This window comes from Leptospira fluminis, from assembly GCF_004771275.1.
GTDB lineage: Bacteria > Spirochaetota > Leptospiria > Leptospirales > Leptospiraceae > Leptospira_B > Leptospira_B fluminis.
This window is the reverse complement of sequence record NZ_RQEV01000010.1, coordinates 115,343-173,013: the sequence shown is the minus strand read 5'-3', so window position 1 is coordinate 173,013 and position 57,671 is coordinate 115,343. Positions and strand designations below refer to the sequence as shown.

Here is a 57,671-nt window from a genome sequence, read left to right as displayed (position 1 = left end):
GGCAGATGTACGAAATTCGTTTCCGCTCCTAGTCCCTTGAGAAAACCTAGGATCTTTTCCTTAACCGTGAGGAAAAGATTCTCCACCATTTTCTTTCTGAAATAATTTACGTGATCCACTGTCAGCACGGAAAACAAGTATAGGGCTTTAGGATTTCCGAGCAGGAAATCCAAGAATTGTTTTTTGGGATAGAATACTAACTCGCCTTCGGTTAGCGCTTGGCAAAAGGCAGGATATAAACAGGGCTCTTCCGTTTGGAAAATCGGAGGAGTCGCTATCAATTCTCCTGCCGAAGCGATTTTAAAGATCGCTTCCTTTCCGTCCGCGTTCAGGATATAAACTTTAAAATTTCCAGATACGATTTCAAAAAAACCCTCGTAAGGATCCTTTTCGCGGAATACGAGTTCGTCTTTGCCGAATTGCCTTTCGATTCCGATCCGTTCGATCATGGATCCGAACTCTTCGTAAATCGTCGTCCAATATGATCCCGCAGTAGACATCATGTACGTATTTCCCTGGATTTCATCACTATTTTTGAATCATTTCCTTCCGACCGGATGCTTTGAATTTATTCGGAAGAAGAATAAGAGACAAGTAGAAAACGCCTTCGATCGGGATCGGATTCCGATGATTTATATCATTGGCGATTTCGGTCTTATTTTTTGAGAAATTGATACTGATCAATCTTTGTCTGTCTCCTTCGTGCTATCCTGTCAAGCGTATCATACAGATGAACGGAAAGATGGAAATCATATCTACGGACGTGGCAATTATCGGCGCCGGTCTTGCCGGGATCGTCGCCGCTTTGGACTTACTCGACGCCGGAAAAAACGTGGTCCTTTTGGACAGGGACTCGGAGGAAAATCTAGGCGGATTGGCCAAACTGTCCTTCGGAGGGATTTTCATGGTGGACACTCCGATCCAAAGGTGGAACGGCATAAGAGACAGTGTTCCGTTGGCGATTTCGGACTGGAATTCCACGGCGGAATTTTCCGGTCGCGATCTCTTGCCGAAACTTTGGGCCGAAGCCTACGTGAACCAATCATCCGAGGATATATATTATTTTTTAAGAAAGTATTCCGTGAACTTTTTTCCCGTCGTTCATTGGGTAGAAAGAGGGTTGTTCAAACCCGGAAACAGCGTGCCCAGATTCCATATGGTTTGGGGAACGGGACAAGGCTTGATCTCATCCCTAAAGGGAAGATTGTTGAATCATAAAAACGCGGAAAGGATACGCTTTCTGTTTCAGAATCGAGTCGATCGACTTACAAGATCCGGCAGGTTCGTTAACGGTTGCATTTCTCGAAATACTCGGACGAATCGAGAGACGCAGATACGTGCAGAAAACGTAATCATCGCTTCCGGTGGAATCGCGGGAGATCTGACTAAAATCAGGAGACATTGGCCTAAGAATCTGGGCAAACCTCCCGAGGTCCTTCTGAACGGCTCTCATCCGTTCGCGATCGGAGACATGCATAGAGAGGCGAAAAAACTCAAGGCTAGAATCACTCATCTGGACAAAATGTGGAACTACGCGGCCGGAGTACACCATCCGGATCCGAAAATGGAGGCTCACGGATTGAGCCTGGTTCCGCCGAAATCCGCGCTATGGTTGGATTTCGAAGGACGTCGTATCGGTCCGCAACCTTTGATTACCGGATTCGACACGAAGTTCCTGGTGGAAGAGATCTGTAGGCAGAAGGAGAAATATTCCTGGCAGGTCCTAAATTGGAAAATCGCCGTCCAGGAATTGGCCGTTTCAGGTTCCGAATTTAACGAGGAAATACGTAATAAAAACATAATGGGATTTCTTCGGACGGTCCTCTTCGGGAACGAATCTCTTGTCAAAAAATTGGTTGCGGATTGTCCGGATTTCGTAGTCGCGGATTCGATTTCGGAGTTGGCCGACCGGATGAACATCCTGACGGGAACGAAATCCGTTTTGCCTCAAGTTTTGAATAAATCCGTGGAGGATTACGATTCCATGATAGAGCGCGGAAAATCTTTTTATAACGACGATCAATTGAGAAGGATCGCTCAACTAAGGCAGTATCGGGGAGACCGCGTTAGAACCTGTAATTTCCGGAAAATCATGGATTCGAAAGCGCTTCCTCTCATCGCGATCAGGGAGTTTATCTTGACTCGGAAGTCCATGGGCGGTATCCAGACCGACTTACAATCCAGAGTATTAAACGAAGACGAGAACCCCGTTCCGGGATTGTACGCGGTAGGGGAGGCTGCCGGATTCGGAGGAGGAGGGATTCATGGAAAGGCGGCGCTGGAAGGAACTTTTCTGGGGGGCTGCATATTGACTTCCCGATTTGCGGTTAGAAGTATTTTGGAACGAAGGAATCGAAATCTATGAAAAAATCCGGAGCTTCCCTTGCGGTATTCGCGTTAGAGCAGATCGGAGTCAGGTTTACGTTCGGAATTCCGGGGGTTCACAATACGGAACTCTATGACGAGTTGAGCGGGTCCAAAAGCATTCGGCCGATCCTAGTCACCCACGAATGCGGGGCTGCCTTTATGGCGGACGCCGTGAGCAGGACCTCGGATTCGATCGGAACGTTGTTGATCGTTCCCGCTGCGGGCATGACTCATGCGATGAGCGGAATCGGAGAAGCGTTTTTGGACGGGATTCCTATGCTGATCATCTCCGGCGGAGTCCGGACCGATACCGGAAAAAAATACCAACTCCATCAGATCGACCAGATGGAAATCCTGAAAGGAATTACGAAAAAGTCATATAGAATATCCGAGCATAAGGATATCATTTCCACCATATACGAAGCATACGAAGTCGCCATAACGGACGAATGCGGTCCTGTGTTCGTGGAAATCCCCGTCAATATCCAGCTGTTCCGGGGGGAAGTGTATTCCATGCCCCCTTTTAAGAGAAAGTTTCGCGAAACGGCGGAAGTAGACGGCATGAAAATAGAAAAGGCATGTTCGCTACTGAAGTTCTCGAAGTCCCCCGGAGTTTTCGTCGGCTGGGGAGGGCGGGATGCGGGAGAAGAGCTGCTACGAATTTCAGAATTATTGAATGCGCCTGTCGCTACCACTCTCCAAGGTTTGAGCGTCTTCCCCGCTTCGCATCCCAATCATACGGGTATGGGTTTCGGATCGTATTCGGTTCCGGCCGGAGAAGCCGCATTTTCGGAGTGCGATTGTCTGCTTGCCGTAGGTACCAGATTTTCCGAGATTCCTACGGGAAGTTTCGGGATGAAGGTTCCTAAAAATCTGATACACATAGATATCAATCCGGAAGTGTTCTCGAAAAATTATCCGGCGGAAGTGGAGATAGAGGGGGATGCAAAAACGGTTCTTTCCGCACTTATCGAAGAGCTTGAAAAAGAAAAAGGTTTTCCTCGGAAGGACATTCGCTTAACGAAATTGATCCGGGAAAAGAAGACGGAGTACGCGAAGGAATGGATGTCGCACTTAACGGAAAATCGGATCAATCCGTATCTTTTTTTCGAGGAACTTCGGAGGCAGATGGCCGACACTGATCTTCTGGTCGTGGACGACGGGAACCACACTTTTTTGGCCGAGGAATTGTTCCCGGTCAACCGTTCCAAGACGTTTCTTTCCCCTACGGATTTTAACAGTATGGGTTATTGTGTACCAGCTTCCATCGGAGCTAAAATGGCCAACCCGAAAAGAAAAGTGGCGGGTATAGCGGGGGACGGAGCTTTTCTCATGACAGGTATGGAGCTTCTTACGGCTTCGGTCTATTCCTTGGGTGTCGTCATTTTCGTTTTTTATGATGGAGAACTCTCCCAGATTTCGCAAGGTCAGGAGATTCCGTACGGAAGAAAAACCTGCACCGTCCTAGGAGGAATAGAGTTGGAAGGAATCGCGAAAGCTACGGGCTCCTCCTACTTAGTTCTTCGGGAAAACGAACAAATAGAAAAGACGATCCGAGACGCCTTCCGATTGGCCGAGAACGGATTCTCCGTACTCGTGGACGTAAAAATCGATTATTCCAAAAGGACGAGATTTACGAAAGGCGTCGTAAAAGTGAATCTAGGTCGTTTTCCTTTGGCGGAAAAATTCCGCTTTATCGGTCGAGCCCTTCTTAGAAAAATTACGGGATAAGGAGAGAAGAAAGCGTTTCTTCGCCGGATCGAAATCGAAGAGATATGGAGTCGATCGTTTATTTTTGGGCCCTTCTGTTTCACTTTTTTGCCGCGGCATTTTGGGTCGGAGGAATGTTCTTTTTTGTCTTCGTATTCAGATCGGTTTATACGGATCCCGAATTAAAAGAAGTAAAAAGCCGGTTGCTATTTAAAGTAGCCGTCCGGTTTCGATCGGTTTCCTATCTTATCTTTTTGATTTTAGCGGTATCCGGCATCGGAATCCTTTTTTCCAAAGGTTTTTATCTCAACTTCGGAGACGCGAACTATTGGACTTCCTTCGGAGGAAGTATTTTCCTTTTGAAAATTTCCTTATTCCTCTTTCTAGTCGGCAGTTCGGCCATTCATGATTTTTTGGTAGGACCCGTCGCGTTTCAGGAAATGGAAAACGATCCGGAGATAAAGACCAAATATAGAAAATACGCCTCATTTTTCGGACGATTGAATCTGATCGTCTCCATCGGGATCGCCATTCTGGGATTGGCATTCTCTCGTGGGATCCGTTTCTAAGACCGGTAGACTTTCACCTACCCGCAAATCGGATGTTTTACCGCGGATTCATCGACGGGACATTCCGCCGGGCTCTAATCTAGGATTAACTAGTATTCCATAATATTCTAATAAAAAAATCAGAAAAGCGGATACCCAGCAGGAAGAGGAGATCGCGTACGCCGCGATATTTTTTCCGAAAAGAGGCAGGAAGGATCGGGAAATCACCGCTAAATTGATCAGTATATACGCCAAAACGATCGGTCTGGACGCGCGAATCGGCCTGCCCGTATGTCCCAAGGAAACTCTCGTAATCATTCCGAAAACGAACACTCCGATCGCACCGGTCGTAAAGAGGTGAAAGGCGGGAGAAGTTTCGAAAAACCCTAAGTGGGAAAGGCCGTAAGCCGTAAGGCCGACAACGAGCCAAAAATAACCGGAGTGCAGTACCCATAAAATCGGGACTCGAACGGATCTCCAAGGCTCCAATAAAAAGAGTCGGAAAAAATGAACGATTGCGAGTCCGAGACAGAATAGACCGGCAGGTATATGTAGGACCGGAAGCCAATAAACCAGGACTTCCAGCAATAGGAAAAGAAACCAGGTGTATTGTACGATTCGCTCTAGGAGAGGAATTTTTTTCGGATTCGCTTTCGGGACCGCGACCGAAGTGAAGAAGGGCAGAATCCTTCCTCCGATGATCACCACGAATTGTAAAACGAGGAAGATCGATAAATGGACGAAATGCAGTCCCCAAGCCGACGGAAATATCTCCAGGTAGGAGAATATCGCGCAAACGTGCGATATGAAAAAGAGCGCATAGGAAATTACGATGATCCTGTTGTGCTCCTGTCCTTTTTTCCACAAAGGAGGGCCCAAGTAGAATAGGGCCAGGATATCGCAGTACAGATCGGAAGTGATTGCCAAATAAGTTAAGGGCTCGTACAGAAAGCCGAACCTTCCGATCAGCCAAAGTGCGGACAGAAAGAATAGGGAATTCCGATTGAGCAATGCGGACTTGGTCCAATTCTGTGCCGCCGTAAACAGGAATCCTAGGATGGCGGCTCTGGCAAAACCGAAGACCATTTCGTAGGAATGAACCTGGATTCCGTTCAGAAGAAAGGGGGAGCGCTGCACGGAGAACAGGATCAGCATCCAAAACGAGACCGCAAACGCTGAGTGCAATCCGGCGGCCAGAAAGAAAGGGCGAAATGCCGCAGTCCAAAGGGCGGATTTCGGATTTAGTATGTTCTGCATTCGGATATTCTAAAACTTAATGTCCTATTTGTCCTTGATGGTAATCAAGATTGTTCCGATTTTGCGGAATAAATATTAAATAAATAACATTAAATTTATTTAAAATATTTCTATGGAATTTCCGGGTTCTCCGGTTTTGACAAAAGTCATTATTTTTTAATCCCGGCTTTTGACTTCGATCAATGAAAAAATGCCGTTTTCATATATCCTTGGATTATGCCGATCGGATCGGCTCAGTTAGAAATCTCTTTTGGTGGGTTCTTTTATGGAATCGAAATCGTCGTTCAAGTTTGCCCGGGGTCGCGGAGGGAAAGCGTTCCTTATCCTTCTCGTTTCGGGTGTCATGCTATCCGCTTGCGGAAAGGAAAAGGAAAAAGAACAGGCAGTTCCCGAAGCGGGGGGGAAAGGGATCGGTCCGGTTTCTTCGGTCGTTCTCGGTCCTATCGACGAGGCTACCGTTGAAAAAGGGAGGAAACAGTTCGAGACCAAATGCAGTGCATGCCATAAATTCGAAGAGAAAGTCGTGGGTCCTGCACTAAAGGGCGTAACGGAAAGAAGAACTCCTGAGTGGATCATGAACATGATTTTGAATCCAATAGAAATGACTCAAAAAGATCCGATCGCAAAAGAACTATTGGCCGAGCATTTGACCCAGATGACGTTTCAGAACGTCAAGGAGTCGGAGGCCCGGGAAATTTTGGAATACTTTCGGAAACTAGATAAAAGGTGAGTGGGATAAAATGAACTATAAAACGTTAATAAAATCAGTATTGCTGATAATCGTAGGGACGACGGCTCTGGCCTTTTGCAAAAAAGGCGCCGCTACCGCGACGTTGGCTTCCGACGCCGCCAAAAAAGTGTACGTTGCTCCGGGGGAGAAGGACGAAGTTTACGCGTTCCTTTCGGGCGGATTCAACGGTCAGATGTCCGTATACGGTATTCCTTCCGCAAGGTTGTTTAAGATTATTCCCGTCTTTTCCGTCTTTCCTGAAAACGGATACGGTTACGACGAGGAAACCAAGGACATGCTCAAAACCACACACGGTTACGTTCCTTGGGACGATAGCCACCACGTGGAAGCCTCTATGACGGAAGGTAAGCAGGACGGAAGATGGTTATTTCTGAATGCTAACAACACGCCTAGGTTGGCCCGTATAGATCTGAAAGCTTTCGAGACGAAGGAGATTCTGGAAATTCCGAATTCCGCCGGAAACCACGCATCCCCGTTCGCCACCGAGAATACGGAATATCTGATGGCGGCCACGAGATTCTCGGTTCCGATTCCTCAGAGTAGCGTTCCGATCGAGAACTTTTCTAAAGGAGATTTTAAAGGGACCGTTACGATGGTAAAGGTCGAGCCTAAGACGGGAAGATTGTCCATCGAACTCCAGGTTTTGGTTCCGGGTTTCGACTACGATTTATCGCACTGTGGAAAAGGGAAATCCCACGACTGGTGTTTCTTCACGAGCTATAACACGGAACAGGCCTATAAAATGCTGGAAGTCGGAGCTTCCAAGAACGACAAGGATTATATCCTAGCGTTCAACTGGGTTCGTGCTAAACAGTGTCTCGACCAAGGAAAAGCTACTGCGCATTCCGGAGAATATTATCGGAACTACCTTCCGGAGAACAAACCGGTGGTATCCGAGAAGCTCAGCGGGGTCAAGATGTTACACCCGAAAGATTGTTCCGGTATGATGTATTATCTGCCGACTCCGAAAAGCCCTCACGGTACGGACGTGGATCCTACGGGAGAATACATAGTCGGTGGCGGAAAATTGGCGACGGTGATTCCGGTGCACTCGTTTACGAAGTTGATGGAAGTAAAGGATAAGCCCGAGCACAGAACCGCCGAAATCATGAATATTCCGGTTTTGAAATATGAGTCCACTTTGGCGGGGGAAGTCAAAAAGCCCTGTCTGGGACCCCTGCACACCGAATTCGACGGTCAAGGCTACGCATACACTTCCTGTTTCGTAAGTTCCGAAGTGGTAAAATGGGAACTAGGCACCTGGGAAGTGGTCCAACACCTTCCGGCTTATTATAGCGTGGGACACTTGTCCATCGTAGGGGGAAGTTCCAAGGAACCGTACGGAAAATACCTGATCGCGTTGAATAAGATCACGAAAGACAGATATTTGCCGGTAGGGATGGAACTCCCTCAAAGCGCCCAACTTTACGATATTTCGGGAAGAAAAGCGGAGCTACTATCGGATTTTCCGACCGTAGGAGAGCCTCATTATTCCCAAATGATCCCGGCGAAGCTATTGATGGATAAGGCCGCGAAAATCTATCCTTTAGAGGAGAACAAGCACCCACACGCGATCAAAAGCGAGAAGGAAGCCAGAGTGGTCCGCGAAGGAAATACCGTACGGGTATATATGAGCCAAATCCGTTCTCACTTCAAGCCTGATACTATCGAAGTAAAACGGGGAGATACCGTGTACTTCCACATCACGAATTTGGAACAAGACTTCGATATTCCGCACGGATTCGCGGTAAGCGGCGCTCCGGAAATGCCTAACCTGTTGATCATGCCGGGACAAACCAGGACGTTCAAATGGAAAGCGCCGAATCCGGGGATCTATCCTTTTTACTGCACCGATTTCTGCTCCGCTCTGCACCAGGAGATGCAGCAGTACATTCGGGTAACTCCTTAAGGAAAATAGAATATGAAATCGTTTTTTCTTAGGAAATTGAACGATAAAAACCGGCTCCTAGTAATAGGAGTCGGTCTCGTTCTGGTCGGAGTCTTCTTTGCTCCGATTTGGCACATATCCCTGGAGGCCCCCCAATATCCGGAGGGTTTAGGGATGCAGATTTGGGTGAATCGGGTCATTGGATCCACTCCTTACGATTTAAAGAACATAAATTTACTGAATCATTATATAGGAATGCAGGAGATCGTTTCCGAGTCCATTCCGGAACTTCTGTTCATGCCGTACGTTCTCGGATATCTGATTTTCGGAGCGCTCGTGACGTTTTTCTATCCAAGAATCTGGATGGTATGTCTCGGGATCTTCAATTTCGCCGTCTTAGGAGCGGTGGGATTCTACGATTTTTGGAGATGGGAATACAATTACGGTCATAACCTGAGTCCCGAAGCGCCTATCGTCGTTCCGGGGATGGTTTACCAACCTCCTTTGCTGGGGTGTAAGGAAATGCTGAATATTACCGCATGTAGTTACCCTTCCATAGGCGGCTTAATTTTGTTCGCTGCAGTCTTCACTCTTCTTTTCGTACTTTGGCGGGAGAGAAAGCGATTTTCGGATGAAATTTGACGGGATGAAAAAATTTTTCCCCCTTGCCTTGATCGTTCTTTATGTTTCCTGCATACGTAACGAACCGATCCTGCCTGAAATCGGAAGGGAAAAATGCGCGCACTGTTCCATGTCGATCGTGGATCTGCGTTTTCATTCCCAACTGTTGACCGAAAAGGGACGAAGATATTATTTCGATTCCATAGAATGTCTTCGCGCTTACGAAAAGACGAACTCTCTTCCGGTGAGATCGAGCTGGGTCGCGGACTTCGAACATCCGAAAAAGATGATTGTCGCTTCCGAAGCTGTGTATGTGCGTTCTTCCGAAATCCGATCTCCTATGGGGCAAGGGATGCTCTCGTTCTCCTCTAAGGAGAGGGCGGAGATTTTTTTGAAGAATCGCGCGGGGGAAATCATTCCTTAAGAAAAATAGAATGAACGGACTTTATGAAACGATTTTGGACGGGATCCTTTCCCGGAGGAATTTGACGAAAGCGGTTTTCGTTTTGGTTTTTTTGACCCAAGCGGAGATTCTTGCCAAGGAAATTCGGGTATGTTCCTCCTGTGAAATATCCACGATCAAGAAGGCGATCGAAATCGCTTCCGATCAGGACGTTGTTCTTTTGAAATCCGGCTATTATTCCGAAGCGAATCTGATATTAAACAAGGGATTGTCCGTCGTCGGAGAGCCGGGAGCCGTCGTGGACGGGAAAAAGAAGGGACATGTGTTCGACGTGCGGGCAAACAATGTTTCGATTCGCGGAATCAAGATCGTAGGTAGCGGAATCTCGGACACCGCCGAATATGCGGGCATACACGCGGAGAAGGTCAAGGATTGCGTGTTCGAAAAGAATCGTCTCGAAGGGGATACGTATTCGATTTATCTTGCGGAAGTCGACGGCTGCAGGATTTCCGGAAACGAAGCGATCGGAGACGCAAAAAACGAAGTCTCCGGCGGGAACGGCATCCATCTCTGGTCCTCTAAGAACGTTCGTATCGAGGGAAATCGGACGGAAAAGCATAGGGACGGGATCTATCTGGAATTTTCCTCGAATCTGAAGATAGAGAACAATTTCTCCACTAGAAATATCCGGTACGGAATGCATTTCATGTTTTCCTCCGACAACGATTTTCGAGGGAACGAATTTACGGAGAATTCGGCCGGGGTGGCCGTGATGTACAGTAAGAATATATTGGTGGAAAATAATAAATTTTTAAATAACTGGGGAGACAGCTCCTACGGAATACTGCTAAAGGAGATTTCGGATAGCGTATTCGTAAGGAACGAATTCTCGAAGAACACCGTCGCGATATTCTCGGATGGATGCAATCGGAATTACTTCACCCACAATCGGATCTTCGAAAACGGTTGGGGGATACGCGTATTGGGAAATAGCGACTCGAACATCTTCGCAAGAAACGATTTCAAAGGGAATGTCTTCGACGTCAGCACGAATACGAAACGAACAACTAACGTGTTTTTCGAGAATTTCTGGGAATCGTACAAAGGATACGATTTGAATCGGGACGGTTTCGGGGATGTCCCGCACAAGCCGGTGCATTTTTTCGGTTACTGGGTGGCGGTGTATCCTTTTCTAATGCTTTTGTACGATTCACCCGTCGTCCTTTTTTTGCAAGGAATCGAAAGAGCGTTTCCTATCGTAACGCCGATCGATTTTGAGGATCTTAAACCTTCTATTCGGGAGAATCTATGATTACCTTGAAGAACTTGAACGTTTCCTACGGGAAATCGACCGCAGTGCGCGACGTTTCCTTCCGCGCGGAAAAAGGGAGTATCCTTTCCGTCATAGGACCGAACGGATCCGGAAAAAGCTCCCTTTTGAAAGGAATCTTAGGACTCGTCACCGTATCTGGAGGAAGCATAGAATTTCAGGACGAGAAAGATGAATCCTATTTTGGAATATCAAGAATAGGATATATGCCCCAAGTTCCTTTGTTTCCCAAGAATCTGACGGTGTCCGAATTGATCGATTTTTTTGGACGACTGGAGCCTTTCGACAAGGATACATTCGCTCATTTATTCGCGACCCTCGGCTTGAAGTCCGAGGAAAATAAGAAATTCGGATCCCTCTCCGGCGGAACGAAGCAAAAAATGAATATTCTACAATGCTTCTCGGTCAAAAAATCGGTTTATATCGTGGATGAGCCGACGGCGAGTCTGGATCCGTACGTTTCCCACATACTAAAGGAGATCCTCATCGCGAAGAAAAGCGAAGGTTCTTTGGTTCTATTTTCCACCCATATATTAAACGAAGTGGAGGAACTTTCGGATCGATTTTTATTGTTATCCGAAGGGACTCTTCTCATAGACGATTCTCCTCGGGCTTTTCCGGAGAAGCGGGGTTGTGATACTCTCCAATCCTCGTTAATGGATTTTTGGAATCGGGAATACGGCAAAAAGAAGTGAAAGAAATCTTATTATTCGAGCTCAGGGAAAATATCCGTAGCAAGTGGATTTTTCTATTTTCGGGAATCCTCGCCTTAGGCGTTGGAATCGTGAATTACTTCGGGGACGAAAATTCGACCCGTACGATCGCGAGTCTTACGAACGTGATCCTACTCGTCGTTCCCCTGTTTTCCATTACGTTTTCCGGATTGGTTTTTCTCGAATCGCTTCCGTTCGCGGAATTGCTACTTTCCAAATCCGTATCCAGAACCAGTTACTTTCTCGGAAAATATCTGGGTATTTCCCTTTCGCTTTTGATCGGACTCGCGGTAGGCATCGGAATTCCCGGAATTCTTTCCTTCTATTCCGATCTCCGCTTTCTACTTCTATTCTGTGAGTTGATCGGATTCGGCGGAGTGCTGATTTTTATCTTCGTATCCTTGGCGTTTCTTCTCGCGACCTTCCTCAAGAGGGGAGAATGGATCGTTTCGGGCGCTCTATTCGTTTGGCTCTACTTCTTTATCTTTTTCGATTCCATCGTTTTCGTTTTAAGTCTTTATCTGGGAGAATACCCGATAGAAGTCCCGTCGATCATCATCATACTGTTGAATCCGATCGATTTGATCCGAATCCTCATGATATTGCAGACCAAAACCTCCGTTCTCCTGGGATTTTCCGGAGCTTTTCTTTTGAACTCCCTCGGTCCTTATTTATTGGTCTGTTTGTGCGTTCTCTTCCTATCCGGATGGATCGCGCTTCCCCTTTGGATCGCTTATCGGAGATTCCTGAAGCGAAATTTCTGAATCGGCTCTTGCGAGTGGAAATGTCAGGGGTATCTTTCGGAGTTTCTCCTGGCCGTTCTTGCCCTGTATTTTCTTTCGCTTTCCCAGATCAACTCCGCACTGATCGGACAATGGTCGGAGAGGCCCATTTCTTCCGGAGGGTTTCCGTCGAATTTTCCGTCGTCCGCCTTGAATTTGAACTGACGAAAGGATGAAGTATTCCATTCCATATCCGTAATTAAATAATCGATAAACCCTTTTTGGTGCTGCCAACAATCCGAACTCGCCTTATGGTTCGCGGATCTCAGGAAAAGTTCCCCTTTCAGAAGGTTCCAGGACGCTTTCTTCGACTTTAGATTTTCGTTAAAGTCTCCGATCAGAACGAATCTTTTCCTGTGGGAAAGGATTTCTCCCAATGCTTTCAGTTGTTCGTGGCGTTCGTATTGGTCCTCGTTGCTATGCCCTGCCTTTAGGTGTACTACGATCACCGTAAGTTTTCCTAACGGTAGGGAAAATTCCGCCATGATCCCTTTCCTAAGACCGGGACGGAGGGACAATTGGGGAAGTTCGCTTAACAAAGGGGTAGGTAGGGATTTTTTCCAACAAAGGCCTACCTCCTGGGAATATCCGTGGGTTTTGGTCGCCGCGCAGCCGTAATTTTCGGTAGTGACCTTTCTCAGAGCGGATTCGTTTTCAATTTCCTGGAATCCTATGATGTCCGGAAAATTCTGAAGCACCGTATCCCTCAAGATTGCAAAGTCGGAAGGCTTTCTCGCGCGACGATTTGGCGGAAATTTCGTCCGATCCCCTTCTTCGTCGTAGAGAAACATCGCGTTAAAACCGGAAATTACCAGCGAGGAAGGGGAGTTTTGGGCGTAAATCGGATCGGATTTCGATCCGGAAGCAAGTAGCAGCAGGGCAGTGGAGAAAAAAAAGAGGCTTGGGAGGGAGAATCTCCGATTTTTTTTAGCCCGAATTCCCATGAAAATCGTCCTTCTATTTTAAGAATGCTGCAAGTTTTCAAGAACGACCGTTCTGATCTTTTGCGTATAGAACGCTTTTCGCGACTCTATCGAAGAAGAAAACTAGAAAAAGAGACTCTCTCGATTTCCATTTTTGATCTGCGAACAGTTGATACTTAGTCTCAAACGGACCGAAGAAGAATCGCTGAATCTACGGGGTTTTTAGGCGTTTACTTGCAATTTTAACCCAAGCCGAAATCTTTGTTCCAAACCTTATTTTGGACTCAAACGGGACTTTTCACGAATGAATAAGAAAGCTTTGAAACTTTCGGTTCCGCTCATTGCTATTGCAGCGGTGGCCTACCTGATTTTTTCTCCCTCCAAATACGTAGGCTATTCGCCAGATCAGCCTATTCCATTTAACCACAAGATACATGCCGGGGACAATAAGGTAGATTGCCGTTATTGTCATACGGGTGTGGAAACGGGAGCTCATGCTACCGTTCCTAACACTTCGACTTGTATGAATTGCCACTCGATGGTGGCGACAGAAAAGCCGGATATCAAGTTCTTGATCGAAACGTACCAGAAAAAGCAACCCTTGGAATGGGTGAAGGTGCATGATCTTCCTGATCATGTTCAATTCAATCACTCTCGCCACATCCAAAGGGGAGTCGATTGCTCCCAGTGTCACGGCAATGTGGCCGAGATGGTGAAGGTTAAGCAGGTCGCGTCGTTGAACATGGGATACTGCGTGAATTGTCACCGGGAAAACAACGCTCCCACCGACTGTTCCACCTGCCACAGATAATCAGGAGAAAGCATAACCAGATGGATAATAAAAATTTCCAGAAAGAAAAGAAAGCGCATTGGCTCTCCTTCGAACTCCGAGGAAAAACCGAAGAGACGAAGGAACTCCAACGCTCCGAATTCTTCACTTCTCCGGATCCTATCATAGCGAGGATCAAATCCGGCGAATTCGATCGTAAAACATTCCTAAAATTGATGGGCGCAGGAGTCGCGATGACTTCCTTAAATTGCGTCCGTAAACCCGTGGAAAAAATCGTTCCCTATGTGGACCTGAAGGTGCCCGACGAGGGAGAAACCTACGATTTCGTAAAACACGGACATTCCTATTACTATGCGACCGTTCATAACGGAAACGGAATTCTGGTTAAATCCAGAGACGGTCGCCCCCTAAAGCTGGAAGGAAACCCGGATCACCCTGTTTCCCAAGGCTCCCTAAGTGCAGCGGCACAGGCTGCGATTTTTGATCTTTATGATCCGGACCGCGCACAGGATCCGGCTTCCATCTCAGGCGGAAAAGAGACCAAAATCGATTGGGCTACCTTGGACGCGAAAGTCAAGGAAGCGCTGAACGCAAATAAAGGGAAAACGGTTATAGTTACCAGACCCCTGGATTCTCCTTCCACAAAGGAACTCATCGGAGAATTCCTAAAAGCGATCGGAGGCGGGAAGCATTACGAAGTTTCCGTTACCTCTTCGGAAGAAGCTATATCCAAAGGACAGGCGGCATCCTACGGGAAGGCTCTCGTCCCGAATTACCGTTTCGATCTCGCGAATGCGGTTCTTTCCATCGATTGCGATTTCATGGGCGGATGGATTTCTTCCCAAGAATACCAAAAGGATTTTTCCAAACGCAGGAACCTGAGAAACGGCGGAAAAGAAGTGAACTTCTTTGTCGCTGCGGAATCCGTTCCCACTGTCACCGGTTCCAACGCGGACCTTCGCCTTCCGATCCGGCCCGGAGATCAGACTAAGTTTGCCCTGGCAATTGCGGCGGCGCTTTCCGAATTGGGAGCGAACACGAAGGATGCTCTGAACGGCGCGACCTTATCCGGCCTCGCCGGCGAATTGGGACTCGATGCGGAAAACATCAAAAAAACCGCAAAGGCTCTCTGGCAAAACAGAGGAAAATCCCTCGTCGTTGCCGGCGGACTTTCCGCGACAACGAAGGATGCGGTCGATCTGCAGGTCCTGGTGAACTATCTGAATTCGGCGTTGGATAACGACGGCAAGACCGTCGATCATTCCAGCCCGAAAAAGGAAGGATTGGCGAATTATTCCGGAAATCTAAAATCCCTTACCGACGAATTGAAACAAGGAAAGGTAGGCGTTCTTTTCCTCTACGATACGAACTTGGTTTACCAGGCCGGAGAGACTTGGAAGGATTCCCTTCACAAGGCCGCTTTGGTCGTAAGCATTTCCGATCGTGCGGACGAGACCGCTTTGGCTTCCAATTATCTCGCACCCACCACTCATTTCTTGGAGTCTTGGGGAGATGCGGAAGTCACCAAAGGGATCTTCTCCATCCAGCAACCGGCGATTCGCCCACTTTTCCGTTCCCGTTCCTTCGAGGATAGCTTGATCGCGTTTGCCGGCGGTTCTTTGGGCGGAGAAAGTGTTTATTACGAATATTTGAAAAAGGCTTGGATTAAGAAATTAGGATCCAAGCAAAAATGGGAAGATCTGCTTCGCGTAGGAACTACGGTCAAGGCTTCCGAACGGAAAGCTGCGGCCGGAGCTTCTAGAGGGTTCAACCGCGCTGCGTTGAAAAAGGTCTCCTCGTCTCCTGCGGGAGCGCGTCTGGCTCTTTACGAAAAGATCTCCATCGGAGACGGAAAGGGCGCCAACAACTCGCTCTTACAGGAGCTCCCGGATCCGGTCACGAAGGTTACGTGGGACAATTACGTCCTTCTTTCCCCGCAATTGGCAAAGGAAAAAGGAATCCAATCCAACGACGTAGTCATCCTGAAAACCGATAAGCAATCCATAGAATTGCCGGCTCAAGTCCAGCCTGGAATGCACAAGGATGCGATCGGAATCGCCGTCGGTTACGGAAGGACCGCAGCCGGTGTCGTAGGAAACGGAGTCGGGAAGAATGCATACGCGTTGTCGGAAGACGGAGTCTTTTCCGGAATCGCTGTGACTTCCATCGAAAAAACCGGCAAGACCTATAAGCTGGCCTGCACGCAACACCACCACATGATGTCTCCCGGATTCGGATATCCGGACCGTCCTCTGATCCAATCCACTTCCATCGAAGACTATCGCCAAGACCCGGCTTCCGGAAAGGCGGAGTCCGAAATTCCGAAGATCAAAAAAGACGGAAAACTCGTATATGCGGTAGGGGGAAACCCCGTCCACGAATACCCCGGATATCGCTGGGGAATGAGCGTGGATCTCACGGCTTGTACCGGTTGTTCGGCTTGTGTCATCGCCTGCCAAGTGGAGAACAATATTCCCGCGGTAGGAAGGGACGAGGTTCGCGTAGGTCGCGAAATGCATTGGATCCGCATCGATCGTTATTATATCGGCGATCCGGATAAACCCGAAGACCTGCAAGTGGCTCACCAGCCGGTCATGTGTCAGCATTGTGAAAACGCTCCTTGTGAGACCGTATGTCCGGTGGCAGCCACCGTTCACGGATCGGAAGGAACCAACGATATGATCTACAACCGCTGTGTAGGAACCCGTTATTGTTCCAACAACTGTCCGTTTAAGGTTCGTCGTTACAACTGGGCACAGCACTGGTACAATGAAACCGGCGCGCAAAAAGGCGCAAGACCTCCTCGGTATCTGGGACTCAACCCGGAAGTCACCGTTCGTGGTCGCGGGGTCATGGAAAAATGTACCTTCTGCTCTTCCCGTATCGCTGAGAAGAAGATCCAAGCCAAGAATGAAGGTCGTACTCTGAAGGACGGAGAACTGAAGACTGCTTGTCAACAGACCTGCCCGGCGGACGCGATCAGCTTCGGAAACGTAAACGACAAGGCTTCCGAAGTCGCCAAACTGAGTGCGGATCCCAGATCCTATCGCTTGCTAGAATATCTAAACGTCGGTCCCGCGGTCGCTTATCTGACCAGGGTCAGAACCAAGATCTAATCCGGAGTAACGAAGCGCTATGTCCATACCTAACGCAATCAAAGAAGCCCTGGATATCCAGCCCCTGGTCACCGGCGGTAAATCCGTCCGTGACGTAACGGAAGATATCTTACGGCCGGTAGAGGCTTTCCCCACTTCTCTTTGGTGGAAAACCTTTCTCCTGGCCCTCACCATCACAGTAATCGATCTAGCTATCATCGGATACCTAGTGTATGAAGGTCTTTATATCCTCGGGATCAATAACCCGGTGGGTTGGGGATTCTTTATCGTCAACTTCGTGTTCTGGATCGGTATCGGTCACGCCGGGACTCTGATCTCTGCGGTCTTGTATTTGTTCCGCCAGGAATGGAGAACGGGGATCAACCGTGCCGCGGAAGCGATGACCATCTTTGCGGTCTTGACCGCCGCCTCCACGTTGATCATCCACATCGGACGTCCCTGGATGGGATACTGGCTCTTTCCGTATCCGAATGAAAGAGGACCTCTTTGGGTGAATTTCCGCTCCCCCTTGATTTGGGATACGTTTGCGGTTTCCACCTATTTGACCATCTCTCTCGTCTTTTGGTATATCGGATTGATTCCGGATATCGCGGCCGTTCGGGATCGCGCGACCGGAAAAGTCCGTAAGATGGTCTATGACATCCTTTCTTTCGGGTGGGTCGGTTCCAATAAGGCTTGGTCCCATTTGGAAACCGTAGCCATGATTTTGGCGGCACTCTCCACTCCTCTGGTTCTTTCGGTGCACACGATCGTGTCCTTCGACTTCGCGGTGTCTATCCTCCCGGGTTGGCACACGACCATTTTCCCGCCGTACTTCGTCGCCGGGGCGATTTTCTCCGGTTTTGCCATGGTGGTAACTCTAATGGTGATCGCGAGAGAGGTCTTCAATCTCAAGGATTACATCACCATGAAACACCTGGAGAACATGAACAAAGTGATCATGGTCACAGGTTTGATCGTGGGACTCGCATATTCCACGGAGTTTTTTATGGCTTGGTATTCGGGCAACGAATACGAAGGATTCGCTTTCGTGAACCGTGCCTTCGGACCTTTCGGTTGGGCATACTTCATCATGTTCAGCTGTAACGTGTTCGCTCCTCAGGTATTCTGGTGGAAGAAATTGCGGACAAGCATCCCGGTCATGTTCATCATTTCCATCATCGTCAACATAGGAATGTGGTTCGAACGCTTCGTGATCGTGATGACCCTTCATCGAGACTTCCTGCCTTCCAGTTGGGATGTATACGTTCCGACGGTTTACGATTTTATGATGCTTCTCGGAACCTTCGGTATTTTCTTCACGCTCTTCCTCCTGTTCTGCAGATTGCTTCCGGTGATCGCCGTTGCGGAAGTGAAGACCGTTATGCCGCATAAAGACGGAGGCCATCATTAATGTATCTTCCACGTAAAGAACAATTCCATACTTTCGAAGAGACCACCTCCGGCGTATTCGGTCTTTTCGATACACCCGCTCAGATCATCGAGGCAGCCAAGAAAACCAAGGACAAAGGATATACCGGGTTCGATTGCTTTACTCCGTATCCTGTTCACGGCTTGGACGACGCGATGGGATTGTCCCGCTCCGGATTGCCCTGGGTCACTTTCATTATGGGAATCTTCGGGTGCGTCACCGGTTTCGGAATGCAGTATCTGACTCACAAGTACGATTGGCCTTTGAATATCTCCGGTAAGAGCTTAAACGCTTGGTTCGCTTATATTCCCATCACTTTCGAATTTACCGTCTTTATGGCGGGGGTTTCCACTGCGGTGGCAATGTTCATTCTGGCCAAGCTCCCGAAAACCAATCGAAAGGTCCTGCATCCGGATATCACGACCGATAAGTTCGCACTTTGGATTCCTTCCAATTCCGCGAACTATTCCGAAGGTTCCGTGACCGAGTTCATTAAGGGTCTCGGCTCTAAATACGTCGAGACCGTGAAATAGGAGAAACGAAATGATTTCCCTGAAAAAGTTTTTCAACCTTTCTTTCGCTGCCCTCCTAATTTGGAACTGCGAATCAAAGACCCCCCCCATGGAATACATGCCCGATATGGCGGATTCCGTAGCACGGGAAGCGCAGGAAGAGGATTCCTTTTTTGCAAACCGTTCCGCGGTTCGTCTTCCTCCAAAAGGCGCGGTCCCGGTGGGATATTATCCGTACGAATACAAAGGATTGGATATTTCCGTGATTCCGAACAAAGGATTGGCGAATCCGTTCAAAGCTGATTTTGCCAACCTCAAACGCGGCGAGGATAAATACCAAACCTATTGTAGTCCTTGTCACGGAGTCCGAGGAGCCGGAAACGGTTTCGTAGTCGGGCCAAGTCCTAGATTGAACGCGGGACAAGGAGACGGTAGCCGTATGGCCGCTCTTATTTCCGCTTCGGCAAAGGCCTACTCCGACGGACAAATTTATCACGCAATGACGGAAGGAAAAGGGCGCATGAACAGCTATGCTTCCCAAATCGCTCCCGAAGACCGTTGGAAGATCGTCCTGTACATCCGTAAGCTCCAGGACTACGACAATAAGACCAATAAGGAAACGGCTAAGAAATAATGGACGTTAAGGTAGAACAAAACCTCATCAACTATAAGCTGGATTCCAAAACCAGGACCGCTCTGATCGGAATGATCGTCGTCGGTCTCGTCAGCCTGGCGATTGCCGCATTCGGATTGGGACACGAGAATCTTCGTCACGAAGGTGGACATTCCAATCCCGCCTGGTCTGCGTATCTGGTCGGAACCTTCTTCATTTTAGGAATTTCCATTTCCGGAATCTTCTTTACGGCTCTCGGCCATATCACAGGAGCTCATTGGCCGGTAACTCTCCGCAGAATCACGGAAGGTTACGGGATGTTCCTTCCCGTAGTCGGAGTTCTTTTCCTGATCTTGATCGTCGGCGCTCATGATCTGTACGAGTGGACCCACGAGGAAGCCGTGGCTCATGATCATCTTTTGCAGCACAAAAAGCCTTTGCTGAATATGGGATTCTTTAGCGGAATTCTCGTCTTTTTAGCTCTGGCTTGGTCCACGTTCGGATATCTTTTCTATAAAAGATCCGTTGCCCAGGATAAAGATAAGGACGTAAAGCATACCAAGTTCAGCGCGAGACTTTCGGGCGGGTTCCTGGTTTTCTTTGCGCTTTCCTTTTCCCTAGTTTCTTTTGAAACGATCATGTCCCTGACTCCTCACTGGTTTTCCACCATGTTCGGAGTCTATTGTTTCGCCGCCGCGTATCAGGCAGGTTTGTCTTCCTTCGTCGTAGCGGCTTACTTCCTGAAAAAGAAAGGCTTTTTGGGAAATCTGGTAAACGAAAATCATATCCACGACTTGGGTAAGTTCATGCTCGGTTTCACCGTGTTCTGGGCTTATGTGGGCTTCTCCCAATTCATGCTGATTTGGTACGCGAATATTCCGGAGGAGACGTTCTTCTTCGAGCAGCGTTTGACCGGAGGTTGGGAATATTTGACTCTCGCCATTCCGGCGATCAAGTTCGCGGTTCCTTTCCTTCTCTTATTGAACCGTCCGAACAAGCGAGACATCGACTTCCTTGTCAAGGTTGCGCTTTGGATTCTGTTTACCCAAGCCACAGAGATCTTCTGGTTGGTATATCCCGCGAACTTTGTGGATTTCTCTCTGGGCGGGTATATCGTAAGTTTGGGAACCGTGATCGGAATGGTAGGCCTCTTCGGTTTCGTTCTTCTGAAACGTTTGGAAAAGGCTCCGCTAATTCCCGTCGGAGATCCGAGGCTGGAAGAATGCCTCCATCACCACCAATAGAGGAAAAGGATCTATGAAAAAAGCAGTCATCAATATCGCGATCCTAGGAACTTTGGCTCTAACAATGGGTGCCTGTTCCAACACGGCCCAAGTCGTAGGCAATTTGAATTGTCCGACTCTGGAAAAAGGACTTTCACCGAGCGTAGGAATTCTTTCTGACGAAAACCAGAATCCGACGATTGTAGGAAATCTACCGGTCGGAACCGTGGTCAGAGTTTACGATTATAGAAACCATGCGATTCATCCTAGACCTTTGGTCCGGATCAAGACGGAAAAGACGGAAGGGTGGGTGAGTCCTACCTGTCTGGTGGTGAACCAGAATCCGGAACTTTCCGTCTTCAAGTGGGGATACCGTAAGGACTATAAGTATTTTTACGAACCGGAAGACTTGGATCATTATCCGAAAGGATACGAATACGAGGAATACAAGCATCTTCCTAAGGAAAAGATTCCTTTGGCGGAATTGGCTCCTGAATTGAAGGAAAAGAAAAACTAAGGTTTGGATAGCGGCCGATTTTGCCGCAAGATCTTTTATCCGTTTCAAGTATTTCCAAAACCGCCCTGCCGGACGGATCGTTCGGTGGGGTTTTTTTTATTCCGAGTATGCGCGAAGGATTTCTGTTTTCCGTTTTCTGGTAGCCGGATCCTAGGAATTCCTGTTAGATTAGTTTCGGTTTTGACAATCTTATGTTGAAAAAGCTTTTACTCTTAACCCTTGCGGTTCCGTTTTTTTCCTGCGCATCCCGATATTTCGTAGCCGGGCCGAAAACCGCTCCGGAAATTCCCAAGGTAGGTCGGAACGTACGGGTCGCTTATCTAGGCTTTCACGTTTTTCGAGTGTCTTCCCTGAAAAATCCGGACGGTACGATCTCTTTCGAAGTGGTACAGATTCCCGAAAAGCGCACCTTGAAGAATCCCTCTCTGGGAAGTTTTCCCGAGCTAGTTTGGACCAAACCTCCGGAGAATAGAAAGGATGTCTCCCAAGAAAGGATTCAATCCTTCGCTAAATTCTATCTCTCTAAGACCGGGCCATCCGGAATCAAAGAGCTGGAGAAATTTTTGGAAATCTCTAAGGACAAGGAAACCTATCGTTTTTCCATGAGAAGCCTTCCTTTCGATTATTACGTTGTCGGAATAAACACTCCACTGGAAAGCTCCGGCAAAATCTTTCGGAATATGGTGACCATATTCTCCAATCTCTTTAGTGTCGCAACGATAGGAATTCTCCCGGCATACGAGTCCTTCGAAGCCTCGACGACGGTGAGGATCTACGATGGAAATCTGAACTTATTGAAGGAATTCGTCTACGACACGGACTACACCGTACTCAGGGCGCTTTGGATCTCGGCCAATCCTCCGGAATGCAAGATCGGAAATCTGGATTGTCTAGGAATGTCCGGCCCCACGATCCGTCCGAATCCTTCCGTCGTATTCGAAGGATCGAGTCCTTTGATCAATCGGGACATAGCGGAAACCTTGGGATCCCTCAAATAGAACTTTTCCGTTTTTTGAAGATGTTTTGTGCGTCTTATATATCACACGGGACACCGGACCTTTTTACCGCTATGCATCCGTTTTCGGTCGAATGGTCTTGCCAAATTTCAAGACGGATTTAACTTTTAAAAAATGAGATTCATCCATAGAATTCTTTCCATATTTCTAATACTCTCTTTCCCTGCATCTTTGGCGGCCCAATCTTTATGGGATAATCTGAATTCTATGGTTCCGGACGGAAGCGGTTTTATCTACAGTTTCGATCCGAATAAAAAGACGGCGGCCTTCGACAAGAGCGTTTTCTTCCTTTCCGATTACCTGTATAGGGATCTGTTTTACATCACGGATCTGGATCGGAGGATCGAAGACGAATATAAGTTCAAAATCGTTTCCGCAGTGCTGCACAATCTGACCGAAGATAATCCGCAGGTTCTGATCTTTAAGAATTATCTCGAAGGGAAATCATTGAATGTAGCGATCCGTTTAGTGACGAACAAGGAGAATCCTTCCGAAAGGGCCATCCTTTTCATGACGAACCTCATGCAGGGAGGAAAGTTGGCCGCGAATTCCGCCCAGTTGGACGAGTCTTTCGGTAGGATTTTCGTTCTGACTCCGATAGGTAAATTGGTTCAATTGAACGATTTCGCGGATAAGAGAAAGGACGAAAAATTGGATCGGAACCAGAAGGCGGATGCATATCTATTCGACGAAAAGCCGGAAAACGATTCCGAAATTCTTCCCTTATTGACGGAGCACCTAAAGGAGGAAAAGGATCCGTATAAATTCTTTGTCGGAAACGTGACGATGGCGCAATATTATCTTTCTTTAAATCGATTCGACGAAGCTAGATCCTGGATCCAGAAAGCCGAAACGCTTAGGTTAAAGACCGAAGGAACGGACATGAGTTGGGACGTTCCGCTACGATTAGTGACCTTTAACTACAATTATTTGAACTCTTACGAACCCGGCTTGAAGAGAATCTCCTCCGAAGGAAAAGCCGATTCCGGAGATTCTAAGACGGATTCTAAGACAAAGAAAAGGCAAAAGAAAACGGATTGAACCGAGATTTGCTCCGTACGTCCGGCGCGGAATCGATGCTCCCACAACGGAACTTCTTAACGAAAGATGTTCGGTTTCCTCTTCGAAGCGACTCCAGGAGTAAACCTACTTGCCTAAATCCGGCGCTTCGTAAGTTTGGGGGGATGCGTTTTGTCTCCCTTCTGCTTTTCTCGAATTTACTTCTACTATGTTTCTCTCCTCCTTTGTCCGCTTGGGGTTCTCATTACCTGATTATCGATCGCGTTTTAGAGCATTCTTCCGCCGCATTCGCCGGTCGGGAGGTCGACGCCGAGGAACTGGAGGATTTCGTTTCGAAGGAAGCGGGAGGACTCAAGGAAGTTTTTGACGGATATTATCGTTGGCTGGAAGTGAAAGGAGCAAAGCGTTTTAAACCCCAAATTCTGGATGCGAATGTCGCAAAAAAGAGACCTTTGCAGGAATTCCTGAAAGCGGCTAGGCTTCGTCCGGCGCATAGATTTTATTCCGTGAGACGTCTTCTCCCGAACGAAACCGCTAAATTCGGATTCGTCGATCGCTTCAGGGTATATCCGTACTTGGAAAAGCGGGAAATGGGCCGCTATTTTTTCGAGAACGTAAAAGGGAAAAAGATCAGCGTTCGTTCGATTTTAACGACTTACGTGGACGAGCCGGATTGGGGAATGGACCACGAACTTTGGAATATACCGGAATACGGTTACGGAACCCAACCGTTCGGGAATCCGAGAGGGGAGAGTAGCAAGGCTCCTTTTCATATGCTTTTTCGCCACGAGAATTTCTTCGTCAAAACTTTTGCGCCGGAGATGTCTACCGGAAGTATGTTACCGGAACGGGTGGAATTGTTCCGGAGGCTTTCCGAATTTGCGGGAAAAACCGGTCATCCGTTTTGGGAATATAGATTCGCAGCTTGGGTATGTCATTACGTGCAGGATATAGGGCAGCCCTATCATTCTAAAGCGGTTCCTTCCGCAGGATATTATTATTATTTAAAGTTTGCCTTGAATTCCGCGGAGAACCGGGCCAAAATCAAAAAGGAAACGACTCAAATCGTGGCGAACCGTCATTTTATCTACGAGGATTTTGTAGCGTACGGACTTTACAAATCCTATGCTACTCAGGATCCGATTTTCGAAAATCTGAAGGCGTATCTGAGTTCCGGGGATCCCTTTTTGACCGGAGTAAATTCCGTGGACGATCTATTATCGAAGGAAGGGGAACTCGCAGCGGACCATTCTCCCTTGATCGACTCCACCATCGTGAAAGTGTTCGGAAAAAAACGGACTACCGATCCGACCTATGATCTGGAACGGGACCCGGAATACGAAATCTCCGGAGTGGTCCGCGGGATCGATTCGGAAAAGGGGAACGAGCTGGCTAGGGAAACCGGAAGGGACTTTCGGATTACGGCCCAATCCACTCGAACGGTCTTGATGTTGATCGGAGTTTACGGAAACAAGAAGTGAATGCGGAGAATCGCATCCGCTTTAGAACGGAAGCATTCCTTGGTCGTCGGTCAAGGAATCGAAATTATCGAAAGAGGCGAATTCGGACCACACTTCCCTGAATGCTGAAGCCAATAATTTCCTGTAGAAATTCCGATCGTAAAAGGTTTTTTTATCCGACAATTGCAATTCCTCTTCGGGTATGTATCTCAATCCCTTTGTCTTGGAGGATTGGTTCACAACCAAATATCTGATCTTTTCCCCGGCTTGCACTTCTATGCCCATATCCCTCAGTTTGTGCATGGATAGGGAAGTCGCCCCGTCCACTTCGTACTCGTCCAATTCCTTGGTCGTGGATTTTTTTAACAACAGGACTTTCCAATCCACCCTGCCTTTTCTCAGCAAAAGGTCGTATTTATCATAAATAGATAATATTTCGTTTTCCGTACTCTTTAGATCCGAGATCGAGATTTTATTCCTCATCCATTCCAACATTTCCATTTGGGCCTCGCGAATGAAAACGGGGAGATCCTTTCTTCTGGCTCCTATTCCTCTGAATTTCAGGTTTCCGGACAGGAATCTTCCCATATAACGGTTCGCCACCGGCATAAGAGGATCTTGGGAGGAAGGGGGAAAGGCCAACCACGTATAGATTCCGTCCGCCTCTATCTTTATGCCTGTGCGTTTAGTGATTTCTTCGCAAAGCTCCTCCAGTTCGCCGGAGGAAAACGGAGAAGAATCCTCTTTTCGTATGAATATGCTGTCGGTGATCGCGTGTAGGAACACATAATCTTTTTCTTCCGTGACTTCTTTGGCCGCCAATAGCTTTTCTCTTGCGAACGCGTTGACGCTTTCATGACTTTCCAAGCGCCCGAATTTCGCGTTCCGATATCCGAGATACCCGAAGGAAGTGACCAGCATCCATTTCAAACTGGATTGTTTGGAATCCAATACGTTCCTTACTTCCGGATCGGATTCCTCCACTACCTTGCGTTTGTAATAAGCTCTTCTGTATAGGACGTCTTCGAGCGCTTCGGAAACGATTCCGAAACGTTTGGTGCAGATTTTGTAACCTATGCCGGGAACTACAGGAGCGTCCGGATCGGATTCGCAGCAGGGACAATTGACGCATTCCGGAGAGATATTATGGTTTACCATGATTCTCGGATACATCTGCGCAAAATCCAGTTGGGCCACGTTCTCCGCGGTTGTTCCCAAGGAGATATTCGGTTGGAATACCAGGCCTCCTTTGTCCGCTTCCAAGAGTTGTAAGGCGGTTTTAGGAGCTTCCACTGCGCTTTTTTGCCAGGGGACCAGATAGCCTCTTCGAAGAGCCACGTCCGTTTCAATGTAAGTCAACGCTTTGCCCGTGGAGGCTCGCGCCATTCTTTGGATAGGAAGCCGGGAGAGTCTGGCTAATTCCACGATTCCGGGAAGATAAGCCTCCTTGTATACGAAGCTGTTCGCGGAATCTATATGCCATCTTCCGAATAAAGGATAAGAAGGCGCTCGGAAGACTATGTTTCCGTACGTGAAGTAACTCGTTCCCTTGGTGGTGATGTGTCTCCGTATCGGAGCGGTTTTGTCCCGATCGAAGCTAGGAAGAAAGCCGACTTTTTCCGAGTAATAAAACAGTTTCGGAAAGATGGTATGGTCGCCGTACATGGAAAAGATGATGTCGGGATCCTCTTTTTGTAGGATGGAATCTATCTCCAACAAAAGATCCTTAGGCTTGTCCGTTTTCAATCTGTACGAGTTTTGATCCGTTTCCAGGATCAAAGGATTGGATTGGAAACCGATCCTATGGCTTTTTTCCAGGCGCATGTAGAGCTGTCGAAAAGAAGGGATTTTGTATTCCAGATCGGAGACGGCGGAGAGACATTTGATTTTTCGGATCTTTCTCCCTTCTTCCGTCGGAGTATAGGCTAGTTTTAATTCGCATAACGGAAAGAGCCCTTTTTGAAACATGTAGCTGGTGGGTACGTCTATATCCGAATGATAGATGTCGAATCTTCCGTAAAGTGCGTAGAGTTTCTTGGTGATTTTGGACAATACGGAAGGTTTCGAGATCGTCAGTTTGAGAACGTCCGTAAACTTGTTTTCGTAAAACAATTTCCGTTTTTCGAACTTGGGATCATCTCCTAACGCGTCCAATTCGTGGAGTCTCCTGACCAATTTTCTTAGGATCGGAACCGCTCCCTTGGCGTAGATCACGGGTCGGTAAGAGTCGAAAAATAACAACGAGTCTCCGGAATCCGTTTTTATCCAAAGATAAATCTTGTCTTCCGTATGATATACGTCGAACAGGTAGCCTTTGGAGAAGCCTAGGGACTTAAGAGGCATCTCCTTCTTTCCTTGAGGCGAGTTTGTGCAACTCGTACTTCAACGAACTGATTTCTTTTTTCAGGTCTATGATCATAGTGAGAAGCATGGAGTCGATAGGATAGGGGGCGGAAGCCATGACTCCCGCCTGCACCTGCATCTTTGCCGTTCGAATCAATTCGTCGAAGATCATTTGGTCGGGCTTACGAAGTCCTCTACGGAATTCGTTGAGGCTGGATTCCACCTGTTGCATCTGTCTGGAATAAGGGATTACCGTTCTACCCATATCGAATCTCTCCCGGGTCGTCGTTTAAGGGCGCGCTCAGGGTCTTTTGGGATGAGATCGCTCCTTTTCTGATTTTCATATAGGAATGTCCGCTTTCCACTCTGAGTTCCCATAGATCGTCGGCAGTATCCGCGAGCTTGGGAAAAAAACGCTGGAAGGTGGGGTGAGAATATCCGAGGGACTCCACGATCAGCACTGGGAATTCTTCCCGTCGCAGGACTTCCAAAACGGAATGCATTTTGTCCAGGAGAAAGCGCCCTTCTTCTTCCTGGACGTCCCCGTCGAAGAATTGTTTGCAAGGCGCTAACAGAAAATACACCGTGTCTTCCTCTTTCCGTTTCAGGATTGCTTGTAACGAATCCAAAATCTGATAGGGAGTAAAAGCTCTTTGGATCCATATACTCTGTAGAAGCTCCTCCGGTCGGATGTTGGCGCTCCTGGTTTCCGCGGTGATTACGAAGGGATTGAATCGGATGGCACAATCCAGATTGAATACTTTGAATCCCGAAATCGCGAACGTGTATTCCCAACGCAGCGCCAGGCGGTAGATTCCTTCCCGGCCCGTAAGCATTCCTATACCTTTTTGGTTCCAGCCTAAAATCGGACGATATAGTTCGTCCAATTGTCCGTGGAACATGTCTACCTGCATGTATACTATATATAAGACGGGTGAATAAAAGTAAAGTAAAAGTTCCGTCCGGCATTTTGTAAAGACCGGCGATTTTATGTCCCTCGAGTGGCGGACGGTGCAATTCGGAAAATTTCGGATAAAAGAGAACGGATCCGATGCGTCCGAAAACGGAAATGTCGTTTAGGTATTTTCCAGAGCGTAGATCAGGTACGCCCGAAAATCCTCCAAACTGAATTCCTTTTTGTTCGTAAGGTAATTGATCATGTATCCGATCGTGGAAGAGGACAGGTTTTTGACTTCGAATTCGGAGTAGTTCGGTTTTACCGCCAAGATCACTTTCTTGGCGTTTTCGTAAAAGATCAAATTCACCAAGTGTATGTTTCGTCTCTTCAGTCTATGTATCTTAGGCTGTAGCATAAGATTCCAATACAGGCGCAGATAATCCTCGTTTTCCTTAACTAACTTTATGATTTGGCCGGCCAGGAATTCGATCAACTCCCTGCGATCGTCGGGAGAGGTCAGATGTTCGGGTAGATACTTTTTTAGGATTTTATCATGCGCTTGTATGATACCTTCGAGAATGGATTCTTTGGAATCGAAGTAACGATATGCCAAGCCCAGTGACAGGCCCGACTTCTGGGCGACCTGTCTCATCGTGGTTCCGTGATATCCTTGTTCGGAAAATAACCTAAGGGAGGTCCGTAATATGAGATCCCTAGTGTCTTTGGCCATCTTCTATCGGATCGAATAGAGAACCTTGCGAGATCCGATTCTTTCCCGATTTGTTTCCATTCTATTTTTATAAGCGAAGGCCTTATCCGGCTTTAAGATAGCGAGCAGGTCGTAGAGTTCGATCTCGAATAGGAGCATCGCTTCGGCGACTTCCTCGCTTTTGTTCGCGGATTTTTTTGCGTCCACACAAACGTGTCTGGAATTGATCTTGTCCGGACCGATCTCCTCCGCGATTTTTCGGAAATTCTGCTTCGTGATCGTTCCTCCGACGGAGGTCTTTTTGCCTCTGTCCTTACAGATGGATACGATGGTCTTGGTCACTTTCATGACCTCCTCGTCGTCGGGAATGAGCCCCATGGAGGCGGAAAGGTCGGAACGCGCCGCCGTGATTTGATCCAGTTCCTCGAAAGATTTGGAATCCGCGATTTCCAAAAGATTTTTGTAGCCGGTGACCGTTTCCAGATTGATGGACTTAAACACCTTTCGGTAGGCCACGGGCGGTAGCATGCTCTTAAGAGTGGAGATGAAATTCTTGAGAGCGTAAGCCGACTCGATCATCGGAGCCGAAATCCCTTCGATCTCCTCTTTTGCAAGCATCCGAATATCCGTTCTCGCTTCCGGACCTCCGATTTTGACCGTTACCGGGACAAGGTCTTTTGCGACCAGATGTAGGACCCGGATTTCCTCCGCGTCCATATCTTCGGTTTCCGTTCCGCCTTTTAGGCCGACGATCGGGATACTTGCCGACATGGATACCAGGGTACGGCGAAGTTCGATGATTTTGCGGTCAATCTGCTCTTTCACGTTTTTAGTATCGTCGTTTTTCTGAAAAGCGTAAGGATTTTTGGTCCTTGATTGACGGGAAATCCCAATCTCCTTTCAATAGACCTATGAGCGAGCCCCAGGGCATTCCATCTAAAAAAAGTCTCCTTTCCGCGATACTCCAGGACGAATCGGTATCCTCCACATTTTCCTTTGTCGCCATCGTAGCGCTGGTTTTGGCTTTCAAATCTTCGGTACTGGACGCAAATAACATCCCGTCCGGTTCCATGATTCCGACCCTGAAGATTGGAGATTTTCTATTTGTAAATAAAATGCGTTATTCCTTCCGTATGCCGTTTACCGAAAAGGAGCTATTCCGGTACGACGACCCCAAACGAGGAGACATAGTGACGTTTATTCCTCCTGAGAGGGCAATGACGGAACCGGGGGATGCGAGGGACGGACTTTTTCCCAAAAGATACGTAAAGAGGGTGATCGGGCTCCCGGGGGATACGATCCGAATCACTCTTACGAACGTCCACCGTGACGGGCATTATTCCACATATTCCGCACTCGAATACAAGGAACAGGGCCAACTGGAATTTAAGAAATACAACTACAAAGAGATCGCTCCCGGCGAATTGCTCTATGATTTGGACAATACCCGGGCTCTAAGCGCTTTTCTTTATAAGGAAGAAAAGCCCGGATTCGAACACTATGTTCTGGAAGGAAGCGATTCCCTATACTACCACGGATCCGATTGTTACAAACCGACAGGATGCACGATTCCGGAAGGGCATTATATGATGGAAGGGGACAATCGACCCGATTCTTCCGATTCCAGGTATTGGGGTTTCGTTCCTAGGGAAGACGTGCTCGGTAAGGCCGCGATGATTTACTTTTCCGTAAATTGGAGGGATTCCGTCTGCCAATATAAGAGCGGAAAAGAACTCGCGGAAAAAGGACCCCAACAAGCGGAACAATACGAAGGATTGGAACTCAGAAACAAATGCGGAGATCCTTCCGCGAATTGGCTGTTGCGTACGATTCTGTATCGGATTCCCAGAATGGAGATCCGCTGGTCCAGGATCGGAACGATTTTACGGTAAAAATGATGCAGGGATCCGAACCGAAAAAACCGAAGGAAGCCTCTCCCTGGGAACTCGCCGGCTTGGGGATGGAGTTCTGTTTTATCATCGTCGGTTCGGTTTTTATCGGAAATTATCTGGATAGCAAGTTCGGGATTTCTCCCTTGGGAATCCTGGGCGGCTCGGCCATCGGGTTCACCTACGGGATTTATTACATTCTGTACCGGGTTTCCAAGCACGAAAAAGGCGAAAAATAAGAGGATATGCGGGAAGAAGGGCATTTAGACCCTAAAAGATACTTCCTCGGATTCGTTTTATTGCTCCTGCTTGGAGCCGGGGGATTTTGGCTCGGACCGAAGCTGAACGTTTCCGTTTGGAAGGGAGTCGCAGTCTCCTTGATTCTCTCCTTCGTTTCGTATTCGATCCGTTTTTTTTTGTTGAGCAGGAATTTCTCTAACGCCGTCTCGGCACAACTAGGAACGAACGTTCTATTTTTTTTCATTCAAATAGCCTGTTTGCTGGCATTCTTATCTAGGGGGGAGGGGGAAGGTTTCGTAATCGGTTTTTTTATTGCTCATTTCGCAAACGTATTAATATTGGTATTCGCAAGGTGAAGGAACGAGCGCCGTTCAGATGCGATTCGGCCGATCCGAGCGGAACGTTAGAACTTTCCGGGCATCTTCCCGGACCCCGGTTCCTGCAAAGGAAACGATCGCTTCTTTTTTAAAACGTATGTTGAAACGAATCTTAGCCGCTATCTTACTCTTTTCCGCCCTACCTATGTTTGCGTCCGATGGAGCAACGGAAGGGTTCGATCTGAACGAGGTTCTCGTTCACCACCTGATGGACCATTCCGAGTTTCCGCTGAATATCGGCGGTCATAAGGTGTACGAGGATCAGGAAGGTTTTCAGTCTTCCAACGACAACATATTCTTCGACCACCATCACAACAAACGGTTCCATTTTGTAGGCGGATTCGATCTGCATATCACTCGCCGTGTGACCATGATGTGGATCGTCGCCATTCTTCTTTTTGCGATCTTTATTCCCGCCGCCAGGATCATCGCGAGAAACCCTCTCAAGGTCCAAGGACGTTTTGCGAATACGGTGGAAACCTTCGTGGACTTCCTAAAAAAGGATGTCGTGGATGCGAACATGGACGGTCACGGCCACGGTTATTATCATTATATCTTTTCCCTTTTCTTCTTCATCCTTTTCTGTAATCTTTTAGGCCTCCTTCCTCCGGTCGGAGAAGTCGTGCAAGTCGGTTCGGAAATCGTTCAGCATTATGTAAATGGAGAGGACTCGGTCACCGAAACGGCGGAAGAAACAGCTAACGCGACCGCACATCACGAACCGATTTGGCTCGCGAAGGTCTGGAACGGAATCACCGTGACCGGAGACGTTTCCGTTACGATGACTTTGGCTCTTATGACCATGGCGTTGATCTATGCCGCGGGTTTCATTTATCAGGGCCCCAAATTCGTAATTCACTCCGTTCCGAACGGAGTGCCTTGGCCCCTTTATTTTCTGATGTGGCCGTTGGAATTCATCGTTTCCCCCGCGGCAAAAACCTTTGCATTGACGGTGCGTCTTTTGGCAAACATGACCGCCGGACACGTCATCATTCTCGCTTTGATGGGATTCATCTTCCAATTCAAGGCTTGGGGAATCATTCCGGTCTCCATGTTGGGAGCCGGTGTGATCTACGTTTTGGAATTGTTCGTCGCCTTTTTGCAGGCGTACGTTTTCGCGCTTTTGACCTCTCTCTTCGTGGGCTTAAGCATGCACAGGCACTAATTTATAATCATATTGTGAGTTCAAACAGGAGATAGTAGCAAAATGGAATTCGGACTAGGATACATCGGAGTAGGAATCGCAGCTGGAATCGCAATCCTTGGCGCAGGTTTGGGAATCGGAAGGATCGGAGGATCCGCAGCGGAAGGTATCAGCCGTCAACCGGAAGCCAGCGGTAAAATCCAAACCGCAATGATCATTTCCGCGGCTCTTATCGAAGGCGCGGCGCTGTTCGCACTTGTGATCGCATTCCTCGCGGCCGGAACCCTAAACGACGCAGTAAAAGCTGGCGTTGAAAAGGCAAAAACCGCAGTTTCCGCACCCGCCGAAGGTAAATAATCTTGTTTCTCTTAGCAGCTAAAGGGCTGAACGGTCTTCTCGACGTAAATCCGGGTCTAGTTGTTTGGACCCTGGTTACCTTCGGGATCGTGATTCTAGTCCTGAAGAAGTTCGCCTGGGATGTGATTCTCAAGGCCCTGGATGACCGGGCCGAGACCATTCAAAACGATATTCGCAAGGCTGCAGACATCCGCTCCGAGGCGGAGGCGCTTCTCAAAGATTACGAGACGAAGATCGCCGGGGCACGCGACCAAGCGAACGGAATCGTCGCGGAAGCTAAAACGGACGCCACGAGCGTTCGTAACAAGATGTTGGAAGACGCTTCTAAAGAAGTGAAGCAAATGAAGGACGGCGCCATTAAGGATATAGAATTGGCGAAGTCTAAGGCTTTAGCGGAACTTCAGGAGCAGATCGTAGGCATGACCGTGCAGGTAGCAGGTCTGGTGCTGGAAAAACAGCTCAAGTCGGACGATTATAAATCCTTTATCGAAAACGAGCTGGTCAAGATCAAGAAACTGAGCGCTTAAAATGAGCTATTCCGCGATCCCAAAAACATACGCCGCAGCGTTTGCCGGGGCAAGTTCCTCCTTGGAAGAGGCGGAACAGGAACTGGATTCCGTGCTCCAAATCCTGAATATAGAACCCCAGTTCGGCGATTTTTTCGAAACGCCTTCCGTCGCTAGAGAGGATAAGGAAAAAGTCCTGGCTAAAACCTTTCAGGGAAAGGTTTCGGAAATCACTTTAAATTTCCTGCAAGTATTGCTTGCGAGGGGCAGATTTTCCTTTCTGCCCGAAATCCACGAGGCATTTAAAGAGGAATTGGATCGGAAGGCGGGACGTATCCGCGCCAAAGTGAATAGTTACCCCGCTTTGGACGAATCGCAATTGGCAAAATTGCGGGACCTTCTAAAGGAAAAATTCAAGTCGGATTTCATCTTGGAAGCTAAGGAGGACCCGAGCCTTATCGGTGGTTTTGTGGTCCGTTTCCATGATCTGGCGATCGATTCATCCATGAAAAGCCAGCTTAAAAAAGTAAGGCAAGCCTTGCTGGAAAGTAAACTACCGGTCGGAGTTGTGTATGAAAATTAAAACGGACGAAATTGCGTCGGTTCTTAAACAAGAAATCCTAAATTACAAAAAAGACCTAGGCGTCGAGGAAGTCGGAACCGTTCTGGAAGTAGGGGACGGTATCGCGAGAGTCTTCGGCCTTAAAAACGTCATGGCGGGAGAACTCGTTGAATTCCAGAACGGTGTCCGCGGACAGGCCTTCAACTTGGAAGACAATTCCGTCGGCGTGATCATTTACGGAGATTATAAAAATATCCAGGAAGGATATACCGTAAAACGCACGAACAAGATTCTGGAAGTTCCCGTAGGTCCTGAATTGTTGGGTCGCGTAGTGAATCCTCTGGGTGAGGCTCTAGACGGAAAAGGTCCGATTCAGACCAAACTGACTCGCCCCGTGGAAAGTCCCGCTCCCGGGATCTCCATGAGACAGCCCGTGGAAGAACCGATGCAGACCGGAATCAAGAGTATAGACGCGATGATTCCGATCGGCCGCGGACAAAGGGAGTTGATCATCGGGGACAGGGGAACGGGGAAAACCTCCATCGCGCTCGATACCATCATCAACCAAAAAGGTTCCGGCGTAATTTGCGTATATGTCGCTATCGGCCAAAAAGCCTCTACTGTCGCAACGACGGTGGAAAAACTCAAGGCTTTCGGGGCTATGGATTATACGATCGTAGTTTCCGCTACCGCAGCGGATCCTGCTCCGATGCAGTACATCGCTCCTTATTCCGGCTGCTCTTTTGCGGAATACTTTATGTATAACGAAAAGAAGGCCACCTTGGTTGTTTATGACGACCTTTCCAAACAGGCGGTCGCATACCGGCAAATGTCTTTGTTGCTGCGTCGTCCTCCGGGTCGTGAAGCATATCCTGGAGACGTATTCTATCTTCACTCCCGTCTTCTGGAAAGAGCCGCAAAGCTGGATGAGAAATACGGCGCAGGCTCCTTGACCGCCCTTCCGATCATCGAGACTCAGGAAGGCGAAGTTTCCGCATACATTCCTACTAACGTGATTTCGATCACGGACGGACAGATTTATCTTCAGTCCAACTTATTCGCTTCGGGTGTTCGCCCTGCAGTGGATGTCGGGATTTCGGTTTCTCGGGTCGGTTCCGCCGCTCAAATCAAGGCGATGAAACAGGTTGCGGGAAAAATGAAATTGGAATTGGCTCAATTCCGCGAACTCGAAGCGTTCGCGCAGTTGGGAACGGAGTTGGATCCGATCACCCAATCCCAATTGGATCGCGGATATCGTATCGTAGAAGTGTTGAAACAACCGGTCTCGAATCCGTATCCCGTGGAAGAGCAGGTCGTGGAGATCTTCGCGGTAACCCGCGGACATATGGACAAGATTCCCGTCGCAAAAGCTCGCGAGTTCGGAATCCATTTGTTGAACACCATCCGCGGACAACATCCGGAAGTCTTAAACGCGATTCGTACGGAAAAGAAAATTTCCGACGAGGGCAAATTGGGCGAAGTCGTATCTAAAATCGCTGGCGATTTTGTCAGAAACCTGAAGTAATCGGGAGAGGGTCTTGGCTACACAAAGGGAAATAAAAAAACGGATCGTATCCGTTAAAAATACCCGGAAAATCACTCGGACGATGGAAATGGTGGCCACCGCCAAATCCAAAAAGCTGAGCGATCGGGTAAACGCTTCCCATCCCTTTTCCAATAAGATTAAGGAGATGGTGGGATCTCTTGCTTCCCTTTCCGAAGTGGTCAAGAGTCCTTACTTGCGTAAACCTCAGGCGATCCGTTCCGTTGCGCTTTTGGTGATCACGGCGAATCGGGGTCTTTGCGGCGGATACAATTCGAATACGAACCGTCTGGCAAAAAACCGGATTGGAGAATTAAGAAAAGCGGGCTCCCAAGTCCGCCTGTTCGTCGTCGGCAAAAAAGGAGTGTCTTACTTCAAATTTGCCGGAGAGAAGATCGAAAAAACCTATACGCATATCAACGACAAATCCGGATACAAGGAAGCCGAAGAATTCGCGGAGTTCTTTTTGAATCTTTTTGCAAAAGAGGAAGTCGACGCCGTGGAGATCGTTTCGACGGTGTATCATTCTTCCTCTTCACAAAAAGCGGAAGTTACGAAAATTCTTCCTTTTGAGGCATCAGGCACAGGAACGGTCGGGGACAGCGTGATCTATGAGCCAAGTCCGGAAAGCATCTTGGAATCGCTGCTTCCCTTGGTCGTTAAGACCGCTTTTTTGAAAGCGATTTTGGAAGCGAACTGCTCGGAGCAGATCGCGCAGAGGATCGCGATGAAGTCCGCCACCGACGCGGCTTCGGAAATGATCAAGGTATTGACCCGTGGATACAACCGTGTCCGCCAGGCAAAGATCACTCAGGAAATCTCGGAAATCGTCGCAGGGGCGGATTCGCTAAACTAGTTTTTATTGGAATTGGAGTTACTTGGAATGAGCAAAGGTAAAATCAAACAAATCATCGGATCGGTTCTGGACATAGAATTCGAATCCGGACATCTTCCCGAAATTTTTAACGCACTCGAAATTCAGTCCTCCGCCGGAGGAAAAAAAGAAAAGATCGTGGCCGAAGTGCAGCAGCACGTAGGTGGTGCAACGGTCCGTGCGATCGCGCTTTCCTCTACCGACGGATTGATCCGCGGACAGGAAGTGATCGATACCGGCGCTCCGATTTCGGTTCCGGTAGGGGACGTGACCCTGGGAAGGATTTTTAACGTTCTCGGCGACGCGATCGACGAGGGCACTCCGGTTCAGGTAAAGGAAAGAAAACCGATCCACCGTTCCGCTCCCGGATACGAGGATCTTTCTTCCCGCACGGAAGTTTTCGAAACCGGGATCAAAGTGATCGACCTTCTCGCTCCTTATATCAAGGGGGGAAAGACCGGACTCTTCGGAGGAGCCGGGGTCGGAAAAACGGTTTTGATCCAAGAATTGATCAATAACATCGCGAAACAGCACGGAGGATTTTCCGTGTTTGCCGGAGTCGGCGAAAGAACTCGTGAAGGGAACGACCTCTGGCGCGAGATGAAGGAATCCGGCGTGATCGATAAGACCGTTCTTTGCTACGGTCAGATGAACGAGCCTCCTGGCGCTCGTCTTCGCGTCGCTTTGTCGGCTCTTACCATGGCCGAGCATTTCAGGGATTCCATCGGAACGGACGTACTCCTCTTCGTGGATAATATTTTCCGCTTCTCCCAAGCCGGTTCCGAAGTTTCGGCTCTTTTGGGACGTATGCCTTCCGCAGTGGGATACCAACCGACCCTATCCACCGAAATGGGCGCTCTCCAGGAAAGGATCACTTCTACCCGTAAGGGATCCATCACTTCCGTCCAGGCGATCTACGTTCCTGCGGACGACTTGACCGACCCGGCTCCTGCAACCGCATTCGCTCACTTGGACGCGACCACGGTTCTTTCTCGCGCAATCTCGGATAAGGGAATTTATCCCGCAGTGGATCCGCTCGATTCCACTTCCCGCGTCATGAATGCGGAAGTTCTGGGCCAAGAGCATTACAGTGTCGCTCGGGAAGTGCAAAGGATTCTACAACGTTACAAGGATCTCCAGGACATCATTGCGATCCTCGGAATGGACGAACTTTCGGAGGACGATAAGGTTCTCGTGGCTCGGGCCAGAAAAATCGAGAAATTCCTGTCTCAACCTTTCCACGTTGCGGAAGTATTTACCGGATTCCCTGGTAAATATGTCAAATTGGCAGATACGGTTCGTTCTTTCAAAGAAGTCATCAGCGGAAATTACGACCATCTTCCGGAACAGGCCTTCTACATGGTCGGAACGATCGAAGACGCGATCGAGAAGTCCAAGAACCTGAGGGCATAATGGCTGGCTCCAAATTGACGGTTTCCGTAATTTCTCCGGAAAAACTACTCTATAGCGGGGACGCAGACAGTTTGGTCGTCCCCGGAAACGAGGGTTTTTTCGGGGTTTTGCCGGGACATACCTCTTTGGTTTCCCTTCTCGGTGTCGGAATCTTGGAAATCCGACAAGGAAATAAGACTAAGATCGTAGTGATCGAGGGCGGGTTCTTCGAAATACGGGACAACAAGGTTACGATTTTAACGGACCACGGTGCTCTAAAGGAAGAGATCGACCTAGACTCGGCCAAGAAGGCGTTGGAAGACGCGGAATCTCTTCCCCTATCACCGGAGAAAAATCTCCTCCTACAAAAGGCAAAAACCCGAATTTTAGCGGCTTCCCGCTAACTTTTGGGGCCCTCTCATTCCGAAAATTAAGATAGAAATCTTCCTCCTCGATAGGGGAGGAAGAAAACGGAGTTCCACGCGGGAGCTTCGTCTTCGATAGATGAAGAGTACGTTTTCGGATTGTTTTTCCCTGGAAATTCGGGGATCTTCCGGTATAAGAGAAGATAGTTTGTAGGAAGCATGGCGGACGAATTTAGGATGAGCGAAGGGGAAGATCTTCCGAAGGGAAACGGCGAGGAATTTGATCCGAATGAAATGAGTTTGGATGACATCGATTCTCTCCTCTCCACCGATGATCCTTCCGCCTTCGATTTTGATTCCATTCCGGTAACCGATTCTTCCGAGGACGACGGTTTCGAGAGGAAATCCGACTCGCTCGGAGGAGACGATCATGACTCCTTCGGAGATCTGGAGTCTAACGGAGATTTTACCACCGACGACCTAAGCATCAATCTGAACGAGTTGGACGAGGAAGTCCACTTGGACGAGGATTTCGATTTCGAACTAACCGATCCTCTCATAGACGCGGAAATAGACAGACTCTTGGACATAGACGAGGAAGAGGAAATCGGGTCCGTTCCGACACCGACCGCGGCGAGTCCGTCTTGGAAAAGTTCTTCTTCTCCGGAGGAAACTCCGTCCGAGGAGTCGACCGAAGCGTTCTCCGATCTGGGTTCCTTGGATTTGGGGGATTTTTCCCAGCCAGGAGAGGTTCCCGCTTCCGCCTTTCACTCCGAAGAGGAGCCGTTCGACTCGGAAGAGCACGAGACGGGATTCTCAGATCTGGACTTCGAAGACGAATCCCAGATTTCCCTTTCCGATGATGAATTACAAAATATTGATATAAGTTCCAATCTCGCCGACTTCGATATGAGCGAAGAGGAAGCGGGATCGCCGCAGACGGGAGAAAGCGTCGCAGCGGACGATTTCCTGTCCGACGACGAAGGACCGATCTCACTCTCCGACAACGAATTGAACCATCTATTGGAGGAGGAGTCCGCGCCTTCTTCTTCCGATCTTTCTCTCGACGAACTCGAACACTTGTTGACCGACGAGGAAAAAACTTCCGAATTCGATTTCGGATCCGACGATTTCAAAGTCGAGGAGGAACCCGCAACGGAAGCGTCCGCGGATTTCCTATCTTCGGACGACTCCGAGGAACCGATTGCACTTTCCGACGACGAGCTCGGAAATCTATTATCCTCAGGTGAGGACGAGGGACCGGAGGCAATGTCTCTGGAAGATCTCGAAATTTCGGACGAGCTAAAACCGGAAGAACTTTCGGATTTCTCCTTCGATCCGGACGCCATCGACTTGCAGGAAAAGTCGGAGCCGGCTCCCGTCGATTTCGATTTCGGAGCCGACCTGGACGAACCGGTTCTAAGCCACGATCCGAATTCGCATGAAGAACCGATCTCTCTTCCCATAAGTGAATTCGCCGATCTTGACTCCGGAGATTTAGAAGAGAACGATCCCTTCGCCCCAAGGACGCTGGAAGAGGAAGAAGAAACGATTCCACCCGCATCCGATTTCCTATCTTCGGACGACTCCGAGGAACCGATCGCACTTTCCGACGACGAACTCGGAGACCTTCTTTCCTCCGGTGGGGAAGAGGCCGAGGTAGCGACGCCGAAAGAGGAATTTCTTTCCGATGCCGACGCAGAAGAACCGATCGCTCTTTCCGACGAGGAATTAGGAGACCTTCTCTCTTCTGGAGAGGAGGAAACTTCCGAAATTAAAACGCCTGAAACGGGATTCGACGATCTTGCCTTTTCCGACTTGGGCCCGTTGGAAGGAGAGGAATCTTCTCCCTCCAAATCGGAACTTTTTTCGGAGGAAGAGCCCGAGGAGCCGATCGCACTTTCCGACGACGAACTCGGAGACCTCCTCTCTTCGGGTGGAGAAGGAGAAGAATCTTCCGTTTCCGGAGAGTCCGATTTCTTTACCGATGCGGAGGAGCCCATCGCCTTGTCCGAAGACGAGCTGGGAAATCTTCTTTCGGAGGGCGAGGAGGAATCCTCTACGGATCGGGATTTTTCTCCCGAGGGAGAAGACGCTCCGATTTCGATACCCGTCGACGAACTGGAAGAGTTGGGGGAACCTCTCCCGGAAGTCCAGTCGGATTACGAAGTGGACTGGGACGGTCCGGTCGCGGATTTAAGCGACTTGTCTTCGGAGGGACACGCGGCGCCTTCCGATTGGGATTTGGGCGAAGAAGCGGAGGAGCCGATCACTCTTTCCGACGACGAATTAGGAAATCTATTAGCGGAAGAGGAGCGGGAACCTGCCGGACTCGGTGAGACCGGTGTTTCCGACCTGGAGGAATTGTTATCCGAACCTCCGCCTGCGTCCGATCTGGATGCTTTGGGAGGTTCCGGAGAAGAGGAACTGATTCCGGATTTTCCTTTCCCTGAGGAATCCGTTTCCTCTTCGGAATTGAGCGAGCTCGTTCCTACGATAGAATCCTTGCCGCCGGATCCCGACTTACTCATCGTTTTGGACGAGTTTGCGGACGAAGACGAACTTTCTCCTATCGAAGAAATCCGCCAAACCGCGGAACCTGCAGCCGCAGCTTCGGCTTCCGCTCTTACGGAAGAGGGCGAGGTTCAGCCTACGCAGGAAGAAATGAAAAGAATCCTGCTTTATCTGGACGAATTGCTCGGAAATCTTCCCGACGATATGATCCGGGAATTTTCCAGATCGGACTATTTCGAACTTTATAAGAAATTAATGAAACAGATCGGCGTTTGACGACTATGGGTCTTCTGGACAAAGTCAGTCGAATAATCCGTTCCGAATCGACTTCTTCTCCGGAAGCGCAGACGTCAAATTCCGTTTCCTCCTCGGGAGAGGTCGCGGAAAAACCGTCTCTTCTGAAAAAATCCATGGCGGCGAGAGCCAGGGGATTGCTTGCTAAGGCCAAGGAATTTGCCGGAAAGAAGGAAAAGGAAAAAGAGGAGTATCGTTCCGCCTTCGGAGATCCGGCGGAGTTCGAACCTTCTCCCGCTTCCGCTCCGCAAGAAGAGGAATTTCCTTTCGATTCACAATCCGCTTCCGCCGATTTCGGACATTCCACCGAAGAGCCGGAGTCCGCTGAACCGATCGAATCGAGCGAACCGGATTTCGGAGAAATCGATTTTCCGGAATCCGCTTTTGAAAATTTAGAGGAAGCTTCGGAAGAGGTTCGGGAATCTCCTTTGGAGGATCTTCCTTCTTTCGAAGAGGAAGAACTCCGGACACCGGAACCGATCTCGGAAGAACCGGAACCGGCAGCCGAAACCCTTCCTCCTGCGGAGGAAATCTCCGACCCATTTTCCGACTGGCTCCAAGATGCCGAAAGCCAAGCTTCTAAAGAAGCGAATCGGAAGAATAGTTTGAGGCAGTCGGAAACGGAAAAAGCGGATTTCCTATTCGACGACGATTCGGATCATTCCACCTCTCCGATGGAAGTGCAGATCGCTTCGCGTAAGAAGTTGGAGAACTATCTGGCTCTATTCGAAATTTCTAAAGAAATCTCCGGCTCCCGAGATTTCGCCGATTTTTTCGAAAACTTATCCTATTCGATCTTGGGACAGGTCGGGGCGGAGGCGGTGTATATTTTCTCTTCGACAAACGGCGATTTCGACGCTCTGCGGGTTATGGAAGCCCAAGGAGGAGATGCCGATCCGAATTGGGTGTTGGAATCCGGAGACGAGATATACCAAGCCGTTAAAAAGGCTCCTTCCGTAATTTACGCAAAAATGATGCTTAAGATGGGAGTTCCGAAGAAAGAGAAAGAGATTCTGGAAAAGACCTCTTCCGAAATTCTCGTCCCGATTCGTCATAACGAAGAATTCTACGGAATCATATCGCTTACCAAAACCATTTCGGGAGAGGATTACACCATCGAGGATTTGGAGTTCCTGAAGATGGTGGGGGAGATCTCCGGATCCGTTTTCCGGAGGATTATGGACTCGGAAACGATCCATCAGGAAAACGATCATTTAAAGGAAATCTTAAAGAGCAACGAAAGGATATTATCCACCGCGAGAGACCTTACCAGCGTCAGGGATTTGGACGAGATTTACGACAAACTCATCGATATATTAAAGAAGGAATTGGGTTTGCGTCGCTGGAGTTTTCTTTTGTTGGATCGAGCGAATCGAAAAGAATATAAGGTTTTCGGAACCAATCTTCTTACTCCGGAAACCGTCGGAAAATTCAGGTTGGCTTTGGATTCCAATTTGGTCGGGATCGTCGCGAACGTTTCCGGAGTATTCCGGATCGCGAATTTCAGAAAGAACCCGGAGTTGTCGGCGCAGTTAAGCAACGACGAATTGGGTTTGATGCGCGAATTCGACATTCTTCCGTTTTTAAACCTGAATTGGCTTGTGGGTATGTTGGTCGTACACGAGACGGAATTCCCGTGGACTGACCGCGATCGGGAAACCGCAGTCGGAATCGCGGAGACGACCGCGCCGATACTTTCCAATCTTCTAATGTTAGAGGAAAGAGACGCAGTTTTCAGGGATCCGTTCAGTCCCGTAGAATCGAAGATCACCGAAGCCATTGCAAGGGCATCCAGAATCGGAGCGCCTTTTAGCTTAACGATTTTTAAGGTTCAAAATCCTACCCGCGTGGTCAAAATGAAAGGCGCCGGTTATTTCGCTTATTATTGCGAAGAACTGCGGAACGCGATCCAGGATAATTTAGGGGAGAGCGATTATTGTTATCGCGTCGGGCAGGGGAAATACGTCGTCGTCCTGGACGGGAAAGACAGGGAAGAAACCCAGATCGTAGTCCGCAAGATCAGAAATAAGATCGTCGAACTGGATCGGCAGAGCAAGGATTTTCAAACTTCGACCGCGAACCAGACTTTATGCTATCCTGCGGATACGAAAGAGAAAGAAAGATTGCTCGAACTGATAGAAGAATCCTAAATTCTACATGCTTTTCCATTCCCTAGGATTTTTGGTCTTCTTCGGGGTCGTGTTTTGCACGTACGTTTACCTAGGAACCAAAGGGCAAAACGTTCTGTTAATGGTCGCCGGGCTGGTCTTCTACGGCTCTTGGGGATGGGAACCCACTTGTATATTGGTCTTTTCCGTCCTGGGGAATTTTTTCGGCGGCCTTTGGTTGGCACGCTCGCAGGAATCCTCCAAAAATCGGATCGCAGGAGTTCTGATCGCGCTGAACCTATGTCTATTAGGAATTTTTAAATATAGTTCCTTCGGCGTCCAGATTTGGAACGATCTGATCGGAATCTTCGACGGGAATAAGATCGAAATTCCGAAACTGCTGCTTCCTTTAGGAATTTCCTTTTACACTTTTCATAATATCAGTTACATAGTCGAGATCCGGACCGGAAGAATATCCGCGACCGACGATATCGTTCAGTTTTCCGTTTATGATCTTTTTTTTCCTCTTTTACTTATAGGACCGATCGAAAGGCCGAATTCGCTTTTACCTCAGATCGCGAACCGGAGAGATCCCGATTTCGAGAACGTTTGGGGAGGATTTTGGTTATTCGCGTGGGGGATTTTTAAGAAGACCTTCGTCGGAGACAATCTGGTATTTTTCGTGGAAAAAGTACTGCAGCCGGGAGTTCAATGGCCGGAAGGAATCGTTTGGTGGTTGGCTTTTACGATGAGTCTTCAATTGTACGCGGATTTTTCCGGTTACACGGATGCCGCCCGGGGTTTGGCCCGCATGCTCGGTTTTCAACTGACGAATAATTTCAATTTTCCTTATTTAGCTTCCAACCCCGTGGAGTTCTGGAAGCGCTGGCATATTTCCCTTTCCAGTTGGCTTCGGGATTACATATACATTCCTTTGGGCGGAAACCGTCACGGGTTCCTACGCCAGATACTGAATATAATCTTCGTCTGGCTTTTAGGCGGGCTTTGGCACGGAGCGGCTTACGGTTATTTGGTTTGGGGCTTATTTTGCGGTCTACATATAGTAGTCTACGATGTAGGTTCCAAGGTCGTATCCGGATACGATTGGAATCTTCCCGGTTGGATCCGAAACTGCATCCGGGTAGGAGGGACGGTTTTGACTTGGGGGATTTTTTCTTTCGGCCTGATCCTTTTTCACGTAGGTAGCGAGAAGGACCTAAGCCCGTATTTTCGCAACGCGATTTCGGGATTTTATTGGTCTCCGATTTTAGCGGCCAAGATCCTTTTTTTCGGAATTCCCGTCCTGTTAATGGACGTATTGCAAATAAGGGCCGGCGGGAGTGACGCGTTTTTTTCCCGTTGGGCCAGACCCGAATATTTCGTAAAAATCTCCGGTCTGGCGTTTTGCTACGCTCTTCTGTTCATGGCAGGAGGAGTGTTTGAGAAAAAAGTCTTCTTTTATTTTCAATTCTAAAATGAGAATATTCATAAAAAAAAAAGTTCTTTCTTGGGGAATGATTTTCCTATTCCTTTTGATCGCCGGGAGCGGTTTCCTTTTCGAAACGCTGCTTCCGTATCAGGAAAAGAACGCGTACCTGTACGACTATTTCGGAAGAAGATTCGAGAGGGTCCTGAAAGAAGAAAAAATAAAGGACGCTTCGAACCTCTGGCTGTTTTTAGGGGATAGTCAATTGATAAGCGGTCTTCGACCTGCGGATCTGGAAAAGATATCAGGTAAAAAAATCCTATTTTTACCCAGACCTTCGGAACAACCGGAAGGAATGTTAACGGAGTTGGAGGAGCTTTTGAAAGTTCGCATCCGGCCGGAAAAGGTTTTTTTGGACGCATCTTACTTTAATACGGCCGACGTGGACGTCGTTCCCGTGCACAGATCCTTGGTACTGAATTTCGATCCTTTTCGGTGGGACTTTTATTCGGATCCGATAAAGCGCAAATTTTATTTTAGAAGTCTCGGTGACGGAGTCTTCTTTGCGCTTTCCAGAATATTTCCTCTACTAAAGTTGAATTCCAACCTCTCCGCGGAATTAAGGCCGATCGCTAGGACGGAACAGTTTTCGGAAATCGATCCCAGGTTGGCGGATATGTTGGCCATGGATCCGATCGGAAGGTGGAAATCCAATCGGATTCGAAACGAAGGTTTGCGGAAAGAGTTGGATCGGAACGAAGGCTTTATGGAATGGAATCGCGACGAACCGTATACGGGAGAGTGCGTCCCGAACCGAAATCCGAAGCCTCTACCGCAAGTCGGATGGGAACGAAGTTATTCCAAGGTTCGGAGTTCTTCTTTGGATGCCTGGAAAAAGATCTTCGATACGTTGGAGAAGGAACAGATTCCGTACCGCATATTGGTGATTCCTTCCCGTCCCGATTTTGTCGCTGTGTTGGGAAAACACACGGCGCTGGCCGGATTTCTCGATCTATTAAAGACAAGAGGGATAACGGTTCTCCGACCGGAAGAGGAATTTCCTTCTTCGGACTTCGGCGACTATACCCACTTGAACGCCTGCGGAAATCTGAAACTAACCCGCTGGTTCGCTAAAACTCGACTTTAGATCCGAGTCAAAGAATCCCCGTTAATCGAAGTCCGTTTTTGGTGGAATCCACGAGTTCGTAGAATTTATCGAATAGGTATCTGCTATCGTTCGGGCCTGGGGAACTTTCCGGGTGATATTGCACGGAAAGGAGAGGATAGCCGGATTTTAGGATCCCCTCTACGGTATGATCGTTTAGATTCAGGAAGGAAATCGGTTCTTTTTCGGAATTTTCCGCTACCACAGCGAATCCGTGGTTTTGCGAGGTGATTTCCACCTTGCCGGTCTGCATATTTTTCACCGGCTGGTTGCCCCCTCGATGACCGAATTTCATCTTCTCCGTTTTTTTACCGAGAGTAAGTCCGATGATTTGATGGCCCAGGCAGATTCCGAATAATGGGTAACCTTTTTCTAATATACTTTTTGTGGATTCGATCGCGTAGGTACAGGCCGCAGGATCTCCCGGGCCGTTGGATAGAAAAAACGCGTCCACCCCGTCCTTCATCGCTTCTTCCGCAGGCGTCTGGGCCGGATAAACCGTGACCGCGAAGCCGGCCGAATCCAGGAGTCTCAGGATATTCGTTTTTACTCCGTAATCGTATACGGCCAATTTGTATTTTTTTCCCGTAGGATTTCCGAATTCGTATTTATGATCGGTGGAGACCACCTTTGCCAAGTCTGCGTTGGCGATCCCGGGAAAGAGTTTTACCTCTTGTAAAAACGAGTCGGAATATTCGTTTGCGACGAAGATCCCTCCGTTCGGAGCTCCGTTTGTACGGATAAAGCGGGTTAGTTTACGGGTGTCGATCCCTTGGATTCCGGGGATCTTATATTCCTTTAGGAATTCCGATAAGGTCTTTTGGGATTTGAAATTCGAAGGTCGGTCTACGTATTCCTTTACGATCATTCCACTTGCTTGGATTTTGGAGGATTCCATATTCTCGGGGTTGATGCCGTAGTTTCCGATCATCGGATAGGTAAAAGTGACGATTTGGTTCGCGTAAGAGGGGTCCGTCAGAATTTCCTGATACCCTGCCAGCGAGGTGTTGAAGACGATTTCTCCCACGGAACGGGTTTCGTAGCCGAAGGATTCTCCTTCGTACACGTCCCCATTTTCTAAAACCAAGAACGCTTTCATAGTTAAGGACAGGGTGTTCGAGAGAAGTATAGGGTCAAGGGGTTTTAGATAGGGAGCGAAATGGTTGTGAAAAATCCCTTGTGTTGGCGTTATGGAAGTAGGGCTCGGTAATATACATTGGAAGTCAGCAATAAAGTAGTAAAATTCGTTCTCCCTGATGGTAGCCAGAAAGAGGCGACGTTAGGTTCTACCTATAAGGAATTCATTGAATCGAATCTTCCGTTTTTAAAGAACAAGGCCTTGGCTGTTCGTTTAAACGGAAACAGAACCTTGGATCTGAGTAGAACGATCGAAACCGACGCCGGACTGGAAGTGCTCACATTTCAGGATAAGGAAGGCTGGGAAACCTTCCAACATTCCGCCGCTCACTTGCTCGGGATGGCGGTACAGAATCTTTACAAGCAGGCCAAATTGACCGTGGGGCCGGTGATCGAAAATGGCCCCGGATTTTTTTATTACGATATCGATTTCGGAGACACGGTCCTCACTCCGGAAGATTTTCCGAAAATAGAAGCCGAAATGAAAAAGGTAGTGGAAAGCGATTTCGAAGTTTTCCGCAAGGTTTGGGACAAGAAGGAAGCTATTCATACCTTCGAAAAGATGGGCGAGAACTATAAAATAGAAATCATCGGCCAAATTCCGGAGGAGCAGGTATCCATTTACGGGATGGGGGAATGGTTCGATTTGTGCAGGGGACCTCATATCCCGAGATCGGGACTACTGAAGGCATTTAAACTCACCGCTTTATCCGGTGCTTATTGGAAAGCGAATAAGGAAAATCGAATGCTTACCCGCATTTACGGCGTCGCTTTTCCTTCCAAAAAGGAGTTGGACGAGTATTTCTTCCGCATGGAAGAAGCCAAAAAGCGGGACCATCGTAAACTAGGAAAGGAAATGGACCTTTTTTCCTTCCAGCCGGAGGCACCCGGCTTTCCGTTTTGGCATCCGAAAGGAACGGTCCTTTGGAATTCTTTGGCGGATTATATCCGGAAGGAATGTGCCAAAAGAGGATACCAGGAAATCAGGACTCCTGCGGTACTCTCTTCGGACTTATGGAGAAAGAGCGGTCACTGGGACAATTTCAGCGAAAACATGTATTTCGTTTCTATAGACGAGGAAGAATTCGCGATCAAGCCGATGAACTGCCCCGGATGCAGTCTGATTTATAGGCATCATCTTCATTCCTACAAGGAACTTCCTTTGCGCTTTGCGGAACTGGGAAGCGTACACCGACATGAATTGCATGGAGTTCTTCACGGTCTTTTTCGGGTCCGTGCCTTCACTCAGGATGACGCGCACATCTATGCCCCGTTGGATTTTTTGGAATCCGAGGTGGTGGACATTATCGACTTCACTTTTCAAGTGTACAAGAAATTCGGGTTCACCGAATTCAAGACCTATATCGCAACTCGTCCGGAGAAATCCCAGGGCAAGGACGAGGATTGGGAATTCGCCACCAACGCCCTAAAATTGGCTTTGGATAAAAAGGGGATCCCGTTCGAGATCAAGGAAGGCGAGGGCGCTTTTTACGGTCCCAAAATCGAATTCAATATCAAGGATTCGATAGGAAGAATGTGGCAATGCGGTACGATCCAGATCGATTTTTCCATGCCCGATCGTTTTGAATTGGATTATACCGATTCGGATGGGGCAAGAAAAAGGCCTGTTATGATCCACCGGGCGATTTACGGATCCTTGGAAAGATTCATCGGAATTCTGATCGAACATTTCGAAGGAAAATTTCCGTTGTGGATTTCTCCGAACCAAGTTCGGATTCTGACGGTCACCGATTCCGTGCAACCTTACGGCGAGAAGGTGCTGAAGCAACTGATCGACTTTGGCTACCGGGCGGAAGGGGATTTCCGCAACGAAAAGATCGGGGCGAAGATCCGTGATTCCATTTTAAAAAAGACGAATTATCTTCTCGTGCTTGGCGAAAAGGAAAGAGAATCCGAATTACTTGCAGTTCGGAAAAGAGGCTCGGAAGAAACCGTAAGTATGACCTTGGCCGAATTTATGAAGCTACTGCAAGAGGATGATTGAGGGCGGACTAGTAATGAGGTACGGGGGGTAAGGTGCGGCCCCCACCCTGGTTCGGGTGGAGGAGGTGGGCTCGTGGGCCAATCCTCCAAAGCGCCTATCACAAAAACGTCTTTTCGGCAACTTCTTTTTAGATTTTGAACCTGCAGGAACTCCTGCACACAATTTTTCCAAAAAAAACTTTACGTAAGAGAAATTGCATGCTATGCGCGTCCGAGCGTCACCGCAGGGGGTACCACCGCACCGGCCCCCTCCCAGAGCAGGGTGGGGACTGCGCCGAAATTCTACTTGAATCCACTTCCACTCCCGGCATATGCTGGGAGAAAATCGCTTGAACGCGTACCCAAGAGCCAAAAAATGGGAAAAATAGCCGGAGACTGAATGCAGAGGAAGCCCCAACCTAAACCAACGGATAAACTGTTTAACCATAGAATTAACGAAAAAATTACCGGGGTATCCCAGGTAAGATTGGTAACAGATGACGGTGTAATGATCGTCGGTTTCGAAGAAGCCCTCCGGAAGGCGAAGGAAGAAAACCTGGACTTGGTCGAAGTCTCGGGGGACCAGGAAATTCACGTTTGCAAGCTGATCGACTACGGTAAGTACAAGTTCGAACTGCTCAAAAAAAGCAAGGAAGCGAAGAAAAAACAACACGTAATCAACGTAAAAGAAGTGAAGATTCGTCCTCGGATCGACCAACATGATTACGAAATTAAAAAACGTCACGCCGTCGAGTTCCTTCAAAAGGGGGACAAGGTGAAAGTAAGTCTCCGCTTCCGTGGTAGAGAAATGATGCACTCGGAATTGGGGATGAACGTCGTAAACCGTATGGTAGAGGACCTGAAAGGTCACGGTACTCCGGAACGGGAACCTGTTTTGGACGGGCGTCAGATCGTCGTTGTGATCAGCCCCGCTGTCGCGAAATAGAGAGTAGAACTTTAGGAATAATTGAGGTAGGAAAATGCCTAAGCTGAAGACAAACAGGGCCGCAGCAAAACGGTTCAAGTTTTCCAAAAATAACAAAATCAAACGGAAGAGCATGAACACCCGTCACATTCTTACCAAAAAAGGACCCAAAAGACGCCGTCGTTTGCGGGGAATGACTTTGGTCGTGGATGCCGATTGGAAATCCATCGTTAGATTAATGCCCTACGGAGTGCGATAATGCCAAGAGCTACAAACGGAACCATTCACAAGAATCGTCGCAAAAAAATCCTGAAACAAGCCAAAGGCTTTAGGGGAGCGCGCTCCAAACTGTACAGGACAGCCAAGTCTGCCGTAATGAAGGCAGGACAATGGGCTTACCGCGATCGCCGGGCCAAAAAGCGCGATTTCCGCAAGCTTTGGATCATACGGATCAACGCGGCGGCTCGAGAAGCGGGACTTTCCTATTCTCAGTTCATGTACGGCCTGAAAAAAGCCAGCATCGATCTGGACAGGAAGGCACTGGCCGAACTCGCGTTTAACGACAAAGAGACTTTTAACGCTCTGGTCGAGAAAATCAAGGTAGCCGGTTAAAATTCCCCTAAAAAAGGTTTCTCCTTTTTAAGTGGGGAAATCGGGCCGAAAACGATGGATTTTCGGATTCCAGTATCAAAAGAGCCCGGTTTCACCCGGGCTCTTTTTTGTTTTTCTAAAAAAAGGTTTTTCTCTTTTGCCGAAAGTAGAAAAATAGGATGGATTTTGCCGGTTTGGCGGTCCAAAAAGATCCAGGTTTGTCCTATCGGATAGCCTGTATGCGTCCTATTAAAAAATCACGTAGCGGAAGGATGAGGTTCTCATTATGCTAACAATGGAGACCATCGAAGAACTCGAAAGTAAGGTCATCAAGGCCCTCGAACTGATCAGCGATCTCCGCGCGGAAAACGGTCGCCTTGAATCGGAAAATGAAACTATCCGTGCGGAAAATGACCAGATGAAACTGGCCATGGAGGAAAAGGAAAAGGAACTCGCGTCCGTAAGAGAGCAACTCCAAAAAACGACAAAAGAATTGGAAGAATTGAAGGAGCGCGAAAGGGCTCTGGAAGGCAAGATCAATCAACTTTTGGGACGATTGGACGGTCTTCCTACTTCCCCGGTTTCTTCTAGTTCCGGTTCTCATACGCCTCCGAGCGCACCGAGCGTCGGATCCTCTTCTCCGACTAGCGGCTCTTCCGTCCCTTCCGCTTCGTCTTTCGCGGGAGGCTCTGCCTCTCCGGCGGCGGAAATGCCTCCTGTCATTCCCCCGGCTCCGGCGGTTGAAAGAGATACCTCGGAAGAGGATTTTAACGAAGACGATGAAATCATTCTTTTGGACGACGAAGACGACGATATTGCCGTGATTTCCGAATCTTCCGAAAGTTCCGGAGACGACGAAGAAATCATTATCACTGACGAGCCGATCGAGGAATTCAGCCCCGTTTCCGTGGGCGATGACGACATCATTATCGAAGATGACGATGATGCGATCAGCGTTTTTGACGCCGATGAAGACGACGATTTCCTCGTCATTGAAGACGACCCGAAAGATCATAACAAAGATCATAAGCCGGAGAAATGAGCGAAAAAGTAAGTGCTCGGATTTTAGGCGACGATTACACGATCGTCGGAGACGCGGATCCGGAATACATCCAAGGATTGGCGGAGGTTGTGGATCGAAAGATCCGGGAATTGAGCTTGGGGATGTCTTCCGCCCCCAAGCTCAAGCTCGCGGTACTAGCGGCGTTGAATTTTGCGGACGAGCTGGAACAGCTCCGAAATTCCGGAAAGAATTCCGGAGGGCCCGCTTCTCCCGAAGCAGAAGAAAAAACCCGAAAATTGATTACTCTCTTGGAAGAAGGCCTGATCGGGGACCTGTAATTTTGGAGTCGAAGCAGGAACTCCGGAAAAAAGTGAAGGAAGCTCTCCTTTCGATTCCGTTTAGAAAAGAAAAAGAGAATAGAATTCAAAACGCTCTGCAAGAAATTATTGTCGCATCCCGTCCGGAAAATTCGATACCAAATATCATCGCCTATTTTGCGGACCGTTACGAGATCCCGCCGTTCTCCGAGGATTTTATAAACGGGAAAAAAATCCGTTGCTATTATCCGAAAATCGTAGGAACAAAGCTGGTTTTTCTGAAACCGGATCGCATCCAAACGGGCGCTTTCGGAATTTTCGAGCCGATAGGAGAAGAGGAGATTGCACCGGACCAAGCGGACTGGATTTTGGTGCCTGCATTAGGCTGGAATTCGGAAGGAGCGAGGCTCGGCAGGGGAAAAGGATTTTACGATCGGACTCTTGCGAAAATTCCGAAATCGAAACTGATCGGCCTGACCTTCGAGTCCCTATTCCCGTGCGAATTCGCCGTGGAGGCGCATGATATTCGTGTCGGAACGTTGATAAGCGAAAAAAAAAACCATTGCTTTCCCAAGAAAAGCGGTGAAAATTCAGTCCCATAAATTGAAAAAGCTGCGAATTCCTCGTTTCCTAGAACCGATTTTAATCATGGAGACGTCAGCGTCGGTAAGAAGGGATTCCCGTCTCTTATCGAAAGTATCGTGTTTGGAGGGCAGGTGAAAGCCATCGAAAAACTGAATTCCGTAGAAGAGAATGAAATCGGAAAAGAATCGGAAGGGTTACAGGAGTTCCTCACTTTCGAGGTGGACCGCGAACTTTTCGGTATCGATATCCTCCATATCCACGAAATTTTAAAACCGGTTCCGATCACTCGGATTCCGAACGTGGAATCCTCCATAATGGGCGTAATCAATCTTCGGGGTGAGATCATTCCGATTATGGACCTAAAGGAACTTTTCGATATAGGTTACTCCGATGTTCTCCCGACGACTAGGATCATCGTAGTGGTTAACGGCGAAAAAAGAGCCGGTTTGCTCGTGGATTCCGTCAAGCAGGTCGTTAAGATTCATAAAGAGAAAATTAGCGAGGCGGATTCCGAATTGACCGTAAGTTATAGTGAATTGATCGAATCCGTCAGTCAATTTGAAGAGACTCTCGTGTTGAACCTCGATCTCTCCAGACTGATCGATTTTACGACGGAGGAAAACTAAGTGGCGGGAGTATTAGGCGAATATACCGAACTCTTTTTGGAAGAGTCCGAAGATCAAATCGAAGAGCTGAACGCGAATTTACTGAAGCTGGAAAGAGACCAATCCAATCCCGCGACCATCAACGACATATTTCGAGCGGCTCATTCCCTAAAAAGTTCCGCGGCCTTCGTAGGTCTGTATAATCTTTCCGATCTGGCTCACAAAATGGAGAATCTTCTCCAAAGCATCCGGGACGGAAAACTGTCCGTCAAACTTTCGCTAGTGAACCTTCTATTTCATTGCTTTGATCTGATCAAGAACGTAATAGTCAATGTCGCGGAGGGAAAGAAAGTCGATACTCCCTATACCGACATGATCCAGAAATTGGAAGCCTACGAGAACGATCCCGAATCTTCACAGCCCGGCGCCGTTGTCGGCGAGAAGACCGAGACTTCCCGAAAAGAGGAGGTATCCGTCTCTTCCGAATTGCAGTTGGATGCCGACGACCAAAAGGAACTGGAAGAAGCACTGAAAGAGGGAAAAGGCAGCTTGTGGATCCTAAAAGTGAGTCTGAAGTCGGACGCCCCCATGAAGGGATTGCGCTATTCTTTAATATTACAAAATTTGAAAACTTTGGGAATCATCCATAAAACTAGCCCTTCCCTGGAGGAGCTGGAGAAAGGAACGGAATCTCTCGCTCTGCATATTCTTCTCCAGAGCGATAAGCCCAACGAGGAGCTTACCAAGGCCGCGAACGTGGACATGGTGGAGAATCTGACTGTCGAGAATTTTCAGCCTTCTTCCGAATACAGGTACGAAAAGTCCTCCGATTCCGCGTCATCCGGAGGTTATCATCTCGAAGACGAGGATAAGTCTACGGACGCAAAGATCACGCTAAAGAGTATCAAAGTATCTTCGGATAAATTGGACCAATTGATGAATAACGTCGGAGAGTTGGTCATTACCAATTCCGGATTTCAAAAAATATACGACGATCTGATTCGTACTTTCGGGGAAGACCAACTTTTTAACGAGTTGAAAGGTCGAATCGATCTGATCAATCGGATTTCCAAAGAGTTGCAGTCCGGAATCATGAACATCCGGATGGTTCCCATTTCTACCGTTTTTCGACGCTTTTCGCGGTTGGTCCGAGACCTGTCATTGGAAACCGGTAAGAAGGTGGAATTGGTGCTAAATGGAGAATCCACGGAATTGGATAAGAAGGTGATCGACGCTCTCGGCGAACCGATGCTTCATCTCATTCGCAATTCCGTGGACCACGGGATCGAAACTCCGGAAGAAAGAAGAAAGGCCGGAAAGTCGGAAGTCGGAATCGTGGAACTGAACGCGTATCAGGGCGGCAGCAATATCATGGTCGAAATACGCGACGACGGCAAGGGGCTCGATGCGGACAAAATCCGTAAGAAAGCCGTCGAGAAGGGATTGGTTTCGGAGACAAGCGCCGCCGAACTTTCCGAAAACGAAATATATCAGTTTATTTTCGCACCAGGATTTTCCACCGCCGAAAAAATCACCGATATCTCCGGTCGGGGAGTCGGTATGAACGTGGTCAATAACCTGATCCAGGAATTCAAGGGAAAGATATTGATCCAATCTCAAAAAGGGGTGGGGACTTCCTTCGTTCTTTCCTTCCCGCAAGCTCTTGCGATTATACCTTCCATTTTGATCATGATGGAAGAGGAGGTCTATGCCTTCCCGCTTTCCGAGGTTAACGAAACGATCAAGGTCAACAACGAACAGATCACCACACTGGAAGGGAACGAAATCATCAATCTCCGGGGCGAGGTCCTACCGATTTATCGGTTGAACCGGATCCTCGGTCTCCAGGATAAAACGGACAGAGACGAGGCTCCGGTCGTCATCGTGCAATTCAAGGGAAGAAAGCTGGGTTTCATGGTGGACGAACTCGTAGGAAAGCACGAGACCGTGATCAAATCTTTGGAGAAGAACTTCAAGAATATCAAGGGGTTGACCGGCGCTTCCATCATGGGCGACGGAACCATTATCATGGTCTTGGACATTCCGGGGCTCGTCGAAATTTCCTCTCGACTAGATGAAAGCGGTAAATACGCCAATTTCAACCTTGAGACCATGAAGCGGATCAGCACGATCCGCACGATCGAGACGGAAGAGGAGATGTACATCCAGAAGACGGCAAATCCTACTAACGTTTACAATCATAAACTGCACGAGATTACCGCTCGCGAACGTGCCAAACGAAAGAAATCCGAACGCAAGCGTGAGGACGAATCCAAAAAGATCGTCGCGGAAAAAGAGGATCTCCACCGTGAAAACGGAGGAGGGACAGAATCCGGATTTTCCGTGGAATTCAAGGTCTCCGAGGACCGCCTTCTGGCGAATTCCGGAAGTACGGTCGAATCCTCTTCCTCCGGCAACTCTAGCACTGCGATTCTGGAGAAAGAAACGCCGGCTCCTAAGAGACAGGGAATGGAGGAAGAATACCGTTCTCACATATCCGAACTCGTATCGGACACCGTTCAGACGGATGAGGAAAAGAAAAGGGCGAACCGAATCATCGAGGGATTCCTAGAACAGAAAAAGGAAAGAATGATGTCGGTTTCCCATACGAAGGATTTTACCGGCAACCTGACTCGAGAACAGATCAAAAAAATAGAGGCGGTCGTCAACACCGGAATGATGAACGCCGGAATGGTACTATCCCAGATTCTAAACCGGAATGTGGACCTATTTATTCCTGAAATCATCATGAACGATAAGGAAGGCTTGGCGTCCGAAATCAGATTTTCTGACGATAAGTTTTACGGAATGAAAGTCAGGATGAACGGCGACTTGAACGGAAACCTTCTCATGATGTTTTCGAGGGAAAACGCCAAAAATTTGGCCAAGGAACTTTTGGATTCGGTCTCTTCCGGAGACGTTTTGGACGACGATACTAAGAGTGTGTTATCGGAGATTTCCAACATCGTTTGCGCGTCCGTCCTGAACTCCATCTCCAACAAAGCAAAGGTGAGCGTCATGCCGGACGTCCCCGAATTGGTGGAAGGTACTTTTCTGGAAGTTTTGGAAGTAGTCAAACCGGAGCGTACGAAATTTCTAAGTATGTTGACCGAATTCAATCATGAAGGAAATAACCTTCTCGGAGTCCTTCTGTTTTTGCCGGACTTCGACGAACTCATGGCTATCCTTCCCAAGTTCTAAGACCGAAACGATTTCAAAGGCTTAAGTAAGAATGAATTCCAGCTCGCCCATTCGGGTCGTGATTATCGACGATTCGCTTCTCGTACGGAATATAATTTCGGACCAAATCCAAAGGGACGAAAAGATCCAAGTCATTGCCACGGGAAAAACCGGGGTGGACTGCATCGAATTGACCGAAAAATTGAAGCCGGATCTGGTCATTTTGGATGTGGAAATGCCAGTATTGGACGGACTTTCCGCATTGCAGGAACTCCGGAAAAAAAGGCTGGGAGTTCCCGTAATGATGCTTTCCGTTCTGACCCAGCATGGTGCCGAAGCCACGTTCAAAGCCTTGGAATACGGAGCGATCGATTTTATTCCGAAGCCTTCCAGCACGAATCACTTTAATCCCGAGGAGCTGGGAGCGGTATTAAGAAACAGAATAATTTCGTACTTCGAGAGTGTCCGCGGTATTCGTCCTCTTTTCGATCCGCATAAGGTTGCTCCGCCCGGAAAGATTCCGGTTTTCAAATCGGAAACGAAACCTGTCGAGGCCATCTGTATAGGTACTTCCACCGGCGGCCCCAAAGCGCTGCAGACCGTTTTTTCGGAATTTCCAGAAAGATTTTATTTACCGATTTTCGTCGTACAGCATATGCCGGTGGGTTTTACCAAAGCGTTCGCTGCAAGATTAAACGAACACTCCAAAATTACGGTAAAAGAAGCGGAAGACGGGGAACCGGTGGAGCCGGGAGTCGGGTACGTCGCTCCCGGTGACGCTCATTTGTCTATTGTGACGAGGGGCGGGCGGAAATGGATTGCACTCGATAAGGAAGGGCTTGTAAATGGACACAAGCCCTCTGTAGAAGTTCTTTTTGATAGTGCAATCCGAGAATACGGTAGCGCCTTAGTCGGCGTGATCATGACCGGAATGGGAAAGGACGGTTCCGCTGCCACTCTCAGAATGAGAGAGGCAGGAGCGGCAACGATCGCCCAGGATGAGGCAAGTTCCGTTATTTTCGGCATGAACCGCCAAGCCGTGGAGATGGGTGGGGTTCAGTTCGTGGAACCTTTAAGTGCAATTACAACTAGGATACTTTCTATTCTTAAGGAAAGGGGAAATTAAAACATGGCCAGAATTCTCGTAGTGGACGATGCAAAGTTTATGAGGACCATGGTGAAAGATGCCTTGGTAGCGGGAGGCCACGAGATCGTAGGCGAGGCTGAAAACGGTAATATCGCCGTCGATCAGTACAAAGCGATCAAACCGGATCTCGTTACTATGGATATCACCATGAGGGAAAAGGACGGAATCGAAGCCGCCCAGGAAATTTTCAAAATCGATCCGAAGGCCCGGATCATCATGGTCACGGCGCTCGGACAAGAGGAGCTCCTCGCGAAAGCGATTAAGATGGGTGTAAAGGATTTCGTGGTAAAACCTTTCTCGCCGGAGAGGCTACAGCAAGCGGCGGACAAAGCTCTAAGTTCGTAAAAGGGTTCTATCGATGGAAAGGGAGGATGGTGGAAAGACCTTCGTGGTCCAATGGAATAACGCGGAGGGAGGAATCACGGAGGGACCTTTAAGTTTACTCTGGTCTCTCATAGAGAGCTACAAGATAGACATATTCGAAGTTTCCTTGTCCCGCATTACGGAGGATTTTCTCCGTT

The 57,671-nt window shown here is 48.3% G+C and carries 55 protein-coding genes and 2 pseudogenes (2 of these 57 running past the window's edge); 48 read left to right on the top strand and 9 right to left on the bottom strand.

The window, feature by feature from the left end; all coding sequences use genetic code 11:
- A protein-coding gene (locus EHO61_RS09635; RefSeq protein WP_246032068.1) for a Crp/Fnr family transcriptional regulator crosses the window boundary here: on the bottom strand, positions 1-500 show its 5' portion. The gene continues 124 nt to the left of window position 1, outside the view; the window shows 500 of its 624 coding nt (coding positions 1-500); its start codon is at positions 498-500; the stop codon falls past the left edge of the window.
- 230 nt (positions 501-730) lie between these two features.
- Here EHO61_RS09635 and EHO61_RS09630 point away from each other — a divergent pair, with 230 nt between their 5' ends.
- The 3 genes from EHO61_RS09630 to EHO61_RS09620 are packed head-to-tail and all read left to right on the top strand — an operon-like array spanning position 731 to position 4,646.
- Positions 731-2,365 carry an FAD-binding dehydrogenase gene (locus EHO61_RS09630; protein ID WP_210415329.1) on the top strand — a complete coding sequence of 545 codons (1,635 nt, stop codon included), beginning with the start codon at positions 731-733 and terminating at the stop codon, positions 2,363-2,365.
- Positions 2,362-4,098, top strand: coding sequence for a thiamine pyrophosphate-binding protein (locus tag EHO61_RS09625; RefSeq protein WP_135813389.1), 1,737 nt, complete (start codon positions 2,362-2,364; stop codon positions 4,096-4,098). Before EHO61_RS09630 ends, EHO61_RS09625 begins: the two co-directional genes overlap by 4 nt.
- 44 nt (positions 4,099-4,142) lie before the next feature.
- Complete coding sequence (locus EHO61_RS09620) at positions 4,143-4,646, top strand: copper resistance protein CopD (RefSeq protein WP_135813388.1); 504 nt, start codon at positions 4,143-4,145, stop codon at positions 4,644-4,646.
- A 48-nt stretch (positions 4,647-4,694) separates the two neighbouring features.
- Here EHO61_RS09620 and EHO61_RS09615 read toward each other — a convergent pair whose 3' ends face one another.
- Entirely contained in the window at positions 4,695-5,882 is a 1,188-nt protein-coding gene (locus EHO61_RS09615; protein WP_135813387.1) for an NnrS family protein, read from the bottom strand.
- A gap of 343 nt (positions 5,883-6,225) precedes the next feature.
- On the opposite strand from EHO61_RS09615, the gene EHO61_RS09610 reads away from it, so the two are divergent.
- From EHO61_RS09610 to EHO61_RS09580, 7 genes are read left to right on the top strand one after another with little or no spacing between them, the layout of a single operon-like run.
- On the top strand, positions 6,226-6,612 hold the full coding sequence (locus tag EHO61_RS09610; protein ID WP_246032083.1) for a c-type cytochrome: 387 nt from the start codon (positions 6,226-6,228) through the stop codon (positions 6,610-6,612).
- A 10-nt stretch (positions 6,613-6,622) separates the two neighbouring features.
- Positions 6,623-8,542 carry a Sec-dependent nitrous-oxide reductase gene (nosZ, locus tag EHO61_RS09605; RefSeq protein WP_135813385.1) on the top strand — a complete coding sequence of 640 codons (1,920 nt, stop codon included), beginning with the start codon at positions 6,623-6,625 and terminating at the stop codon, positions 8,540-8,542.
- 12 nt (positions 8,543-8,554) lie between these two features.
- Entirely contained in the window at positions 8,555-9,163 is a 609-nt protein-coding gene (locus tag EHO61_RS09600) for a hypothetical protein (RefSeq protein ID WP_135813384.1), read from the top strand.
- Between the two features lie 4 nt (positions 9,164-9,167).
- Positions 9,168-9,566 (top strand): nitrous oxide reductase accessory protein NosL, encoded by a 399-nt coding sequence (locus tag EHO61_RS09595; protein ID WP_246032067.1) that lies wholly within the window; start codon positions 9,168-9,170, stop codon positions 9,564-9,566.
- Positions 9,567-9,576: 10 nt separating this feature from the next.
- Positions 9,577-10,857 carry a nitrous oxide reductase family maturation protein NosD gene (locus EHO61_RS09590; RefSeq protein WP_135813382.1) on the top strand — a complete coding sequence of 427 codons (1,281 nt, stop codon included), beginning with the start codon at positions 9,577-9,579 and terminating at the stop codon, positions 10,855-10,857.
- Positions 10,854-11,570: an ABC transporter ATP-binding protein gene (locus EHO61_RS09585; protein WP_135813381.1), complete on the top strand. Its 717-nt coding sequence runs from the start codon at positions 10,854-10,856 to the stop codon at positions 11,568-11,570. Before EHO61_RS09590 ends, EHO61_RS09585 begins: the two co-directional genes overlap by 4 nt.
- Positions 11,567-12,352, top strand: a complete 786-nt coding sequence (locus tag EHO61_RS09580) for an ABC transporter permease (RefSeq protein WP_135813380.1) — start codon at positions 11,567-11,569, stop codon at positions 12,350-12,352. Before EHO61_RS09585 ends, EHO61_RS09580 begins: the two co-directional genes overlap by 4 nt.
- A gap of 23 nt (positions 12,353-12,375) precedes the next feature.
- Here the strand turns inward: EHO61_RS09580 and EHO61_RS09575 are convergent, their stop codons facing one another.
- Positions 12,376-13,314 (bottom strand): endonuclease/exonuclease/phosphatase family protein, encoded by a 939-nt coding sequence (locus EHO61_RS09575; RefSeq protein WP_135813379.1) that lies wholly within the window; start codon positions 13,312-13,314, stop codon positions 12,376-12,378.
- Positions 13,315-13,597: 283 nt separating this feature from the next.
- On the opposite strand from EHO61_RS09575, the gene EHO61_RS09570 reads away from it, so the two are divergent.
- The 10 genes from EHO61_RS09570 to EHO61_RS09525 all read left to right on the top strand — a co-directional run bounded on the left by EHO61_RS09570 (position 13,598) and on the right by EHO61_RS09525 (position 24,992).
- On the top strand, positions 13,598-14,104 hold the full coding sequence (locus EHO61_RS09570; RefSeq protein ID WP_135768081.1) for a cytochrome c3 family protein: 507 nt from the start codon (positions 13,598-13,600) through the stop codon (positions 14,102-14,104).
- Between the two features lie 20 nt (positions 14,105-14,124).
- Positions 14,125-17,199, top strand: coding sequence for a TAT-variant-translocated molybdopterin oxidoreductase (locus EHO61_RS09565; RefSeq protein WP_135813378.1), 3,075 nt, complete (start codon positions 14,125-14,127; stop codon positions 17,197-17,199).
- A 25-nt stretch (positions 17,200-17,224) separates the two neighbouring features.
- On the top strand, positions 17,225-18,592 hold the full coding sequence (gene nrfD, locus EHO61_RS09560) for an NrfD/PsrC family molybdoenzyme membrane anchor subunit (protein ID WP_135813481.1): 1,368 nt from the start codon (positions 17,225-17,227) through the stop codon (positions 18,590-18,592).
- The gene (locus EHO61_RS09555) at positions 18,592-19,143 is read left to right on the top strand and encodes a DUF3341 domain-containing protein (RefSeq protein ID WP_135813377.1); all 552 of its coding nucleotides are present in this window, start codon (positions 18,592-18,594) and stop codon (positions 19,141-19,143) included. Before nrfD ends, EHO61_RS09555 begins: the two co-directional genes overlap by 1 nt.
- A gap of 19 nt (positions 19,144-19,162) precedes the next feature.
- The gene (locus EHO61_RS09550) at positions 19,163-19,756 is read left to right on the top strand and encodes a c-type cytochrome (protein ID WP_210415333.1); all 594 of its coding nucleotides are present in this window, start codon (positions 19,163-19,165) and stop codon (positions 19,754-19,756) included.
- Positions 19,756-20,979 carry a hypothetical protein gene (locus tag EHO61_RS09545; RefSeq protein ID WP_135813375.1) on the top strand — a complete coding sequence of 408 codons (1,224 nt, stop codon included), beginning with the start codon at positions 19,756-19,758 and terminating at the stop codon, positions 20,977-20,979. Before EHO61_RS09550 ends, EHO61_RS09545 begins: the two co-directional genes overlap by 1 nt.
- 13 nt (positions 20,980-20,992) lie before the next feature.
- Entirely contained in the window at positions 20,993-21,475 is a 483-nt protein-coding gene (locus EHO61_RS09540) for an Lsa16 family lipoprotein adhesin (protein ID WP_135813374.1), read from the top strand.
- Positions 21,476-21,666: 191 nt separating this feature from the next.
- Positions 21,667-22,473 carry an Lp29 family lipoprotein gene (locus EHO61_RS09535; protein ID WP_167884844.1) on the top strand — a complete coding sequence of 269 codons (807 nt, stop codon included), beginning with the start codon at positions 21,667-21,669 and terminating at the stop codon, positions 22,471-22,473.
- Positions 22,474-22,605: 132 nt separating this feature from the next.
- Complete coding sequence (locus EHO61_RS09530) at positions 22,606-23,532, top strand: hypothetical protein (protein WP_135813373.1); 927 nt, start codon at positions 22,606-22,608, stop codon at positions 23,530-23,532.
- Between the two features lie 143 nt (positions 23,533-23,675).
- On the top strand, positions 23,676-24,992 hold the full coding sequence (locus EHO61_RS09525) for a phospholipase C/P1 nuclease family protein (protein WP_135813479.1): 1,317 nt from the start codon (positions 23,676-23,678) through the stop codon (positions 24,990-24,992).
- 21 nt (positions 24,993-25,013) lie between these two features.
- Here EHO61_RS09525 and EHO61_RS09520 read toward each other — a convergent pair whose 3' ends face one another.
- From EHO61_RS09520 to EHO61_RS09500, 5 genes are all read right to left on the bottom strand, one after another.
- Entirely contained in the window at positions 25,014-27,314 is a 2,301-nt protein-coding gene (locus EHO61_RS09520) for a DNA polymerase domain-containing protein (RefSeq protein ID WP_135813372.1), read from the bottom strand.
- Positions 27,304-27,579, bottom strand: coding sequence for a DUF8156 family protein (locus EHO61_RS09515; protein WP_135768090.1), 276 nt, complete (start codon positions 27,577-27,579; stop codon positions 27,304-27,306). Before EHO61_RS09515 ends, EHO61_RS09520 begins: the two co-directional genes overlap by 11 nt.
- Positions 27,572-28,228 (bottom strand): hypothetical protein, encoded by a 657-nt coding sequence (locus EHO61_RS09510; protein WP_135813371.1) that lies wholly within the window; start codon positions 28,226-28,228, stop codon positions 27,572-27,574. The genes EHO61_RS09515 and EHO61_RS09510 overlap by 8 nt, the downstream gene beginning before the upstream one ends.
- A 162-nt stretch (positions 28,229-28,390) precedes the next feature.
- Positions 28,391-28,942 carry a TetR/AcrR family transcriptional regulator gene (locus EHO61_RS09505; RefSeq protein WP_135768092.1) on the bottom strand — a complete coding sequence of 184 codons (552 nt, stop codon included), beginning with the start codon at positions 28,940-28,942 and terminating at the stop codon, positions 28,391-28,393.
- Positions 28,943-28,945: 3 nt separating this feature from the next.
- The gene (locus EHO61_RS09500; protein ID WP_135813370.1) at positions 28,946-29,746 is read right to left on the bottom strand and encodes an aldolase/citrate lyase family protein; all 801 of its coding nucleotides are present in this window, start codon (positions 29,744-29,746) and stop codon (positions 28,946-28,948) included.
- 86 nt (positions 29,747-29,832) lie between these two features.
- On the opposite strand from EHO61_RS09500, the gene lepB reads away from it, so the two are divergent.
- The 15 genes from lepB to EHO61_RS09425 all read left to right on the top strand — a co-directional run bounded on the left by lepB (position 29,833) and on the right by EHO61_RS09425 (position 45,659).
- Positions 29,833-30,813: a signal peptidase I gene (lepB, locus tag EHO61_RS09495; RefSeq protein WP_135813478.1), complete on the top strand. Its 981-nt coding sequence runs from the start codon at positions 29,833-29,835 to the stop codon at positions 30,811-30,813.
- Positions 30,814-30,815: 2 nt separating this feature from the next.
- A complete protein-coding gene (locus EHO61_RS09490; protein ID WP_167880203.1) occupies positions 30,816-31,049 on the top strand; it encodes an AtpZ/AtpI family protein in 234 nt (77 codons plus the stop codon).
- Positions 31,050-31,055: 6 nt separating this feature from the next.
- A complete protein-coding gene (locus EHO61_RS09485) occupies positions 31,056-31,406 on the top strand; it encodes a hypothetical protein (protein WP_135813369.1) in 351 nt (116 codons plus the stop codon).
- Between the two features lie 118 nt (positions 31,407-31,524).
- Positions 31,525-32,592, top strand: coding sequence for a F0F1 ATP synthase subunit A (gene atpB, locus EHO61_RS09480; RefSeq protein WP_135813477.1), 1,068 nt, complete (start codon positions 31,525-31,527; stop codon positions 32,590-32,592).
- Between the two features lie 42 nt (positions 32,593-32,634).
- Positions 32,635-32,928: an ATP synthase F0 subunit C gene (atpE, locus tag EHO61_RS09475; RefSeq protein ID WP_135768097.1), complete on the top strand. Its 294-nt coding sequence runs from the start codon at positions 32,635-32,637 to the stop codon at positions 32,926-32,928.
- Positions 32,929-32,930: 2 nt separating this feature from the next.
- A complete protein-coding gene (locus EHO61_RS09470) occupies positions 32,931-33,455 on the top strand; it encodes a F0F1 ATP synthase subunit B (protein ID WP_135813368.1) in 525 nt (174 codons plus the stop codon).
- A gap of 1 nt (position 33,456) precedes the next feature.
- On the top strand, positions 33,457-34,017 hold the full coding sequence (atpH, locus tag EHO61_RS09465) for an ATP synthase F1 subunit delta (protein WP_135813367.1): 561 nt from the start codon (positions 33,457-33,459) through the stop codon (positions 34,015-34,017).
- The gene (atpA, locus tag EHO61_RS09460) at positions 34,007-35,521 is read left to right on the top strand and encodes a F0F1 ATP synthase subunit alpha (protein ID WP_135813366.1); all 1,515 of its coding nucleotides are present in this window, start codon (positions 34,007-34,009) and stop codon (positions 35,519-35,521) included. The genes atpH and atpA overlap by 11 nt, the downstream gene beginning before the upstream one ends.
- Before the next feature lie 13 nt (positions 35,522-35,534).
- Positions 35,535-36,395: an ATP synthase F1 subunit gamma gene (atpG, locus tag EHO61_RS09455; protein WP_135813365.1), complete on the top strand. Its 861-nt coding sequence runs from the start codon at positions 35,535-35,537 to the stop codon at positions 36,393-36,395.
- A gap of 27 nt (positions 36,396-36,422) precedes the next feature.
- Complete coding sequence (gene atpD, locus EHO61_RS09450) at positions 36,423-37,826, top strand: F0F1 ATP synthase subunit beta (protein ID WP_135813364.1); 1,404 nt, start codon at positions 36,423-36,425, stop codon at positions 37,824-37,826.
- Positions 37,826-38,209 (top strand): ATP synthase F1 subunit epsilon, encoded by a 384-nt coding sequence (atpC, locus tag EHO61_RS09445; RefSeq protein WP_135813363.1) that lies wholly within the window; start codon positions 37,826-37,828, stop codon positions 38,207-38,209. Before atpD ends, atpC begins: the two co-directional genes overlap by 1 nt.
- A gap of 180 nt (positions 38,210-38,389) precedes the next feature.
- Positions 38,390-40,960, top strand: coding sequence for a midas domain-containing protein (locus EHO61_RS09440; protein WP_135813362.1), 2,571 nt, complete (start codon positions 38,390-38,392; stop codon positions 40,958-40,960).
- A 5-nt stretch (positions 40,961-40,965) separates the two neighbouring features.
- Positions 40,966-43,128 (top strand): GAF domain-containing protein, encoded by a 2,163-nt coding sequence (locus EHO61_RS09435; protein WP_135813361.1) that lies wholly within the window; start codon positions 40,966-40,968, stop codon positions 43,126-43,128.
- A 7-nt stretch (positions 43,129-43,135) separates the two neighbouring features.
- A complete protein-coding gene (locus EHO61_RS09430; RefSeq protein WP_135813360.1) occupies positions 43,136-44,560 on the top strand; it encodes an MBOAT family O-acyltransferase in 1,425 nt (474 codons plus the stop codon).
- A 1-nt stretch (position 44,561) separates the two neighbouring features.
- A complete protein-coding gene (locus tag EHO61_RS09425) occupies positions 44,562-45,659 on the top strand; it encodes a hypothetical protein (protein WP_135813476.1) in 1,098 nt (365 codons plus the stop codon).
- Positions 45,660-45,666: 7 nt separating this feature from the next.
- Here the strand turns inward: EHO61_RS09425 and carA are convergent, their stop codons facing one another.
- The gene (gene carA / locus EHO61_RS09420; protein WP_135813359.1) at positions 45,667-46,776 is read right to left on the bottom strand and encodes a glutamine-hydrolyzing carbamoyl-phosphate synthase small subunit; all 1,110 of its coding nucleotides are present in this window, start codon (positions 46,774-46,776) and stop codon (positions 45,667-45,669) included.
- A gap of 117 nt (positions 46,777-46,893) precedes the next feature.
- Between carA and thrS the strand changes: the two genes are divergently transcribed.
- From thrS to EHO61_RS09360, 13 genes and pseudogenes are all read left to right on the top strand, one after another.
- Positions 46,894-48,819 carry a threonine--tRNA ligase gene (gene thrS / locus EHO61_RS09415; RefSeq protein ID WP_135813358.1) on the top strand — a complete coding sequence of 642 codons (1,926 nt, stop codon included), beginning with the start codon at positions 46,894-46,896 and terminating at the stop codon, positions 48,817-48,819.
- A 378-nt stretch (positions 48,820-49,197) separates the two neighbouring features.
- Positions 49,198-49,743, top strand: a complete 546-nt coding sequence (gene infC, locus EHO61_RS09410) for a translation initiation factor IF-3 (protein WP_135813357.1) — start codon at positions 49,198-49,200, stop codon at positions 49,741-49,743.
- A gap of 34 nt (positions 49,744-49,777) precedes the next feature.
- Positions 49,778-49,981 (top strand): 50S ribosomal protein L35, encoded by a 204-nt coding sequence (gene rpmI / locus EHO61_RS09405; protein WP_010412116.1) that lies wholly within the window; start codon positions 49,778-49,780, stop codon positions 49,979-49,981.
- On the top strand, positions 49,981-50,334 hold the full coding sequence (gene rplT, locus EHO61_RS09400; RefSeq protein WP_016547697.1) for a 50S ribosomal protein L20: 354 nt from the start codon (positions 49,981-49,983) through the stop codon (positions 50,332-50,334). The genes rpmI and rplT overlap by 1 nt, the downstream gene beginning before the upstream one ends.
- Positions 50,335-50,599: 265 nt before the next feature.
- A complete protein-coding gene (locus EHO61_RS09395; RefSeq protein WP_135813356.1) occupies positions 50,600-51,355 on the top strand; it encodes a cell division protein ZapB in 756 nt (251 codons plus the stop codon).
- Positions 51,352-51,654, top strand: a complete 303-nt coding sequence (locus tag EHO61_RS09390; protein WP_135813355.1) for a cell division protein ZapA — start codon at positions 51,352-51,354, stop codon at positions 51,652-51,654. Before EHO61_RS09395 ends, EHO61_RS09390 begins: the two co-directional genes overlap by 4 nt.
- A 32-nt stretch (positions 51,655-51,686) precedes the next feature.
- Positions 51,687-52,235 carry a 5-formyltetrahydrofolate cyclo-ligase gene (locus EHO61_RS09385; RefSeq protein ID WP_246032066.1) on the top strand — a complete coding sequence of 183 codons (549 nt, stop codon included), beginning with the start codon at positions 51,687-51,689 and terminating at the stop codon, positions 52,233-52,235.
- 114 nt (positions 52,236-52,349) lie between these two features.
- Positions 52,350-52,844, top strand: a complete 495-nt coding sequence (locus tag EHO61_RS09380) for a chemotaxis protein CheW (protein WP_135813353.1) — start codon at positions 52,350-52,352, stop codon at positions 52,842-52,844.
- A pseudogene (locus tag EHO61_RS17435) lies at positions 52,845-53,604 on the top strand (Hpt domain-containing protein); the annotation flags it as partial.
- 104 nt (positions 53,605-53,708) lie between these two features.
- Positions 53,709-56,024 (top strand): annotated as a pseudogene (locus tag EHO61_RS09375) (chemotaxis protein CheW); the annotation flags it as partial.
- A gap of 31 nt (positions 56,025-56,055) precedes the next feature.
- On the top strand, positions 56,056-57,129 hold the full coding sequence (locus tag EHO61_RS09370) for a protein-glutamate methylesterase/protein-glutamine glutaminase (protein WP_135813351.1): 1,074 nt from the start codon (positions 56,056-56,058) through the stop codon (positions 57,127-57,129).
- A 3-nt stretch (positions 57,130-57,132) separates the two neighbouring features.
- A complete protein-coding gene (locus EHO61_RS09365) occupies positions 57,133-57,495 on the top strand; it encodes a response regulator (RefSeq protein ID WP_135768118.1) in 363 nt (120 codons plus the stop codon).
- Between the two features lie 13 nt (positions 57,496-57,508).
- A protein-coding gene (locus EHO61_RS09360; RefSeq protein ID WP_135813350.1) for a segregation and condensation protein A crosses the window boundary here: on the top strand, positions 57,509-57,671 show its beginning. Its footprint extends 614 nt past the window's final position; only the first 163 of its 777 coding nucleotides appear in the window; the start codon lies at positions 57,509-57,511; its stop codon lies beyond the right edge, outside the window.

Coding starts and splice junctions, on each gene's coding strand:
- EHO61_RS09630 (WP_210415329.1), top strand. CDS start 731: ATGAACGGAAAGATGGAAATCATATCTACGGACGTGGCAATTATCGGC.
- EHO61_RS09625 (WP_135813389.1), top strand. CDS start 2,362: ATGAAAAAATCCGGAGCTTCCCTTGCGGTATTCGCGTTAGAGCAGATC.
- EHO61_RS09620 (WP_135813388.1), top strand. CDS start 4,143: ATGGAGTCGATCGTTTATTTTTGGGCCCTTCTGTTTCACTTTTTTGCC.
- EHO61_RS09615 (WP_135813387.1), bottom strand. CDS start 5,882: ATGCAGAACATACTAAATCCGAAATCCGCCCTTTGGACTGCGGCATTT.
- EHO61_RS09610 (WP_246032083.1), top strand. CDS start 6,226: ATGCTATCCGCTTGCGGAAAGGAAAAGGAAAAAGAACAGGCAGTTCCC.
- nosZ (WP_135813385.1), top strand. CDS start 6,623: ATGAACTATAAAACGTTAATAAAATCAGTATTGCTGATAATCGTAGGG.
- EHO61_RS09600 (WP_135813384.1), top strand. CDS start 8,555: ATGAAATCGTTTTTTCTTAGGAAATTGAACGATAAAAACCGGCTCCTA.
- EHO61_RS09595 (WP_246032067.1), top strand. CDS start 9,168: ATGAAAAAATTTTTCCCCCTTGCCTTGATCGTTCTTTATGTTTCCTGC.
- EHO61_RS09590 (WP_135813382.1), top strand. CDS start 9,577: ATGAACGGACTTTATGAAACGATTTTGGACGGGATCCTTTCCCGGAGG.
- EHO61_RS09585 (WP_135813381.1), top strand. CDS start 10,854: ATGATTACCTTGAAGAACTTGAACGTTTCCTACGGGAAATCGACCGCA.
- EHO61_RS09575 (WP_135813379.1), bottom strand. CDS start 13,314: ATGGGAATTCGGGCTAAAAAAAATCGGAGATTCTCCCTCCCAAGCCTC.
- EHO61_RS09570 (WP_135768081.1), top strand. CDS start 13,598: ATGAATAAGAAAGCTTTGAAACTTTCGGTTCCGCTCATTGCTATTGCA.
- EHO61_RS09565 (WP_135813378.1), top strand. CDS start 14,125: ATGGATAATAAAAATTTCCAGAAAGAAAAGAAAGCGCATTGGCTCTCC.
- EHO61_RS09555 (WP_135813377.1), top strand. CDS start 18,592: ATGTATCTTCCACGTAAAGAACAATTCCATACTTTCGAAGAGACCACC.
- EHO61_RS09545 (WP_135813375.1), top strand. CDS start 19,756: ATGGACGTTAAGGTAGAACAAAACCTCATCAACTATAAGCTGGATTCC.
- EHO61_RS09540 (WP_135813374.1), top strand. CDS start 20,993: ATGAAAAAAGCAGTCATCAATATCGCGATCCTAGGAACTTTGGCTCTA.
- EHO61_RS09535 (WP_167884844.1), top strand. CDS start 21,667: ATGTTGAAAAAGCTTTTACTCTTAACCCTTGCGGTTCCGTTTTTTTCC.
- EHO61_RS09530 (WP_135813373.1), top strand. CDS start 22,606: ATGAGATTCATCCATAGAATTCTTTCCATATTTCTAATACTCTCTTTC.
- EHO61_RS09525 (WP_135813479.1), top strand. CDS start 23,676: ATGCGTTTTGTCTCCCTTCTGCTTTTCTCGAATTTACTTCTACTATGT.
- EHO61_RS09520 (WP_135813372.1), bottom strand. CDS start 27,314: ATGCCTCTTAAGTCCCTAGGCTTCTCCAAAGGCTACCTGTTCGACGTA.
- EHO61_RS09515 (WP_135768090.1), bottom strand. CDS start 27,579: ATGGGTAGAACGGTAATCCCTTATTCCAGACAGATGCAACAGGTGGAA.
- EHO61_RS09510 (WP_135813371.1), bottom strand. CDS start 28,228: ATGCAGGTAGACATGTTCCACGGACAATTGGACGAACTATATCGTCCG.
- EHO61_RS09505 (WP_135768092.1), bottom strand. CDS start 28,942: ATGGCCAAAGACACTAGGGATCTCATATTACGGACCTCCCTTAGGTTA.
- lepB (WP_135813478.1), top strand. CDS start 29,833: ATGAGCGAGCCCCAGGGCATTCCATCTAAAAAAAGTCTCCTTTCCGCG.
- EHO61_RS09490 (WP_167880203.1), top strand. CDS start 30,816: ATGATGCAGGGATCCGAACCGAAAAAACCGAAGGAAGCCTCTCCCTGG.
- EHO61_RS09485 (WP_135813369.1), top strand. CDS start 31,056: ATGCGGGAAGAAGGGCATTTAGACCCTAAAAGATACTTCCTCGGATTC.
- atpB (WP_135813477.1), top strand. CDS start 31,525: ATGTTGAAACGAATCTTAGCCGCTATCTTACTCTTTTCCGCCCTACCT.
- atpE (WP_135768097.1), top strand. CDS start 32,635: ATGGAATTCGGACTAGGATACATCGGAGTAGGAATCGCAGCTGGAATC.
- atpH (WP_135813367.1), top strand. CDS start 33,457: ATGAGCTATTCCGCGATCCCAAAAACATACGCCGCAGCGTTTGCCGGG.
- atpA (WP_135813366.1), top strand. CDS start 34,007: ATGAAAATTAAAACGGACGAAATTGCGTCGGTTCTTAAACAAGAAATC.
- atpD (WP_135813364.1), top strand. CDS start 36,423: ATGAGCAAAGGTAAAATCAAACAAATCATCGGATCGGTTCTGGACATA.
- atpC (WP_135813363.1), top strand. CDS start 37,826: ATGGCTGGCTCCAAATTGACGGTTTCCGTAATTTCTCCGGAAAAACTA.
- EHO61_RS09440 (WP_135813362.1), top strand. CDS start 38,390: ATGGCGGACGAATTTAGGATGAGCGAAGGGGAAGATCTTCCGAAGGGA.
- EHO61_RS09435 (WP_135813361.1), top strand. CDS start 40,966: ATGGGTCTTCTGGACAAAGTCAGTCGAATAATCCGTTCCGAATCGACT.
- EHO61_RS09430 (WP_135813360.1), top strand. CDS start 43,136: ATGCTTTTCCATTCCCTAGGATTTTTGGTCTTCTTCGGGGTCGTGTTT.
- EHO61_RS09425 (WP_135813476.1), top strand. CDS start 44,562: ATGAGAATATTCATAAAAAAAAAAGTTCTTTCTTGGGGAATGATTTTC.
- carA (WP_135813359.1), bottom strand. CDS start 46,776: ATGAAAGCGTTCTTGGTTTTAGAAAATGGGGACGTGTACGAAGGAGAA.
- infC (WP_135813357.1), top strand. CDS start 49,198: ATGCAGAGGAAGCCCCAACCTAAACCAACGGATAAACTGTTTAACCAT.
- rpmI (WP_010412116.1), top strand. CDS start 49,778: ATGCCTAAGCTGAAGACAAACAGGGCCGCAGCAAAACGGTTCAAGTTT.
- rplT (WP_016547697.1), top strand. CDS start 49,981: ATGCCAAGAGCTACAAACGGAACCATTCACAAGAATCGTCGCAAAAAA.
- EHO61_RS09395 (WP_135813356.1), top strand. CDS start 50,600: ATGCTAACAATGGAGACCATCGAAGAACTCGAAAGTAAGGTCATCAAG.
- EHO61_RS09390 (WP_135813355.1), top strand. CDS start 51,352: ATGAGCGAAAAAGTAAGTGCTCGGATTTTAGGCGACGATTACACGATC.
- EHO61_RS09370 (WP_135813351.1), top strand. CDS start 56,056: ATGAATTCCAGCTCGCCCATTCGGGTCGTGATTATCGACGATTCGCTT.
- EHO61_RS09365 (WP_135768118.1), top strand. CDS start 57,133: ATGGCCAGAATTCTCGTAGTGGACGATGCAAAGTTTATGAGGACCATG.